The following is a 40,689-nucleotide window of genomic DNA, read 5'->3' as shown; positions in this document are numbered from 1 at the left end:
GTCAGCAAGGGCGGCGTCGACAAGCAGCTATATCTCGACATTCTGACCTCAACGCTGTTCGGGGCTCCCCTCTATAAGACCTATGGGGCGCTGATCGTGGAGGGCAAGTTCAAGCCCGCCGGCTTCGCGGCGCCGTTGGGTCAGAAAGACATCCGGCTGACGCTGGCAGCAGCCGAGGATTTGCGCGTGCCGTTGCCGATCGCCAGCCTCCTGCGTGACCGCTTCCTCACCCTGCTCGCCCATGGCGGCGAAAAGCTCGACTGGTCGGCCATCGGCCAGCTTGCCGCCAGGGATGCCGGCATCGACGCACTTTCGGGGGCGGGCATGCCCTCATCGGAGGCATAACTAAGCAGTATCCGCCGCCCTGCCCGGAACGCCTGGCGTTTTTGTAGGAGGCCGGCGTCTCGAAGGATCATGCGCAGTGTGGTCCGCAGGATCAGGCACATGGCGGATAGTCAGGCGTCTCGCCCGTGTAGCGGATCTTTCACTGCTTCCTCCCAATCAGCGCAGGTCCGCGACTGGAGGACGGCAAGGAGACCCAGCCTGCATCACTCGCCCTCCTTGCGGCTGAGAGACGCTTTGCATGACGAAACCGTAACATCGGAGCCGCAACTTCGCCCCAATGCAGTTAGCAACTCGAACGGTCTAAACCGGAGATGCCCTATGCCGACAGTCGGTTATTCCTCGGTCCAGAAGAGTTTGCACTGGGCTTTGTTCGCGTTGGTTGTAGGCATGTATCTCCTGACCTTCGGCGATGATCTCTTCCAACGTGGCGATCCCAACCGAGCACTTGCATGGTGGCTTCACATCTCCTTTGGCCTGCTTCTTGCTGCTCTCGTGCTCTGGCGGGTGGCCTTGCGGCTGGCAAGAGGCGCACCGACTCTCCCCAATTCCATGACAGGTTTCGAACGTGCCGTTGCCAAGCTTGGTCATCTCGCCCTGTATGTCCTGCTTGTCGCAATTCCCGTGCTTGGCATCCTGCTAACGTGGTTTAGGGGCGATGCGCTGACCTTTTTCGGATTGTTTACGATCCCGGCACCCTTTGTGCCGGATCGCGGCATCGCGAGCAGTATCAGAGAAATTCATAGCCTTTGCGCCAACGCAATCCTGATCCTGGCTGGCGGACACGCGCTAGCCGCGCTATGGCACCATTTCGTGAAGAGGGACGACGTGTTGGAGCGGATGCTGCCCCATAGCCATCATCCCCAGCTTCGGCGATTTCATTGACGCGACAAGCCTGAAGGTCCGCGGCTGGGTGGACAACCCGAACGGGGAACTGATGGGGCCAGGCGTTGATCAAGTGCTGGATGGAGCCCTTGATAGCCTGACAGGATTAGCCGCTCCAGATCTCACAGATTTGATGAGGTCTTGCCTTTTGGCCATCACCAAACGTCTGGCTTGCAATGACACTACGCCCAGCATGCCGCCGCTCGTCTACGTCGACGCCCGAAACGAAGCGGTATGCATTTGTAAGCGTTTATGGCTTCTGCTCGGTATCCGGATGCTTTTCTTCCGTCAGGCAACAGTGGAGCGAGCCGGCGCTTTCCTGACATCAGCGAGCGCACCGTCAATGAGATCGCACTGAGCCCGCACTGTTCAGTCATTGCCGAGGCCGCGCGAATATCTGGCCGGCAGGGCATTGTTGTGTGGCGGTGCCGAAGCATCATGAGTGCCGGCGCCAGCGCAGCGCCGCGCCGCCGATGCTTCGCGCTGCTCGCATGGGGAGCATTTCCGCGAGCCGGTTCGCGCGTTTCTCGCCTATGCCGGCAAGCCTGCCATCCGCATGGCGTCGGTGACGTCATCGACGATATCAGGTGCAAGTCCCACTGCGGCAGACCAGCGTCCGATGGTGAAGTGCGGGTCGAGCGACAAAAGCCGCGTGGCCGATACTTTGGCCTCGTCGAGCCGCCCGAGCCTGGCCAGCGGTGCGGCCAGCCATCCGTGCAGCATGCTGAATCCGGGGTTCATCTCCACCGCCCGTCGGCCTGATATGACGGCCTGCTCGTGCCGGCCGGACAGGAAGTTGCCGAATCCGATCATGCCTTGCGGCACGCAGCTCATGGCGTCGAGGGGGTTCAGCCGTAACGCTTGCTCGCCCCAGTCGATCGCCCGGGCAGCGTCGCCGCCATACGCTACCGACACGCAGCCGAAGGCAAAGACGAAGGCGCAGGAGGCGCTGAGCGTCAAAGCCTGCGCAAACGCCTCGTCGGCCAGTCTGCGATCATGCTCCACAATGCCGATGGTGAACCCGGCCAAGGCGAGCGCCATGGCGTCGCCCGAGCCGTGCTCGATCGCTGCATGGGCATGGCGGATCGATCTTTCCTGATTGTGCGGTTTCATGCCGCCGCGCACGAACAGCGACTGATGCGCCCAGGCGGCAAAGCCATGGGCAAGCGCATAAGTCGGCTCGATGGCTAAAGACTGCTCCAGCAGCGGCAGGCCCTTGGCTGCACCCTGCGGCATGAAGGTGTAGACATCAGGCAGCGCGCGCAGCAGGAGATCGTAGGCGTCGAGACTGTCGGGGCGGTTGCGTCGGACGCGTTCGATCTCGGCCCGGCGCAGATTGGGCTCTATTGCCGCGATCACGCTGATGGTGATCTCGTCCTGCAGCGCGAACACGTCGGTCAGTTCGCGGTCGTAGCGTTCGGCCCACAGATGGCTGCCGTTCTCCGCATCGATGAGCTGGCCGGTGATGCGCACGCGACTTCCCACCTTGCGCACGCTGCCTTCCAGCACGTAGCGCACGCCGAGCTCGTGTCCGATCTGCTTCACATCCACCGCGCGGCCCTTGTAGGTGAAGGAGGAATTTCGCGCGATGACGAACAGCCACCTTATGCGCGACAGACCGGTGATGATGTCCTCGACCATGCCGTCGGCAAAATAGTCCTGATCCGGATCGCCGCTCAGGTTCACGAAGGGAAGCACGGCGATGGAAGGGCGGGCGGGAATGCCCAGGCCAGGCTTCGGTTGCTCCACCGGTGCCGTAGCCTCGGCCTCCTCGCGCACGGTGCCGACGAAGCGAAGGCCCCTGCGCAGGATGGTGCGGATGAGGCGCTGCTCCTCGCCACTGTCGTGCAGCGCATTGCGCGCTGCGTTGATGCGGCTGGCGAGCGTGGCGTCCGAGACGATGCGGCCCTGCCAGACCGCATCGATCAAATCGTCCTTGCTGACCACCCGCTCGCGATTGCGGATCAGATATTGCAGCAGGTCGAACACCTGCGGCTCGATGGAAATCAGGTCGTTGCCGCGACGCAGTTCGCGCCGATCGCCGTCCAGGGCAAAATCCTCGAAGAGATACGGCAACTTGCTGGCTCCAGATCGCGCGGGAAATAGCGACTCTCAACACTGTAGCCGCGTCGTGGGCGCAAAATCAAAGCGATCTGAATGCAGAATCAAGGCGGCCTGAATGTCGCCTCAAAGCGCGTCCGTCGGCCCTGCCGCATAGTCCTCCTGCAACCAACGCAAACAACAGCCACGCTGTCTATGTCTCCAACCCCGCAGCTGTCGCCAAACTCATCGAACAGGCGGCCACCAGCGTCGTCAAGAACTGAACCCGCATCCACTTCATGGACAGCCTGGGCGCCTGGCGGCGCCCAGGCTCTTTGCTGTTCTCATCATGCGCCCATAAGCTCCGCCGAACCCGGTTTGCGGCTCACCGATTCGCCGTCCCGTTTGCGTCAACAATCCGTCTCAGATCGACCGCTGATTGACCTGCTTGGCGACCTCTTGGGCGCTTTCGACGCGCTCTGAATAGCGATCGGTAAGGGAGGCGGGACGGTCGCGCAGAAGCAGGGTGAACTTCATCAGCTCGCTCCATCACGTCAACGATACGGTTGTAGTAGGACGACGGCTTCATCCGGCCAGCCTCGTCGAACTCTGCGAAGGCCTTCTACCGAAGACCGGTTCGGGATCGTAACCATCCGCATCCACCGGCCGAGGATGCGGAGCTGGTTGACGGCGTTGAGGCTCTGTGAGCCACCCGACACCTGCATGACGGCGAGCGTGCTGCCCTGGGTCGTCCTGACACCGCCTGTCGACAACGGCAGCCAGTCAATCTCGCCCGGGCTGTTTTTTGTTTTCGCAACTGGTAGCGACAACCTTATCGGGCACGGCGCAAGCCATTCTCGATCTCGCCGAGCAGCAGCAGTACACGGCCAATCTGCAGGCCCGCGGCCTGCGCCATTCGCGTTCCGGACTGGTCGGCCTGATGCTACCGGTTCACGACAACCGCTATTTCTCGTCGATGGCGCAAATTTTCGAGGCGCATGTGCGCAGCCGCGGCCAATGTCCGGTCGTGGTCAGTGCCTCGCGCGATCCCGAGGAAGAGCGGCGCACCGCCGAGACGCTGATCTCCTATTCGATCGACGGCCTGTTCATCGTCGGCGCCACCGATCCCGACGGTTCCAGCAAACAATGCCGACCCGATCGGGCGAAATCAGGAGAGTACGATCATGGCGAAAACAAAAATCCTTCTGGTCGGCGAGAGCTGGATGAGTTCGGCGACCCACTACAAGGGCTTCGATCAGTTCGGCAGCGTCACCTTTCATCTGGGTGCGACGCCACTGGTCGAGGCGTTGAAGGACAGCGAATTCGATCTTGACTACATGCCGGCGCATGAGGCGGTCGAAAAGCTGCCTTCCACGATGGAGGGCCTGTCGCAGTACAAGGCAATCATCCTATCCGACATCGGCGCGAACTCGCTCCTGCTCCACCCCGATGTCTGGCTGCACGGCAAGACAGTCCCCAACCGGCTCAAACTCCTGCGCGACTGGACGCTGGCCGGCGGCGGCCTGATCATGATCGGCGGCTACTTCTCCTTCCAGGGCATCGACGGCAAAGCCCGCTGGCATCGCACGGCGGTCGAGGAAGCCCTGCCGGTGACCTGCCTTCCCAACGATGACCGGCTCGAAATTCCCGAAGGATTTCGGCCTTCGATCGCCGGTGACAGGGATCATCCGGTTTTTGCCGGTATCGAAGGCGACTGGCCGCTGCTGCTCGGCGCCAACGAAGTTGTCGCCCGCGACCGGGACGATGTCGTGGTTCTGGCGCGGTTGCCGCAGGACCAGGGCGGCCATCCGTTGCTGGTCACCGGGCGACATGGCGAGGGGCGAACGCTGGTGTGGACGTCGGACATCGGCCCCCACTGGCTGCCGAACAGCTTTGTCGAATGGCCCGGTTACGCACGCCTTTGGACCAACGTGCTTCGCTGGGTCAGCAAGGCCGTCTAGCCGAGAACCGTTGGGGAGCCCCGCCATGACAGCACCCTTTCTTGTCGCCAGAAGCATCGCCAAGCGCTTTGGCGCGCTGACCGCGCTGGCAAATGTCGACCTCGAGATCCGCTCCGGCGAGGTGCTGGCTCTGCTCGGCGACAATGGCGCAGGCAAATCGACCTTCATCAAGATTCTGGCGGGTGCCCATCCGCCCAGCGATGGCGAGCTCGTCATCGAGGGCAATCCGGTGGCTTTTTCTTCGCCCAAGGATGCCGCGTCATCGGGCATCGCGACCATATTCCAGGAACTGGCGCTCTCGGAAAACCTGTCGATCGCCGAAAACGTGTTTCTCGGGCGGGAATTGAAACGCTCCATTTTAGGTATTCCGTTTCTGAAGCGCCAGGAAATGCGGCAGCGCGTTGACGGGCTTCTGAAAGAGCTCGATGCCCATATTTCCGATCCGGAAGCACCCGTCGGCAGCCTGTCGGGCGGCCAGCGTCAGGCTGTCGCCATCTGCAGGGCGCTTAATCTGAACGCCAAACTGGTCATCATGGACGAGCCGACAGCAGCCCTTGCCGTCGCCGAGACCCGCAAGGTCCTGGCACTGACGCGGCGGCTTGCGGCGCGCGGCTGTGCCGTCGTCCTCATCAGCCACAACATTTCCGAAGTCTTCGAAGTTGCCGACCGCATCGTGGTGTTCCGGCGCGGCCGCAAGGTGGCCGAACGGCTGGCGGCCGAGACCAATCACGAGGAAGTCGTTTCGCTCATAACGGGCGCCCATCCCGACGTGCGGGCGCTCGAAAAAACCAACTGAAACGCACGTCATTTCCAGAGAGGATCAAACACAATGCTTTCACAATTCAAAAAAGCGCTCACGGTCACCGCACTGTCACTCGTCGTTGCGACGGCGGCGCATGCCGCGGACAAACACAAAGTCGCCTTCGTCCCGCAGCTGATCGGCATCCCCTATTTCAACGCCATGGAAGCCGGCGGCAATCGCGCCGCCAAGGATCTTGGTGTCGATTTCATCTATTCCGGTCCCGTCGACACCAATCCGGTGGACCAGTTGCAGATCGTCCAGAACCTGATCAACCAAGGCGTCGAGGCCATCTCGGTCAGCGTCCTCGACGCCTCCAGCATCGCACCCGTGGTTGAGAGCGCCAAGGCAAAGGCCATCAAGCTGTTCACCAGTGACAGCGATGCGCCCGACAGCGGCCGCGCGGTCTATGTGGCCCAGGCGACCGACGAAGGCCTCGGCACGACGATCGTCGACGAACTCGTCAAGCGCGTTGGTGAGGACGCAACGATCGGTATCGTCTCCGGCGAAGCGACGGCGTCCAATCTCAACGCCTGGATCGGCTTCATGCAGAAAGAAGCCGCCGCCAAATATCCGAAGCTGAAGCTGCTCGCGCCGCAATATGCCGGCGGCACGGCGGAGCGTGCCGCGCAGATCTCCAGCGATCTCATGGCCGCCAACCCCGACGTCAAGGCCATTATTGCCGTCGCATCCTCGACCTGCCCGGGCGTTGCCCAGGCCATCGAGACCGCCGGCAAGATCGGCTCCGTCATTGGTGCCGGCTACTGCAGCCCGAACACGGCGCGCTCCTATTTGAAGAGCGGCGCCTTCGGCTTCACCGTGCTCTGGGATCCAGAGCAGCTCGGCTATCTCACGGTCTGGGCCGGCAAACAGCTCATCGACGGCAAGGCCTTCGAAGCGGAGAACAAGATCGTCGGCCTGGAAAAGCCGGTCACCTATGATGCCGCCAAGGGCATTCTGCTGCTCGGGCCGCCGGCCATCTTCACCAAGGACAATGTCGACAAGTTCAACTTCTGAGCCCTGACATGAACGCGGTGCGGCAGTTTGGAAAGGGTGCCTTCTCCATGAACGGACGGGAGTGGTCCCTGCTTGTCGCCTGTTTGCTGGCGATGATCATCTTTGCTGTCGCATCGCCTCACTATGCCACGTCAGGCAATGCGGCGACGGTCTTGCGCAACAGCGTCGAACTGCTGCTGATCGGCCTTGGCATGACCTTGCTTTTGGCCATGGGCGGCATCGATGTCTCGATTGGCATCGTCATGGGCCTCGCTGCCATTGCCATCGGCCGCGTGCTCGGTGCCGATGGCAATCCAGCGCTGGCGATCGTTGTCGGCCCGTTGGTCGGGGCATTGCTGGGATGCGGGACGGCCACCGTCGTCGTGCTCGGCCGCGTTCCGGCCATCGTCGGAACGCTCGGCCTGCTCGGCGTCTACCGCACCGCCGTCTTTGTCCTTCTCGGTGGGCAATGGCTTTCCGGCCTACCCTCGAGCCTCACTGACCTGCTGGCAACCCCGGTGATTGGCGTCCCCGTCCCTGCCCTGGTGATCGCCGCTGCCTATCTCATCGTCTGGCTGGCGTTGCGGCGAACGCCTTACGGGCTTCACCTGCTGGCGATCGGCAATTCGGAGGAAAAAGCGCGCTCTCAGGCATCCCGGTCTTCAAGACCCGCTTCATGACCTTCGTCATCAGCGGTGTTCTGACCGGCATTGCCGCCACCTTCTATGTCGCCACCTACCGCAATGTGGAAATGACGATTGGCAGCACGCTGGCGCTCGATGCCATTGCTGCGGTCATTCTTGGCGGCACCAGCATATTGGGCGGCAGATGCAGCCTGATCGGCACAGTGCTTGGCGTACTTCTCCTGCGAATCCTTCAGAACGGCTTGCTGCTGATTGGCGTGCCCTCGCTCTGGCAGCCTGTCGTCACCGGAGTTCTGATCGTTGGCGTGCTTGGCTTCGAAGCTGTCTCCAACCGGTTACCTCTTGGCCAGTTTCAGCGAGCCCGCGCATGAAAACGCTCCGGAAGCTGCAAGGCCCCGCCCTTACCCTGGCTCTGCTGTGTGGGCTTTGGCTGATCGTGATTGTTGGCCTGCTGGCGCTCAAACCTTCAGTCTTCAATCTCGGCACCGTCACTACCATTCTTCAGTTCTCGACGATCCTGGCCCTGGTCGGCCTTGGACAAGGGCTGGTCATCATGGCCGGCGGCGCCGGCATCGACCTCTCGGTCGGCGGCGCAGTCTCGCTCTCCGCCATCGTTGCAATGCTTTCCGTCAAGCTGGGACTGCCGCCCGTTCTGCTGCCGGTCGTCTGCATTCTGGCCGGTGCGATGCTCGGTGCCATCAACGGGTGGCTGGTGAACGGGCTCGTTCTCCTTCCCTTCATCGCGACACTCGGCACATTCTTCGTCTATTCCGGCGCAGCGCTTGCCGTCACCGGCGGTGCGGCCCAGACAGGCGTGCCCTCCTGGCTGCTCCTGTGGGGGCGGGGCGTCATCATGGGCATTCCGGTGCCCTTTCTCACGCTTGCCATCCCCTGCTTCGCATTTGCCGGCCTGGTGCTGCTGTCGACGGCTTGGGGACGCTGGATTTACGCCATGGGCTTCAATGAACGCTCGGCCAAACTGGTCGGCGTTCCGGTCGATCGCGTGCGCTTCATTCTCTATTGCTTGAGCGGCGCCCTCGCCGGCGCTGCCGGTCTGGTTTCGCTCGCCTGGCTCGGCAGCGGCAGGCCCAATATCGGCCAGAACCTGGAACTCGAATCCCTGACCGCCGCCATGCTTGGAGGCATAGCCATCACCGGCGGACGTGGCGGCGTTGGCGGCGTGTTCGCGGCCGTCCTGCTTCTGGTCACGCTGAAGACCGGTCTTCTGCAATTGAACATCAACACGGTTTGGCAGGTGGGGATTGTCGGCGCCCTTCTGGTTTTCGTCCTTCTCGCCGACCGACTTTCCCAACGTTGGAGATCATGATGCCGTCCAAGGAAGAGATCATCGCCGCACGCGTCGAGGCAGCCGCCGACCGCATCGTTGCAACGCTGAGCGATCTCGTCGCCTTCCCCTCGATCGTGAAATCCAATCCCAGGGAGGCCGGCCCCGGCGAGCGTGATTGCCAGCTCTATCTGCAAAAACGCATCGAGGCGCTCGGCTTCTCGACCAATCTGTGGGATCCGGACGGCCCGGCGCTCTACGAAAAATACAAGGGACGCGCCGGCGCCAACAAGGGCAGGACCTTCGAAGGCCGGCCCAATCTCGGCGGCGTCTTGAAAGGCACCGGCGGCGGGCGCTCCATTATGCTGACCGGCCACATCGACGTCGTCCCGCCGGGGGCCGCCGGACACTGGACGACCGACCCGTTCCAGCCTGTCCTCAAGGACGGATTCCTGCACGGCCGCGGCACGGTCGACATGAAAGGCGGCGTCGCCTGCATGCTGATGGCCGTTGAGATCCTCAGGGAACTCGACATTCCCCTGTCCGGAGACATCGTCTTCACGACCGTCGTCGATGAGGAGATCGGCGGCATGGGGTCGCTGGCCATGGTCGATCGCGGTTTTCACGCCGATGCCGGCATCATGACCGAACCGACGGCAAACAAGATCGCACCGCTTTGTCACGGCATCCTGTGGGGCAGGATCATCATCGACGGCATAGGCGGCCATGCGGAACTCACGCCGAATGCCTGGTATTCGAGCGGTCCGGTCGATGCCGTCCAGCTTTGCCGGCAAATCCTCGACGGCATCGACATTCTCAACCGGCGCTGGATGTTCGATCCCAGGAAGAACCATCCGCTGATGGACCTGCCCAACCAGATCATCGTCACCCAGATGAATGCCGGCGAACACCCCTCCTCCATGGCAGGACGAGGCGAAATCATCATCGACGCGCAGTACCTGCCGAGCGAGCATGACGAGTTCAGGCTGGGCGGCAACGTCAAACGTGAAATCGAAGAGCATATCGCCAATGTCTGCCAGGCAGATCCCTATCTGCGGCAGCATCCTGCCCGGGTCGAGTGGATCCTCGACGCGGATTGCGCCGAGATTCCATCGGACAATCCCTTCGTCGGCGTCTTTCAGGAGGCCGTCAGAGAAGCCAACCTGTCGCCGGTGCTGAGCGGTTTTGGAGCGCACAGCGACATCGGCCTGCCGACCGGCCTCGGCAACACCCCGACCGTCAACTTCGGTCCCGGCGACCCGGCGCAAGCGCATCAGCCGAACGAACGCGTTTCGGTGCGCGATCTGGTCGATTGCACAAAGGCGATTGCAATCGCCGTCGAGAAATGGTGCCGTTAAAATTGGGAGCGGCGCGCGGCGACCCGTCGCGCCGGTTGCTGCATCAAGGCAGACGAACGGGACACGACACCAGCGGCAATCGGAAGCATCGCCTGCGTGCTCCGACAAACCATTCGAACTGCGTGAACCCGCCTCTCTTCCGCAGACGTCTGATGCGCTGTTTTGCGTTACGCGAGGAAGTGGTGATGCTCCGATCCACCGCCTACCGTGCCCGTCGCCCGACCGGGAACACCTCGATCTTAAACCGCTCGGCCGCAAGCCCCCAAAGACCCTGCGGGGCCTTCAACATCACGACGATGGCAACGAGGCCCAGGACGATGAGATAAAGGGGCCCGAGTTCGGCGAGACTTCCGCGCAAGGCGAAGAAGACGATGGTTCCAACGATGGGGCCCTCGATGCGTCCGATCCCGCCGATGATGACGATGAACACGACATAGCCCGTCCAGTCGATCAAGCTGAATGCCGAATCAGGCGTCATGCGTAGCTTGCTCAGGAACACGACGCAGCCCACTGCCCCGGCCATGGCGGCGCAGCCGACAAAAACGGCGAGTTTGATTCGCCGCGTGTCGACGCCGAGGCTCTCCGCGGCCCGTTCGGAATCGCGCATCGCGGTTAGCGCCAAACCCCACTTCGACCGGAGAAGCAGGTACGAGCCGGCGATCGACGAGAAGGCCAGCAGAAGCGCGCAGAAGAAGATTATCGCTTCGCGACCGGCCCGATCTGCCGCGATCTGTCTGGCGACGCTAGCCGGCAGGCTCATTCCTGAACCGTCCCCAAGGTAGGGAATATTGGCGACTGCGAGCAGGCACAGTTCGGCCATCACCCATGTCCCGATGGCGAAATGCGGTCCCTTCAGACGAAGGAGCAGCGGCGCAAACGCAAGCGCCGAGGCGGCGGACGAAGCCATGGCAACGAGGATCGCAGCGGGCAATGGCAGACCGAAAAACACGAGTGAGGCGAAGAACGCATATCCGCCGATACCGACATAGGCCTGTTGCCCGACAGATATCAGCCCCCCGTAGCCGGCGAGCAGGTTCCATATTGCGGCAAGCGACAGGTAAACGAGAAAATCGGTGGCGAAACGCAAGCCCGCCAAATCCACCATCCAGGGCGCGAGGGCGAGCACGATGCACAAGCAAACGATTCCCAACGTCGTGCGCACCGTGACCTGCAGTTCGGAACTGCCGGCGGGATGGGCGTCGATCTGCGAGCGCCTTGCTTGCAGCGCTCCTCTTGTCTCGTTCATTGGTGCGCTACCTTCGGAAAGAGGCCGTTCGGCCTGAGCAACAAGACGATGTCAGTCCAAGATCAGGCCCGCTGGCACTTTTCGGTCAGGCTGACGAGTTCGTGCTCGGCACCGTCAAGTCCGCCCTCGACAAAGGCCTGCAGATTGGCGGCAAGGTCTTTCCGGTGGAAATTGTTTCCAAAGACACGCAATCCAACTCCAATCGCGCCGCGGAGGTCACGAGTGAACTGATCCTGAGCGATAAGGTCGACCTCGTGCTGGTGTCGTCTGCGCCGGAAACGGTCAACCCTGTCTCCGATCAGTGCGAGTTGAACGGCACGCCCTGCATTTCAACCGTCGCCCCGTGGCAGGCCTGGATCTTCAACCGGGGAAGCAACCCCAAAACGGGATTCGAGAGCACGTTCCATTTCCTTCTGGGGCCTGGAAGACATGTCGGTGTTCGCGAACATGTGGGACACGGTAACGACGAACCGGAAAGTCGGAGGGTTGTTTCCGAATGACGAAGATGGTCGCGCCTGGAGCGACGACAAGAACGGAATTCCTGCCTTGCTCAGTCCGCGAAACTACGGCGTCGTGCCCTCTGGCTTTTACCGGAATCTCGGCGACGACTTTTCTGCCGTGATCGCGAAGTTCAAGGCCGGTGGGTGTGAAATCGTATCCGGTGCGCCACTGCCTCCCGATTTCACCACCTTCTGGACGCAAGCGCGCCAACAGGGTTTCCGCCCGAAGGCCGCCTCCATCGCAAAGGCGATCCTGTTCCCGGCCGCTGTCGAAGTCCTCGGCGATGCGGCTCTGAAGACCTCACCCGACCGGAAGGCTGCGGCCTATTTCAATTCGGCCCCGGCCGGCCGTCGCGGCAGCGGCCTCGGTCATATCGAACTGAAGCAGATCCTGCCGACGCGGCTCGCGCACTGCCTGATCTTCACCAGCGATGTGCACGGCGCCATCGGCTATTACGAGAAAGTGCTCGGGCTGCGGCTTTCCGATCACTCCGGCGGCAATGTCGCCTTCATGCATGGTGTCCACGGTTCCGACCATCACCTGTTGGCGCTGGCCCGCTCCAGCGGCCCCGGTCTGCATCACTGCTCATGGGACGTTGGCAGCATCGACGACATCGGTCGCGGCGCGCTCTATATGGCCGACAAGGGCTACAAGCGCGGCTGGGGTGTCGGCCGTCATACGATAGGCTCCAATTATTTCCACTACGTCCAGGATCCGTGGGGCGGCTTCTCCGAATATTCCTGCGATATCGATTACATCCCCAAGGGCTTTCTTTGGAATGCGCGCGACTTCGCCGACGAGGACGGGCTCGCCTTCTGGGGGCCGCAGCCACCGGCGGATTTCGTCCATAACTACGAGATGGATCCGGACGCCAGACTGCCCGCCTGAACGGGCAAGCAGACATGTTCGACTTGAGACGTCAGAAAACCCGTAGGAGGAGCCGTTATGGGCATAGTTCACACGACAATGACCGACGAGCAGCGAAAGTCGGTCGCCCTTGAGTACCTCAGGTCTCTCGATCGCGGCTCGACTTCGGACGAACGACCATTCCTGGAACTGTTTGCCCAGGACGCCGTCGTCTATTTCCCGAAATGGGGCGTAGCCCACGGCCGCAGCGAGATCGGCAAACTGTTCGGCGATGTCGGCGCGACCTTCAAGTCGATCCGTCATCACAGCCAGGACTTCAATTACATCTTCTCCGGGTCCGACACGATCGTCGTCGAGGGCAGAAGCAGCGGCGAACACCGCGACGGCCCCTGGGAGGCAGACCATCCGGCCTGGGGCGCCGGCCGTTGGTGCGACGTGTTCGAAATCCGCGATTTTCTGATCCAGCGCGTGTCGATCTATCTCGACCCAGACTATGCGGGGAAGGATACGGCTCGCTACCCTTGGATCCGTGCGTAAGTGCATCTCTCCTATTGGTTCGCCGCGTTGGCGGGTCGGCTGCTCGGCGCGCTTCACGAAATTGTTGAAACGGGAAGAACAAGGAACTGCGCGACGTGATGCTTCTGGCAGAAATCCAGGTATGCCCGGACGATGCTGGAAGGATTCCGATGCGAAGGATAAAGCAGGTTGACCTGCTGTTCTGGCATCGGGTAGTCGGCAAGCACGGCGCGTAGCTGGCCGCTCCGTATAGGTTCCGCAGCCAGGAACGGGGGCAGTTCTGTTACGACCTCGCCGGCCAGCGCCCGGCCGCGAAGCTGCAGATAATCGTTTGTGGTCAGCACCGCCTTCGGCTCGACGATGTGCTCGCCGAGGCGCCAGATGCCCTGGCTGTTGGCGTCCCGGCACCAAGTAGCGCAGGGAAAGCGGTGCAGCGTTTCCGGAGCGACGGGCGTCCCCAAGCGTTCCAGCAATGCGGGGCTGGCAACCAGCCCGTGGCGATAAGAGAGCAGTCGCCGCGCCACCATCGACTCATGCAGGACTTCTCCAACGCGCAACGCCACGTCGATACCATCCTGGACGAGGTCGACGCGGCGGTCGGTGGTGTACACGCTGAGCTGAATGTCGGGATGTTGTCGCTGGAATACGCCGAGCAGTTCCCACCAAGGTTCGAAGGCCGTCGGAAAGGAGAGCCGAAGTCGTCCCCTTAGACGCGCCTGGTCGCTCCTGACCGCCTGTTCGGCCTCGACGAATGCCTCGATGCCTCTGGTCGCGTGCTCATACAGGCGGGTTCCGGCGTCTGTCAGCCGGGTGCCTCGAACGGAGCGCTCCAGCAGTTGCACCTTCAGTTCCCGCTCGAGGTCGCGGATCCGGCGGCTGAGCGTCGGCAGCGGAACGCCCGTCCGTTGCGCGGTGGCCGACAGGCTGCCGGCCTGCACGACACTCACGAACATCTGCACGGCATTTAGGTCCACGGCTCGGTTCCTATCAAATATGAGAGGGAGATTACCAGATACTTGCATAGCACACCATCCATGAGCGGACTAATTTGCCGATATCCGCAAACGGGATGTGTTCTCGGGCGAGCGGCAACAGGAGAGAATGATGTCTATAATCCTTCGCAAGAACCTGGCAGCGCTGGCACTTGCCGCGCTTCCTCTGATCGTGCTGGCGGCGCCAGCCAAGTCAGACGAACCGGTCGAAGCTGCCATAATGCAACAGCTTCAAAGCTACGAGCAGGCGCTTAACAACTCCGACGCCAAAGCTGTCGTGAAGCTTTACACGGACGATAGTGTGTTGATGCCACAAGAGACCCCAACCGTCGTGGGCATCAAGGCAGTCGAGCAATTCTACGTTGCGACGTTCCAGGCGATCGACATCAACCTCCATTTCCAGATCGCCGAGATCCAGGTCGTTTCTGATGAATGGGCGTTTTTGCGAACGACATCCGCTGGCACCATGAAAATTCACGCCACCGGCAACGAAGTTCCGTCGCACAATCAGGAACTGTTTGTGTTGCACAAGGAGGTCGGGGCGTGGAAGCTCGCTCGCTACAGCTTCTCTTCCACCCTTCCGCCAGCGCAACGCTGATCGTCGGGAGACTTTCGGTGGCTTCGCGAGCGGGTCCGAACAGTCTGTTTGATGAAAGCAGGCTCCTGATCATCGTCGGCGATCAGACACGGATCATCGCCGACGCCCGCGTGGAGAACCGGGCCGCTCGTTCAATCCGGCAGCTCACCGCCAAACGAAACACTACTTCGCGAGGAACGACGATGCGTGCAGCCTGGTATGAAAAGCACGGCTCCGCCCGAGATGTGCTTGTGGTCGGCGAGATGATTGACCCCGAGCCAACCGATGGTGAAGTTCGTATTCGCTTGGCCGTATCGGGGATCAATCCCGGCGATATGAAGAAACGGTCCGGCTGGCAGGGCGCGCCGATGCGCTATGCCCGGGTGATTCCGCACAGCGACGGCGCCGGCGTCATCGACGCCGTCGGCGCGGGCGTGTCACCAGACCGCATCGGACAGCATGTCTGGTGCTATGGCGCCCAATCCTATCGGCCGTTCGGGACGGCGGCCGAGTTGGTTGTGGTGCCTGCGGAGTTCGCAGTGCCCTTGCCATTCTCGGCGCGCAACGCGAGCGAAGTGGACCTGGCAGAGCAGGCCGCATGTCTGGGGATCGCCGGTATCACCGCGCATAGGGCGATCTTCGCCGACGGCTCCGTCGCGGGACTTAGCGTGCTCGTTCACGGCGCGGCCGGCGGCGTTGGCTCGATCGCTGTGCAACTGGCCCGCCGAGATGGGGCCCAAGTCATCGCGATTGTCCGTGACCAGGCGCAGGTGAACGCGGTCGGCGAAATCGGCGCGCATCATGCGTTCCTCGCCGATGACCCAGACCTTGTCGCCCACATCCGCCAGGCAGCACCCGATGGCGTGCATCGAATAGCGGAGGTCGACCTTGCGTCGCATATTGAGGTCGACGCCGCGGTCATCGCTGTCGGCGGGGTGATCAGCGCCTACTATTCGTCACAGGATCGCTCGGCAATCCCGTACTGGCAGCTCGGCTTCGCCAATGTTACGCTTCGATTGCTCGGCAGCGACGACTTCAACCCGTCGGTCAAAGCGCAGGCCACCCGCGAACTCACCGAGGCGCTGGTAGACGGATCGCTGCGTGTGAACATCGCGGCCCGATTTCCTCTCGCAGAAATCGCGCATGCACACGAACTCCTTGAACAAGGCGCGGGCGGTCGTGTGCTTATCCAGCTTGCCGAGCGAAATTTCGCAACGTGCGAGCTCTAACAGAATTCCCTATCGCGACAGCGCCTAATCGCAGGACATGCGCCGCCCCCACCGCAGAGTTGCTCGCGGTTCGCGGACCCGCTCCCATCAACAACGGCTCCGGATCGCCGCTCACGTAGCGATAACCGAGCCACGGACTAAGCCAGGATACAATCGGACACCGTAGTTCGGCTGGCGAGCGCCGCCTGCCAGCGGCGGCTCACGAGACCTGTCGGCGGCCCCATCGCAAGAATGAAAATGGAAGAGAAGCAGAACTTTCGTGTGCGATTTTTGCGCACAACATCTGGTAACTGTCTGATTTTATTGAGATATCTGTCCCAACCATCAAATAGACGCGGTTAAGCTGTGTTAGACTGGACCGGCTTGCCCGAGCCTCGGTCAAGGCCTGCGTTCTTGTTGGGCGGACCCTCCGATTTCTATCCGGCCATATCCTCAAATACTACTCACCATGGTTGACGCCTTCCATCTTCGGGCAACTGATCCCATCATTTCCGTATGGCCGCGTGATTGAGAATTCGGGAGCGTTGTCATGCATGATTGGATCGCTTGGATCGCATCGCCAAGCGGATCTGCCCCAAGAGGGCTACACTCGGAGGCACGCACGGTGGCGATAGCTGGCGATATGGATGGAGAACTCAATGGATGAGAGGAAATGCCTAACTGCCGAGGAAGTCTCTGACCGTTATCGCGGGGGCGTCTCGGTTGGAACACTGCGAAAGACGCGCTCAGCTCAATCGCAGCTGAGATGGAAATTGGCAGGTCGGACCTCATTCTGATCGTGCTGCGTGAGTGGTTAGAAACCAACGCGTATCTGCCAGTGCGGGTGATGGATGAAGATGGTGAAACGGACGGAAGCGCTTAGCGGCTACAATCATTCGTCTTCCAAATCACCGACCGCCCGTTGCAAGGATTAGATGCCGAGCGGCTAAGTTGGGGCGCGTGGGGGAGCTTAGCTAAATTGCCTACATGCTCGCTGTTGCGAAGCCTGCCGAAGCTTTGCGAAGGGTCGCAACCAGCGAACGTCGCCGCCGGTCAACGGCCGGGCAGACGCAAATCCGAGCCCGCGTGGCCTCGTCCGGTCGGCTTCCCTTTCCTGATGCGGCAGCATTTCGGACCACCGCGGACGGGGACATCGGCCCTGCATCCCGTCCCGCGGCCGAGCGCAAGATCACATTCATAAAGCCAGCGGTTTGTGACATCATCCTCGAGTACAATATTAACAATATGAATGCCGCAAACCACGAACATCTTGACTTGAGTCATCAGCTTCACGAAGGCGCCTGGCTCAGTCGCGTACTTTTTGGAGTTGTATGCCAGGTGCGCTTCATCCAGCTCAGGTCCTGAGGACCCTTGCTCCGGCATCGAGCACTGAGAAGCAAACAGCGCGACGGGGTTGAGCCGCGCATTGTGCTTTTGCGCACCGAAGGGCGCTCGACGCGGCGCGTGTGCAAGCCCGAAGGTAGTCAGCCCAACGTCAGTCCGGCCTGGCGCGCCGCATCGCGCAGGAATGGCAGCCCGACCTCGATGACGTCGCGCGGATCTTCCGCCACCGGACGCCATACCGCCAGTCCGCCGGCAATGTCGGCATCGACATGGTTCATGCTTTCGAGCGTGATCGCGCCCCGGTAGCCGACATCGGCGATCGCCTTCATGCACGCCCGCCAGTTGAGCATGCCGCGCCCCGGCACACCGCGATTGGCCTCCGAGACATGGACGTAGCCGAGGAAGGGTGCCGCCGCGGCGAAGCCGGCGGCAAAGCTCTCCTCCTCGATATGCATGTGGTAGGTGTCGAGGTGGATGAAGACGTTGCCGGCGCCGACGCGCTCGATAATCTTTGCCGCATCGATGCCGCGGTTGATCAGATGTGTCTCGTAGCGGTTACAAGGCTCGATGCCGAGCTTCAGCCCATGCGCCTTGGCAGCCTTCGCCGCGCGCCCGAGGAATCGGCACATGCCGTCGATTTCTGCCGTGGTCGGCGCACGGCCCGAGGTCTTGCCGATCGTGCCATAGGTGACGCCGCCGAGCGCCGCGCTGCCGACCGCTTCGCAAACCCGGAAGGCCGGCTCGAGGAAAGCCAGCGCCTCGTCCGGCCGCTCGACCACGTCGAGCGCGCGCGGCAGGCCGAGCGATGGGATGAGCTCGATACCCTGGCGTTCGGCGAAGGCGCATGTCTGCTTGGTGTCGATCTCCTCGGGTCGCAGCAGCGGGATCTCGAGCAGGCCGATGCCGAGTTCCTTCAGCCGCTCCATCTGCGGCTCGATCAGGTCAAGGTCCCAGACCGGAGCAATGGCGAAAGTGTGCAATCCAAAAACATTCATCGGTCAGCCTCGTTGTTCGTGCGCCGCGGCGGCACTGGTATCGCCGCCGCCGACGATGCGGCTGACGACTTCATTCATGTTGGTCCTGGCTGTGACGAGATCGGCATCGGCCCGCCCGTGGCGCAGCACCACGATGCGGTCGGTGACCGAAAGCACGTCGTTCAGCCGGTGCGAGATCAGGATGACGGCGATGCCTTCGGACTTCAGCCGACGGATGAGATCGAGCACGCTCTGCACCTCGCGCACGGCGAGCGCCGCAGTCGGCTCGTCCATGATCACCAGCTTCGGATTGAAGGTCAACGCCCGGGCGATCGCCACCGTCTGTTGCTGGCCGCCCGAGAACGAGCCGACCGAGCGGTTGATCGACGGCAAATGCGCCCCTAACCGCTCAATCATCTTTGCCGCCTGGCGGTCCATCTCTGCCTTGTCGACGAAGCCGGGAAACAGCCCGAACAGTTTTCTGGTCGGCTCGCGGCCCAGAAAGATGTTGGCCGCCACGTCCTGCTGCTTGGCCAGCGACAGATCCTGGTAGATCATCTCGATGCCGAGCTCGCGCCGCTGGCCGGGATCGAGTGGCAGGATGTCCTTGCCGTCGAGTTCGATCGATCCGGTATCGGCGCGGTAGATGCCTGTGATGGTCTTCATCAGCGTCGATTTGCCGGCCCCATTGTCGCCGACAAGGCCGACCACCTCGCCCGCCTCGACCGAGAGGTCGACGCCGTGCAGCACATCGACGGCGCCAAAACTCTTGCGGATGCCATGGAGGGTGAGAAGGGTCATACGCGTGACTCCTTCCGCACCTGATACTGGTCGATGAACACCGCAAGGATCAGCACGGCGCCGATCGCCATTTGCTGGTAATAGGATTGCACGGCAAGCAGGGTCAGCCCGTTCTGCAGCACGCCCATGATCAGCGCACCGATCATCGTGCCGAGGATCGAGGCGCGGCCGCCGAACAGATTGGTGCCGCCGATGATCGCCGCGGTGATCGCCGTCAACTCATAGTTGATGCCGGCGGTCGGGTCGCCGGCGTTGACCCGGGCCGTGAACAGCAGGCCGGCGAGGCCGGCAAGCGCCCCGGACAGCGTGTAGATGATGCGGCGATGGTGTTCGATACGGATACCGGCGGCGCGCGCAGCGCCTTCGCTATCGCCGAGCGCCAGCGTGTGGTGGCCGAAGCGCGTGTATGCAAGCACGCAATGCGCGATTATAGCTGTGAGCACCAGCAGGATGACCGGCATTGGAATGCCAAACGGCCGGCCCTGACCGATATAGACGATCGCCGCAGGCAGCCCGTAGATCGCCCTGCCCTGCGAGATCACCAGCGCCAGACCGCGCGCCAGGCCAAGCATGCCGAGCGTGACGATGAAGGCTGGTACGAAGGCGCGAGTGACCAATTGCCCGTTGATATAACCCGCCAGCCCGCCGGCCATGATGCAAGCGGCGACCGCGAACACCGAAGGCCAGCCGAGGTTGACGGCAACGAATGCGCCCGCAACACCAGCAAGTCCCATCACCGAGCCGAGCGACAGATCAAGCCCGCCCGAGCCGATGACGAAGGTGGCGGCGATCGCCAGCACGCCGATCGTTGACGTCGCCAGCAGGATGTTGAGAAAATTGCTGAGCGACAGGAAGTACGGCGACAGCACCGCCATCGCCGCGCTCAGCGCCAGCAGCACCACCAGCGACTCCAGCCTTATATGGAGCCGTTCGACGGACGCACGCTGCACCCGAGCCCAGAACCCAGGCTGTGCCATTTCAGAAGCCATTTGCCTCACCTTTGAAAGGGGTGGCTGGCGCAGGCTAACCCCGCGCCAGCCCAGTCCGGGAGGACTATTTCACGTATTCGAGCATCGGCTCCTTGCCGGCATCGAGCACATCCTTGGTCAGCACCAGGGTCGGCACGGCGATGCTGTCCTCGACCTTGTCGCCCGCCAGCGCCTTCTTGACGTTTTCGACCGCCTGCTTGCCGACGAGGTAAGGCAGCTGTGCCACCGAGGCGTTGAGCCGCCCGTCCTTGATCGACTTCACCGCATCCGAATTGCCGTCGACGCCGATGATGGTCACCTGCGGCCCCTTGCCGGCGGCATAGACGGATTCCACCGCGCCCAGCGCCATGCCGTCATTGGCGCAGAAGATGGCAACGAGGTCGGGATGCGCCGTCAGCGTATCAGTGGCGATCGAGGCCGCCTTGCCGCGGTCCCAGTCGCCCGGCAGCGACGCGACGATTTCCAACCCTGGTGCCAGCTCCTTGAGCTTGTCGGCAAAACCCTTGGCGCGCTTCTCGCCGGTGATGTTGCCCGACAGGCCTTCGATCACCAGCACCGGGCCTTTGGCGTCCTTGCCTAGCTTGGAAACGAGATATTCGGCGCCTTGCGCGCCGGCCGCAACATTGTCGGAGCCGATATGGAAGGTGACTTTGATACCTTCCTTGTCGAGCACCGCCTGATCGAGATTGTTGTCGAGATCGACGATCTTGATGCCGGCATCCTGCGCGGTCTTCAGGCAAGGAAGCAGATTGGTCGAGTTGATGGCGGCGGTGATCATCGCCACCGGCTTGCGTTCGAGCATCGTGTTGCAGAGGTTGAGCTGCGGCTCGGCGGCCTGGTCGCTTTCGGCCGCCTGCTGGAAATATTTCACGCCAGCTTCCTTGGCGCCGTCCTCGACGCCCTTTCCCATCGCACCCCAAAACGGGTTAGCCAGCGTCTTCATCAGCACGCCGTATTCACCATCCTCCGCCTTCGCCGCGCTGATGGCGCAGAGCACCATCGCAACGCACAGAGCCAAGGTAAATCGATTTATCTTGAGAACAAACGGTGTCATTTTTCATCCTCCGGTTGACGTCACGTGCCGCGAGCCAAGGCCAGGTGCAGCGCTACTGGCTGTCGACAATGGGGGTTATTGTCCGTCTCCTCCCCCGGAATGCGGGACGTTACCTGGCGAGCCAACGGATTCCCGCATCATAACCTTGCAAGGCTCGAGCCGCGCGATCGGCGGCCCCTCCTCGCCTTCGATCCTGGCAAACAGCGCCTCCATGGCGTGGCTGGCGATCTGACGCATCGGCTGCACCACGGCGGCGATAGCCGGCCATGTCACCTGCATCCATTCGGCATCGTCGAAGCCGATCAGCGAAATGTCGTTGGGGCAGTGCCAGCCGCGGCGGCGAAATTCAGAAAGCGCCACCAGCGTGCCCTTGAGGAACAGCGAATAGACCGCCGTCGGTCGTTCGCCTTTTGCAAAATAGTCGCGCAATTGCGCCCGCAGCGGTTCGACGTCGGTTTCCGCAAGCACGACGTCGATGCGGACATCCGGCGCCAGCGCCCGCGCGGCGGCGCGAAAGCCCTCGAGGCGGGCGCGCACGGTCGCCGCCTGTTCGCCAAGACCGACGACCAGAATGTGGCGGTGGCCCTTGCCGATCAGTTGGCCCGCGACCTCAGCGCTAGCGGAAGCACTGTCGGCCGACACGGTATCGAAGGCGTCATCGGACAGCACGCGGTCGATCAGCACGCCGGTCATGCCGTTGGCCTTCATGAATGCGGCAGCCGGGCCGTGCTCGTTGCGCACTGGCGCCAGCACCACGCCGGCCACCCGCCAGTCATGCATGCGGGCCAGGATCTCCGTTTCGCGCGCCTCGGATTCGCGGCTCGATGCCGCCACCAGCGTATAGCCGCGCTGCTCGGCGTGGCTCTCGAGCTGAGTGATCATCTGGCCGAAGAACTCGCTTTCGAACTCGGGCATGATAGCGCCGATGATGCGGCGCTTGGCCCGGCGCATGTCGGAGGCAAGCGGATCGACGCGGTAGCCCAGCAGCTCGATGGCGTCGATGACGCGCTGCGCATTCTCTAGCTTCACCGTGGTGACGCCGGCCATCACCTTGGAGACGGTGGCAGCGGACACGCCGGCATGGCTGGCTACGTCGTGGATCGACGGACGCCGCTGCTGGGCTTGTCGATGCGCCATTGTTCTCCTCCTGGGGCGGATAGACGCATTCTCGTCCGCTATCAAAATTAGTAAATCGATTTTTCACGATTGTAAATCGTTTAATCTTGAGTAAACATTCCCTTCAGGAAAGCGCGGACGCGGATCGCGCCGGGAGGAACCATCATGTCCGATAGTACCTCGCCGCTGGTCATCAGCGCGCCCGAACCGCGCACGCTCGACCTGATTTTCACCCTCGATGCGCTGAAGAGGTTCCGGGCCAAGTACCGCATCGTGGAGACAACCGCTGATGAAGTCGCGGAACTGCCGGCGGATATGCTGGCCGGGGCCCGCTACATCATCGGCCAGCCGCCGATCTCGGCACGGACGCTGGAACAGATGAAGGCGCTGCGCTGCGTCTTCAATGTCGAGACCAATCTCGTCAACAACATGCCCTATGAGACGCTGTTTGCGCGCGGCATCCATGTCGTCACCACCGGCCTCGTCTTCGCCGAGCCGGTGGCCGAGCTGGGCCTTGCCATGGCACTCAATCTTGCCCGCGACATCGTCGACGCCGACCTCGCCTTCCGCCAGGGCAAGGAGTTGTGGGGCGGCGATGGCAACCAGACGGCGCGGCTGCTTTCGGGCGCCGATGTCGGCATCATCGGCTTCGGCGATCTCGGCCGCGCCCTGAACCGGCTGCTGACCGGTTTTCGCACCCGCACGAAAGTGTTCGATCCCTGGCTGCCGCCATCGATCCTGATCGACAATGGCGTCGACCCGGCTTCGCTCGAGGAGGTGCTGACATCAAGTGATTTCGTCTTCGTCGTCGCCTCGGTGACCTCTGAGAACCAGGGCTTTCTCGGCGCGGACGCGTTCGCGAGGATGCGCAGGGGCGCCGCCTTCATCCTGCTCAGCCGCGCTGGCGTGGTCGACTTCCCCGCCCTGATGGCGGCGGTGAAAAGCGGCCACATCGTCGCCGCAAGCGACGTCTTCCCCGAGGAGCCGCTGGCGCGGGAACATCCCGTGCGTGCCCTGCCCGGCTTTCTTCGCTCGGCCCACCGCGCCGGCGCGCTCGACATCGCCTTCAAGCGCATGGGCGACATGGTGCTGGAGGACATGGACCTGATCGACCGCGGCCTGCCGCCGCTGCGCTCCAAGCGCGCCGAGCGCGAGACCGTGTCGAGAATGCGTTCCAAGCCTGTGACCACAAATTGAACTTAAGGCTGCCCTAGGAGATTGAGAGCTTGATCAGGTCGTGAAGGATGCCAGAGGCTCGGTCTTGCATCGGGCCAGGCGGCGGTCCTACCCGGTACGTCGCGGTGCTTTGAAGGCCTGCAGTGCTTTCGATGACGAATTGGGTGACAACGGCGGCAAGCGCGCCGACGCCAAAAAAGAGCAGCACCAGGAGCGGTCGCCGTGACCGCGCCCGCCAACCCTTGAGCCCTCACGATTAGGGTAGGTTACCGGCTATTCTGGAAAACGCCCCGCTACGCTCGGCTCAAATCGACCCAGCTAGCAGATCTGAAGGCCCTGAACTAAGCCTTGAGCAGCTTGTCGCGTAGAAGAGAATGGAGGAGGAAAAGTGGAACATGCGTGTGCCGAGAAGATGCTTAAGGTCTTCGCTGCGGTTCAGCATGGCCATTTTTGGCGGTTTCAGTAAGCTCCATAGCCAGGTTGAATCTTGTTGGTATCAATAGGCGTTTCCGCCCAGTCGTTGTTTCAGCGGTTAAATCCGGTGCACTCCGTTGCGTCGTTGATCATCAGCCAATAGAGAGGGAATAAATCAGACAAAAGGACCAATCAATGACCAACCAAGCCGATACCCGCGCTGCCGAACTTGCTGAGTTAACCGCCGGCATTGTCTCAGCATATGTCAGCAACAATTCGTTGCCGGTGTCTGGCTTGCCGGATGTGATAGCATCGGTTCACACTTCGTTGTCCGGACTTGGCACGCCGATCGCGCCTGCCGCTGAACCGCAAACTCCCGCGGTCAACCCGAAGAGGTCGGTGACGCCGGACTTCATTATCTGCCTCGAAGACGGCAAGAAGTTCAAATCCCTGAAGCGGCATCTTAGATCTAGACGTCCGCGCCTTAATGCGGCAAGACCGGTCGCATCTATGTTTGAGGGCATCGCGTTGAAACACCAAGAGCGCTAAGGGAGAACAAGCGGTGATTTTCGTGTGCGATCGCTATGATCGCTGCCCGGGTCGCCCGCAGTCAACTGTGCCGGCCATGGGAACGAGTTATGAGCGCCAAATCCGGCTATTTAGTTGCGCGCGAGGAACATGAAAGCCGCGATCAGCCTTCGGCAGTTCCGGCCTGTCTGGAGCGCCTATCAAATTGCTCTAGTCGACTGGAATCGCGTCAAATCACCAGTACATACATCGGCTATGTGAGGTCCGCCTCAAGCTTTTCATCCCCAAAAGAATTGCCTCCCAGGTGCGGCTCGATAACCGAAGCTTGGCGATCCTATTCCACATCCGAGATACCTCCTCAGAACATGATCGATAATAGTGTTGCAGGCGCGCCACCGCAATTGCTTACCGCGATCACCTCCGAGAGCGCTCCGAGGATTGTTCATCCCGACGACGTACGTGGCGAGGATCGACCCGCCTGCGCCAATTCGGACGAGCGTGTATCCGGCGCAATCCTGAACCGATCGTGAGCTGAAGCTGCTGGAGGGAGCCCTTCCAACTCGTCACTGACCCCAGACCGATCCTGGCAGCGCGTTGAGCGGGATTTTCAGATAACGCAGGCCATTTTCCTCGACCTGAGGCAGCTCTCCTCCGCGAATATTGACCTGGAGGGCATGCAACATGAGCCTTGGCATCGGCAATGCCCTGTCTCGCGCCTCTCGAAGCCTGATGAACGCACTCCGAGATTGACCGACAACGTGCTTGTTTTTCTCTTTCTGCTCCGCCACCGAACTCTCCCACAGAGCCTGGCGCCCTCCCGGCCTGTAGTCGTGACCGGTAAAGAGACGGGTCTCGCCGGGTAAGCTCAAAATGTCCTGGATGGACTGCCACAGATCAGCTGCGCTGCCGCCTGGAAAATCGGCGCGGGCGGAGCCGCTATCGGGCATGAAAAGCGTGTCGTGAATGAACGCCGCGTCGCCGATGACATACGTGATCGACGCCAATGTGTGCCCTGGCGAGTGCATGACGCGGGCTTCCAGCTCGCCAATCTTGAAGATCTCGCCGTCGCCAAACAGCCGATCCCATTGTGAGCCGTCGCATGCGAGATCCGGCCAATTATAGATCTCCTGCCAGATCTGCTGCACTTTCTTCACGCGCTCGCCGATCGCTATCGGCACGCCGGTTTTTGCCTTGAGATAACCCGCGGCCGAAAAGTGATCGGCATGCGGATGGGTATCCAGAATCCATTCGAGCTTCAGATTGTGGCTGTTGACGTAGTCGAGGATCACGTCCGCATTTGTCGTTGCTGTCGAGCCGGACTTTTCGTCGAAATCGAGTACGGGGTCGATGATGGCGCATCTTCGCGAACTCGGGCATGCAACGACATATTGGATGCTGCCCGTCCGTGCATCATAGAACCCGGCGCCTTCAGGCTGCTGCATGGGCATTGCCCTCGACTGCGGCTCGCGGGAAGAAGATCGCCCGGCCAGGATCGAGGTCGTAGTCATGCTCGAAGTCCGTTGCCTCGGACGCAATCTGCGCCACGGCATCGAGTATGAACTGCACCTTCTCGTCCGGCAGCAGAACGCTGAAATTCAGCCGGGTGAATCCCGGCTTTTTCATTTCCTCGCCAGAGAGAATGGCTTGCCTTATTTCCTCGGACTGTTCGTCGTCGATCGATAGCAGTCTGTGCACATACGGGCCGGCACAGGCGCAGCCACCGCGCGCCTGGATCCCGAACCGGTCGCTTAGCATGCGCGTGATCAGCTGCTGGTGGAGGTAGCCACCCTTTCCGTTTTCGACCCTAAAGGAAAAGATCGGAAGCCGCTCAGGATCCGACAGGCCGAGGAGTTCCAGCCGCGGCACGTCTTTCCATGCGCGAAAGGCACGGCGCGCTAACTCGCGATTGCGCGCTACCATCACATCAAGTCCGATCGCATCTTTGACGATGAAGGCCAGCGCGGCTCGTATGTCGCCGATCACGTTCGGCGTACCAGCTTCCTCGCGGGATTCCAGGCTGTCGCTGTAATCGTGTGTCTTCGGGGAGACAAACTTCACCGTCCCGCCACCTGGCCACGACGGCGTTTTCGTCGAAGGTCCGTCGCGTCGAACGATCAAGATGCCGGAGGCGCCGGGACCCCCGAGGAACTTGTGAGGCGAAACAACTATCGCGTCGATCTGGGCATCAGGGGCGGGCGACATGGAAATCGGCAGGTAAGGACCTGCGCCCGCATAGTCCCAGATCATCTTTGCGCCGGCGGCCTTCACGATCACGGTGATGGCCGCGACATCGCTGGTGATGCCCGTGACGTTTGAGGCCGCGGACATGGTGCATATCGTCAGATCTGACGACCCCCCGCCAACCGCGTCCTTGAGCTGAGACAGGTCCGGCCCGCCAGACGGATCCTCGGCGATTTCCACGATTTCTGCTCCGCTCTCACGCCAGGGCAGAATGTTGGAGTGATGCTCATAGGGACCGATAATGATCCGAGCGCGCTTGCCCGCTGCCACGGCTTCAGCGACGCCGAATAGCTTGACGAGGCGGTTGATCCCCGACGTAGCGCCGGAGCCGGTGAAGATCACAGCATGCCGTTCGGTGGCCCCGCAGAATTGACCGACCAGGGCGCGCGCTTTCCGACGCATGCGGGTCATGAAGCCTCCGCAATACGAGGCTTCCGTGTGGCTGTTGGCGTAGTACGGCAGGACCTCCTCAAGCACAAAGCGCTCGATCTGACGGAGTGCGCGGCCTGACGCGACATAGTCGGCGTACACCAGGTCCTTTTGCCCGTATGGACCCACGATTTTCGCCGTCGATCCCACAAGCCCATCCCGGAGGTCGGCGGTCACGTCAGCCTTTTTCTTTAGCCCCTGGCGGAACTTTGACAGAGGGGTCTCGGTCTGCCCTGTCGTCGGGCGAGCTGCTTGCACGGTCATTCTCCCCGACTCGGATATTGACTCGGATTGTAGCCTGCTCCACGGTCGAAAAAATTCACCTATTTTCTGCAATTTCTTGCAAAGAGCGTGTCAGATGATCGAAGATCGGGCGAAAATCGATGCATTTGATATGAAGATTTTGACGGCCATGCAGATCGATGCAAGCCTTTCGCAGCGAGATTTGGCGGAGAGGGTCGGCCTGTCTCAGAACGCGTGCTGGCGGCGGATCCAGCGCCTGCAGTCGCTAGGTCTTATCCGGGGGTCGCACAGCAATATCGATCTGCGAGCGCTGGGGCTCGACCTGACGGTTTTCGTAATGGTCCGCACTCGCCACCATTCCAAGGAGTGGAGTGAGGCGTTCCGTGCCCATGTCGAACGGTTGCCGGAGGTGATCGATTTCTATCGGATCGGAGGGGACTGGGACTACCTGATCAAGGTCGTGACACAAGGCATGTCCGGCTACGATGCGTTCTACCAGAAACTGATCACGAACTTCGACCTGGCTACGGTGACAGGCTTCTTCTCCATGGAAGCGATCATCAACAATCGTCCAGTGGATCTGACCAATCTGCGATAATCCGGCACCTGCTGTTGGACACTTCGCCTTCGTCGTCGCCAAGCCGTCGACCGTGGCACCCACCAGGGTGAGGTGTCGATTACATGAGCCACGCAGGGCTGGCTGCGAGTTCGCCCCATGAGCTGTTTGCGGGCCTCAACTGAGCCTTAAGTTCCTCCAGCCCTTAATGAGCGGGTTCTGACCACGCTTCGCTCAGGTCCGTACCCTAAGGGCTTGCTCCAACCTGTCGGCAATCTGGGTGACGATATAGGCAATCACCATGTAGATCACGACGGCAATCACGAAGGCTTCGAGGTAGTAGTAGTTCAGCGCGGCGGTCAGCTGGGACTGGGCGAAGATATCGACAACCTCGATGGCGAATCCGAGAGAAAGAGCCTTCATGATGACCATCATCGAGGTTGTCAGGTCGGGAATTGCCGTGAGAGCCACCTGGGGAAACAGAATCCGTCGGAACAATTGGCCGTTCGTATAGGCAAGGGAATGGGCGGCGTCTGACTGACCGGTGTCAAAGGCGTTCAGGGCTCCTTTGATAATTTCCGATTGGAACGCAGCGATACAGCCTGTCACCGCAATAATAAGGATAACCGAGTTGGGTGTTTCGTGGGCGTTGAAGTTGATCCCGAGCAACGAGAGCAGGAACTGGAATGCCGGGGGCAGACCGAAATAGGCGAGGAAAATCACGATGACCATCGGAACGCCCTTGAAGACGATCTTGTAAGCCATGATGAGCTCTCGCAGCACCGGGACTCGTCTATATTCGACGAGTGCAAAAATGCTGCCGACTAGCGTCGACAAGACGAAGATTGTCAGCGCCATTCCAAGCGTTACAGGTACGGCGCCCAGAATTTCCTGGGTGTCCTGGAGCAAAATTTCGGTATCGAACATGGTTTAATACCCTTTAGGTCAGACGCTGGCGATGGCCGCGTTCTTGATCTGAGCTGTTGTCGTGGCCTCAGGCGCCTGCATCGGCGAGCGAAGCTCGAACAAGTGCACGATGAACCAGGCAATCAGGCACATCAGCGCATAGATGACGGCCAGGACGAGGTATGTTTCGAACTGGTACTGGTTATAGTCGCGCTCCATGATCAAGTGCGCGGTCGCCATCACGTCGGCCGCCCCAATGTACATGACCAGCGCAACGTTATGGATCAGGTAGATGATGGAATTTCCATAGCCGGGCAATGCGAAGTGCACCGCTTGCGGGCCCACGATGCGGGTGGTCTTCTGGCGAAAGGTATATCCTAGACTGTCTGCCGCATCATGCTGGCCGCGATCGACGGCCAGGTATGCGGGCCGAAGGACTTCCGACAGATAGCCGCCATGGTAAAAGCTCAGTCCGACCATCGCAGCGATCGTCGGCGAGAAGAAATCTGCGGAGCCGAACAGGGCCACCAAAAGGGGGAGCCCGTAGAATGCGACGAACAACTGGAGGACGACGGGAACGCTGCGGGCATAGGACACGTAGAGGTCGGTGAGGTGGCTGACCACTGGTATCCTGCGAATCCGCAATGTTGTCGCAACGAGCGCCAAGCAAAAGCCGACCAACATGGCGGTAAACGTGATAGCGAGCGTCAGCGGCAATGCCGAGAGCAACTCGGGAATCATAGCGGAAACATCCACTTTGAAACACTCCTTCTTGCAATTCAGCCTTGCCGCTGACGATATCTACTTAGATCACATCATTTCATATACTTGACGATGCCTTCGCCAAACCACTTCTGCGATAGCTTTTCGATCGTGCCGTCGTCTTTCAACTCCTTGAGTACCTTGTTCACGTCATCGACCAGAACCTTGTTTTCATCTGACCTGTGAATAAGCATATAGGTGTTGTTGCTGAAGACTGGTTCGGACGCCACGATGTCGAGCTTCTTTTCATCGATGACGGTCTGCTCACCAAGATTTGAAGGCAGGACCAGCGCGTCGAACTTGCCGTTCTGAACCTCATCCAAACGGTTTGGATACGGGATTCCGGCGCTCGACGCCGTCACGTCAAGCTTGTATTGCGGATTTTCTTTTTGCCAGTTCATGATGAACTTATAGGTGCCGCCGCCAGCCGTGGTCGGAACGATCCTCTTTCCGACCAGATCTTTCATTTCCTTGATGCCGCTGCCCTTTTTGCTGTAGATCTTCATCAGGCTGGCGCCCATGGGGTTTTCCGGAATGAAGAACTGCTTGGCGCGCTCGGGTGACTTGTAGTAACCACCGACCGCGATGTCGTACTTGCCTGTGGCCAGGCCGGTTTCCTGCGCGATGTCGGAGACTCCTTCCATTTCGAACTTGTATTGCGGCAGCTTTGCGTTGATCGCCCTCAGCAGATCGGGTTCATACCCTTGCGGCTCGACGCCGAGCGCGCCCCAAGCCAATGGCTTGGATTCGGCAGAGGTCGCGATCTTGATTGTCCGAACGGTCTGACCATAACTGATCCCTGCTGTCGCAAGGGCAATTGCGATGCCGCCGGCGACGGCCAGGACATAACGACGCGAAAAACTGGATTTGATTGCAGACATTTCTTGGGTTCCCTTCTTGTTGGATTATTGAAAAGCGAGTTCAGACTGCAGGAATTGAGCAAGTCGTGGGCTGGAAGGCGCATCGAAGATCTCAGCCGGACTGCCGTCGGCGGCAACCACGCCACGATCCATGAAGACGATCCGGTTCGAGATGTTCCTTGCGAATTGCATCTCGTGGGTCACAAGCAGCGAAGTGATGCCGGACGACGTGACGTCCTTGATCACCTTAAGAACCTCACCGACCAGTTCTGGATCAAGCGATGATGTCGGTTCGTCGAAGAGCATCACATCCGGCCGAACCGCCAGCGCTCGTGCGATTCCAGTCCGCTGGAGCTGGCCGCCTGACAATTGGGACGGATAGCTGTCCCGCTTGGCGGAGAGGCCAACTCGTTCAAGCTCCCTGAGCGCGATTTCACGGGCTTCGTCCGTGGATTTGCGCTGCACGACGACCAGCGGATCCATGACGTTCTGGAGGACGGTCATGTTCTTGAACACGTTGAATTGCTGAAAGACCATTGCTGTCCGCAGCCGGATCGCCTGGATGGCTGCCTTGTCGGCGCGCTGGTAATCCATCCGAATCTGGTCGAACGCGATGGTTCCAGATGCCGGCTTAACCAGGTAGTTGATGCATTTTAACAGGGTGGTCTTGCCGGTGCCGCTTGGGCCGATGATTGACACAACGTCACCTCGCTTTACCGAGAGATTGACGCCGTTCAGGACCTGCGTGCTTCCGTACGACAGTCTTATATCTTTGAGGTCGAGCATTGCTGGTTGGTGTCCTTCAGAGTGTGGGACGGAGTGCCTTGATCGCATGCGACATCATCACCCGCTCTCCGCATGGCCGAGAACGTGCATCAGCCGGTTTGCCCAGCCGAAGATCGATATGGCGTGGATCAGGTCGATGATCTCATGATCATCCATGCCGACTGATCGAAGCGCGGCGACATCGTCTGCTGTCGCTTCCGACGGTGCTGCCGACAGGCGGCGGGCAAAGCTGTAGATTGCCGCATCGCGTGGGCCGAGCGCTTCAGGTTTGTCGAGATACAGCGCGGTGACCACTTCGTCGCTCTTGGTCAGTTCTGCATGCCTGCGGGCGTGAACAACGGCACAGAATTTGCAGCCATTGACGATCGAGGCACCCAAGGCGCCAAGCTCGCGATCGGGACGGGCAAGCCCGCCTTCGACATACATGATGGCGTTGAACAGGATGGTGCGGGCAAGATAGCTCTCTGGGTCATGCGCTAGGGTGCGCACATATTCCGAAACTTTCTTGGCCGATGGGGTTACCTTCATAGCTTCAAGCTGTTCCGGCGTGGCCTCGGATAGCTCGACCGGCCCGATGTACGGATACCAATTCAATGGCTTCAGACGAACCGAGGAAATCATGTCGACCTCATCAGACGCAATCCGGCCGCCACCCGTGTCTGGAAGTTGACAAAGGCAATCAGTTCGGAGAGCGCGACGATCTGAGGATTGTTCAATCCGGCCTTCTCCAGGAGAGCGATATGGCTCGCTTCCGCCTTTTTCGGCGTCAGGGTGATCAGGTCAACATGACGGACGATGGTCGCCAGCGGTTCATTCAAATCTGTTTCGCCCTGGGCCAAGGCCAGAAGCTGCTCAGTCGGACCAAGCTGAGCCAGTTGCACATCATATTCGGCCACCAGGACCGGATCGGCGTTCAGGGCGGCCATGCGACGGGCAAGAGCAACACGCAGATTCGGCGCCAGCCCCTGATCGTTTGCCGGCTGCAGCACCGAGAGGCGACATTCTTCCGCCCCTCGCACGAATTCGGGCCGAAACCGCCTTGCGGCGAAAAGCGCATCGTCCGGTGAAAGACCGGCAGCCTTGTCCATCGCGTCGATCACAACGCGGCCTCCTTCTGCAGCAAGGGAGTTGAATCGACCCATTCGTCGCCCAGAAGTTCGGGCGTGTCGTAAGCGATCAGATTGGCGAAGTGGGTTTCGACATCCTCGGCAAACAGCGATGCGGCAATGCCGCGGACCAGACGGTCGGCCCCGGCGCTGACGGCCGGGATATCGCCGGAGACCTTGCCATGGGTCAGCATGGCGGCGTCGTTGAAGCAGTGGATATGCGCCAGCATCGGGCAGGAGCCGGGGACGCGTTCGCGAAACTCGAAGGCCGGACCGAGATCCGGCGCGTCCGACATGCCTGCACGAGCCGGCCCCATATCCGGCCTATATCGGCCATCCGACCAGGTGCGGATATGTGGGGCGATCGCCGCAAATTCCGGGCGGCCGCTGAAGTCGTTTGAAAAGCCGGTCGCCGCGATCAGGAAGTCGCAGCGCAACGGTCCCTGCGTGGTTTCCACCAGCAGGGTCCCTGCCTCCTCCTTCACCGCAACTATGCCGCAGTCGAGGAGGAACCGAGCATTGGGGTGGCGAGACACGCGGAGTGTCGATGAACGCGGCGGCGGTGTCTGGGTCGAGGCGGTATAATCGAAGAATTTCCACTTCCAGGCATCGGGCAAGTGATGCATGCCGAGTACAACACCCGGGCTGCCAATCCCGGTCAGCTTGTTGATGCGCGGCATTTCCTTGCGCCGGATCAACATGTCAACAGAGCCGGCGCCCGCCTCGAGTGCCGTTGCGGCATTATCCATGGAAGAGGCGCCAGCACCGATCACCGCCACGCGCTTGCCTTTCAGCGTGTCGAAATCGATGTCGTCGGCGGAATGGGCCCAATAGGCCCGATCAATGCCGCTGAGGAAATCGGGCACGGCAAAACCGCCCAACCCGGACCGACCAGTGGCCAGAACGAGACGACGGGTGAGAACCCGGCCGGTTTCCGCGCCTTCGATATCGATCGCAATCAGATCTCCAACGGGTGCCAGTCCGGTCATGCGCACGCTGTTGCGCACCGGCAGGCCAAGAACCTTGCGGTACCAGACGAGGTAGTCCATCCACTGGCCCTTGGGGATTTTGTCCAGCGACCGCCAGGCCTCAACGCCCCATTGCGCCGTGAACCAGGCGCGGAACGTCAATTGCGGCAGGCCGAGCGACGGACCGTGCAGGGTTTTTGGCGACCGAAGCGTTTGCATGCGGGCAAACGTCACCCATGGTCCTTCGAGCCCGGCCGGAGCCGCATCATAGGCCACGACATTGGTTATCCCGGTCAGCACCAGCTTTGCCGTGGCAGCAAGTCCGCACATGCCGGCGCCGATCACCACGACGTCACGGACCGGCACGCCATCGTGCGAACGCGCGGGAACCCATGGCTTGGCGGGCAGTTCGAGAAACTCGAGATCCTGTGCAAGCTGTGCTTCGAGCGCAGCAAGACCTGTCGGCGTTGGCGCGGCGGGGGTATGCTTCATATTCCTGTTCCGTGATTTGTGCCGGATGCAGGATCGCTCACCAATTGGCCAGCGAGGGTCGGATCTAGTTTCTTAAAGCCGACGATCGACCGTTCAGCCACCGCTTCGACCGCATCCATCAACGCCTGCGCGACTGGACGAAGGGGGCGTTTCTCGGCAGCCACAACGCCCCAATAAAAGAGAACGGTTGCGTCGATCGGCCGGATGACGACATCGGGCAGGGCGACGCCATAAGCGGTGAGGGGATCGATGACGGCCGCCGCGCCAGTCTGACGCACGATCTGTAACGCGCCATATGCAGTATTCGTCCGGATCACTGGCCCTGTGTCGATGCCCCTGGCCGCCAGGGCCTTTGAGACATGCAACTGGAAACGTAGGGGGTTGAGCAACGTTGCGACGTGGCGACCGGCAAAAGCGGAAAGCGGTATGACGTCAAGTTCAGCCAGCGGATCGTCCTCCCGCACGGCAGCAACGTCAGGCGCTGAATAAAGCCGCAGGACATCCAGACCAGGCGTATCGAGCGGCAAGCTTGAAAACCCGATCTCGGCACGTCCGCTCCGCACCTCCTGGGCGACGATCGAGGGGAGAAACTGCCCGAGATGCGTCTCGTGTGGAAGCTCGACACCTTTGAGTTCGGCCATGGCCGTCGGGATCAAGCCAGTTCCGATCGCCGAGGTCGTAACAATCTGCAGAATCCGACCTCGGCCGGCGGCAATCATCTTGGCCCGCGCCGCTAGTTCGGTGAAGGACATCAGCAAGCGCCGCGCCTCCTCCTCGAAGGCCACACCCTCCTCGGACAACTGCACCCGCCGACCGACACGGTGCAGCAATTCGAAGCCGAGCTCTGCCTCGAGATCCTGAATGGTGCGTGTCACTGCAGGTTGGGAACGACCGAGCATGTCAGCCGCCTTGGTAATGCTGCCGCTGGCAGCAACCGCAAGGAAGCTCTGAAGGTCGCGGGTTTCCATGTTCTCTCTACATGCGCAATCCGTATGATTGACATCGTCTCATTCATTTTTGATATATGTCAAGCGGAAACGAATATTCGCTGAGGCATGTTGCAATCGCGGGCTCAGGCCGGAATCCCATCGCCAGAAGCCGACGATGGCAGATGCGGCTCCGATTTGTGGAACCTCCTAGTGAGAAATGGAGGCTGCAATGCCCGCAACAGGAGGGAATTTATGCGCGTAAGCATTCTTGGCGCCGGAGCGATTGCTTACGGCCTTGCCGCCTATTTGGCGGAAGCGGGACATGACCCTATGCTTTGGTCGCCTTCCGGAGAACGCACCAAGGCGCTGGCCGCCGGTGGATTGCTGAAGGCTACCGGAGCTATCAAGGCAACGATTAAGGTGCGCATCGCCAAGGATTGCGAAGACGCCATTGCCGATGCCGACGTCGTCATAATCGCGTTGCCGGCTTACGGGCACAAGATGGTGATGGACGCTGCCACTCCTTATCTAAGGGACGGAACGCCGGTTATCATCAGCTCGCACAGTTCCTTTGGGGCACTGTATCTCTCCAAGCGGCTTGCGGACCGGAAGGTTAGCCTGCCGATCGTCGTCTGGGGTACCACGCTCGTGACCGGGCAACAGCGCGGGCCAGCCGAAATCGATGTTGCAACCGTTCGCCAGAAACTGGATGTCGCGACGCTGCCTTTCAGTGCTCAGGACCAAGGGTTCGAGCTTTGCACGAGCTTGTTCGGCGATCGTTTCGTCAAGCGCGACGGCATGCTTGCTATCGCGCTCAGCAACCTCAATCCGCAGAACCATCTCGGGATCGCTCTTCTTAATCTCACACGCATGGAGAAGGGAGAACAGTGGAGCCAGGCCGGAAACGTCACCCCGGCTGTCGGCCGCTTTATCGAGGCTCTGGACGCGGAACGATTGGCGATCGCCGCCCGTTTTGGAATTGCCGTGCGCACAGTTGAAGAGCATTTTTCATTGTCGTTTCACGTCCCCATGGGCACCGTTTCGGAAATGAACCAGGAGATGGATCGCCAAGGCCGCGGCGGCTTCGGCCCGTCAACCATCGAAAGTCGCTATATTCTCGAGGACGTTCCGTTCGGGCTGCTGCCGACCGTTTTATTGGGGAAGATCAGCGGAAATTCAGCGATTCTCCATGAATCTGGAATTGCCATATTCTCGGCGGCTTACGGTCGCGATCTCAAGGGCGATAACGATATTCTTCCTGCTCTCGGCATCGAAGGAATGGCAAAAGCGGACCTCGAAAACCTTTGCCGTAAGGGATTTTAACAAGTTTTCACAGTGGACTGGGACATAGGCCAAGTGCCCGAAAAACCACCGGGGCTGGTTGCCGGCGAGCACGACATGCAGGTTCCTCGGCGAGCGCCGGGAGATGTCTCCAGGAACTCAGCACGAGATCGAATGGTCCCGCCCGGCGGTGTGAGTGGGTCTGTAGCAGGGTCCGTCATCGAAACCCAGTGCGGCATGGTTCCAGCAGTTGCCAGATGCCTGAACATTGCATCAACTGCGCAGGCGCTTCGCGCCTCCATCAAGATACCGGCCATGCAGGCGCCGACAGTCCGGAACAACGAGTGTCGTAGCCCGTTCAGGATAAGTGGTTCGTCCACAATCAGCTACGCGAGATAGACATGTTCCGATTTCTAACGTTGGCAGGGACCATCTTGGGTCTGACGATGTCGCCGGCGCAGGCCGCCAGTGATGCGGATCAGGCTGTCGAACAATTTCACCGTACCTGTCTGGCCGAGGGTCCCAATTTCGAGCGCATGATAGAGACCGCGCACGAACGCAGGTGGACACTTATTGCCGAAGCAGGCTTCGCCGAACTCGCGCCAATCGCCAATCCAACCTCAGTGGAGGCATGGCTCGTGGCCGAAGCGGAAGAAGGATTGCCAGCAGGAACCATCATCGGCACCACCAAGGCGACGATGAGCGGCAAACCTGTGCAGACGTGTACGCTGGCATTTCCCGATGTCGATCAAGAAGCATTTCGGAAGAGTTTCTTCACCCGTACGGATGCCGAGAAGATTGCCGAAGATCGCGATACGGAGGAGTTCTCGCGTCTCTACATCCTCGTTGCCGGCGGACGTAAGCAATTTGTCCGGCTGGTGGTCCTGCCTTCAACGCCACCAGGAAACCCGCGCGTCGTTGCCAGTTCGATCATGGCCGACTGACATGTCATTCCTCCCGCCCCCGTGCTCCTCTGGAGGGCGAACACTGCGAAATGTCGCGAGCAGCAGAAGGTCGTAGATAATTTTCAGCCCACCGGCGATGATCAGGGGCCAGCCGAAGCTGGAGACGGCAAGGAGAGCCCCTGCGAGGACTGGACTGGCGGCCGCCGCGAGGCTGCGCGGGACGGCGGTGATGCTCGCCGCGGCAGCCCGCTCTTCGGGCGTGACCACGGCCATGACGTACGATGTGCGAGTCGGCACGTCCATCTGCGACAGCGCGCTTCTAATCAGCAGAAGAGCGATAGCCGGAGCGACGCTCGGCATGAACGGGATGAGCACCAGACAGAGGCTCGACGGAAGGTGCGTAAACACCATCGTGTTTATGAGTCCGATCTGCTGGGAAATTCGCACAGCGACCAAATAGGACGCAGCCGAAAGGACACCCGTCCAGAAAAAGATTGCGCCGGTCGCGGCGAGCGACAGGCCGAACCGTTGAAAGAGCCAAAGGGCCAACAACGACTGGACGACGAAGCCGCCTGCGAAAGCATCGAGGCTGAAGAGTGCGGCGAGCGTTAGAACGATGGAGCGAGACCTGCGCAATGGCTGTGCCGACACTCTGTTTGCGTCAGGCGCGTCACTCGGCAGCCGCCGATAGAGGAGCACCGCCGCCAACCCAAGCGAGGCATAAAATAGAAAAGCTGCCTGGAGGACCTGTTTCATTTCCAGGCCGATGGCGTCGCGGAGAAAGTCGGGCGCTCCGGCGGCCAGCGCCCCGACGGCGCCGGCGAGGGAGCCGATGAGGCTGTAGCGCGCAAAGAGCGCCGTGCGGTCGCGGTCGGTGACGTTCTGAGCAAGCTGCGCATGTTCGAGCGGTAGAAACACGCTGACGTCCCCTGAAGATGGGTTCAGCGTGCCGACGAACGCGATGAGAAGCAGCGGCCAGAAGTCGTGAACGACAGCGAAGACGACCCCCGTTGCTATCATCAGGACAGCCGCTGCGGTCAGCAGCGCTCGACGGGAGAAGCGGTGCGCGACGATCCCAACAGCCAGGGTGAGGACGGCTGAGCCCGCGAGCGTCGCCGTCGACAGGGTTCCGATCTCGAAGGCGTCGAAGCCGAGCGTGGCCAGATAGGCGGGAAGCAGGATGCTGACCAGACCGTCACCGAACGCCCGCAGTCCCCTTGATATCAGCAGGTTCGTAGCAGTCGGGTCAGCACCGGCAGGAAGCAGCCTGAAGCGCCGCTTCGAAATAGCTTTGCGCAAACCGTGCGCGAGCCACTGTAACGTCAACGATGCCTCCTCACCACTGGTAAGCGGCGCTGGCTGCACGGGTTAGATCGCTCCCGTTGCCATCCCGTAGAGCAGCCCGAGGATCGAACAGCCGACGAGCACCGGGAGCATGCCGATCTTGAAGCGAAACACCGCTAGCAGCGCACCCAATGTCAGGACGAGCGACGCGATGTTGACGGAGCTGGGCACGGGCACATCCAACGTCATGCCGAACCCTTTGACCTCGCGCAGTGATCCAAACAGGACGTGAAGCGCGAACCACACCGCCAGGTTCAGGATCACGCCCACCACGGCCGCCGTGATGGTCGCCAGCGCGGCGGACAAGGCCTTGTTGCTGCGCAACGTTTCCACGAACGGCGCACCGACAAATATCCAGAGGAAGCAAGGTGTGAAGGTGACCCAGGTGGTGAGCAGGCCGCCCAACGTTCCAGCGAGCAGCGGATTAAGCGATCCCGCCGCTCGATACGCGCCCATGAAGCCGACGAACTGGGTCACCATGATCAAGGGGCCAGGCGTCGTCTCCGCCATGCCGAGGCCGTCCAGCATCTCGCCTGGCTTCAGCCAGCCATAGGTATCGACAGCCTGCTGCGCCACGTAAGCAAGGACGGCGTAGGCGCCTCCGAAGGTCACGACCGCCATCTTCGAGAAAAAGACCGCGATATCGGCGAAGACATTGCCGGACCCGAACAGCACGAAAAGGCCGAGGACAGGTGCCAGCCATAGCACCAGAAACACACCTCCGATCTTCAACGACCAGCTGACCGGCGGGCGAGCATGGGCAGGAATGCCTTCGCCGAGCGCCGATTCCGCGTCGGCGACCTGCTTGCCGCCGACCTTGCCATGGCCGTTGCCCGCCATGAACGCTGCCAGCCCGGCCCGCCCGCCGACGTACCCGATCACTCCGGCCGTCAGGACAATGAGCGGGAACGGGAGATGGAACAGGAAGAGCCCGATAAAGGCGGCGGCGGCGAGGCCTATCATGACCTTGTTCTTGAGCGCTCGCTTGCCGACCCGGATAACCGCCTCGAGCACGATGGCGAGGACGGCGGCCTTCAGACCGAAGAAAAGCGCCTGCACCGCGCCGACATTGCCTAAAATCGCATAGATCCAGCTCAGCGCCATGATGGCGATGACGCCCGGCAGTACGAACAGCGTGCCGGCCACGAGCCCGCCTCGGGTTTTATGCAGGAGCCACCCGATGTAGACGGCGAGCTGCTGGGCCTCCGGTCCTGGCAGGAGCATGCAGTAGTTCAGCGCATGCAGGAACCGCGTCTCGCCGATCCAGCGCTTCTCCTCAACGAGGATGCGATGCATTACCGCAATCTGGCCGGCCGGGCCACCAAAACTCAACGCAGCGACTCGCGCCCAGACCCGCACTGCTTCGCGGAAGGGGATGCCATGCGAAGGTTCATCCCCCAGCGCATTCGGATGGACGGCATGGACGCTGGTCATTGGTTCCCCTCACCCGCGCTTCTGGCGGAAATACTGGTAGAGATTGTCGAAGACCGGGCCGCCCTGCGCGATCCGCTGCTCGTCGCCCTTATTCGTCATGGCGATGCCCGCGATCAGGCTGGCAATGCCCGTCGTCTCGTCGCGCCCGAACTTGCCGTCCTTGAGGTCGATATCATGGACGATCTCGGCGATGGCCTGCAGCGCCGAGTCGTCAAGCCCGGCCCGGGTGAGCAGCACCTCGAAGCTGCAGCGGTCGCCCTCATGGGTGATCTCACCGTTAAACATATCAAAGCGCAGCTCTCCCGGCTTTGCCGCATAGCTCTTGCCTGGGACGAAGCGGATGACGGCGTCTGGATCAATGAAGCGGCGGATTAGCCAGCTGCAAGCCATCCGGTCGACGTGCACGTCGCGGCGTGTCACCCAGATCCGGCCCTTGAGGTCAGTAATCGGCTCAGTCGCCTTTGACTCCTCGGTCATGGGCTGGTCCTCCACGAGATGCGTTTCGAGCTCGGCGAGCAAACCCTCAACCGCGAGGCGACCCGTGGCGCCGAAGAAGTCGATCGTGTCCACCTCGGCGAGCCGCTTGCGTATTCGGCCGAGCTGCGACCGTGTCTCCGCACGCTTTTCCGGCGTGGCGTTCGCGCCGATCTCGGCGGCGAGATCACGCGCTTCCTTGGCGATCTCCGCATAGTCGGCATCACGCGCCGCATCGAACAGCGCTTGGACCTCGGCATCCGACAATCCGTCGACGAGACGCGCCTCGCACACCATCGCCTCGCCACCACCCGCGACGATCTCCTTCAGGAGCCACTCGAAATCCTCCTGCGTTTCGGC

General features: G+C 61.1%; 37 protein-coding genes and 4 pseudogenes (1 of these 41 only partly in view). 19 read left to right on the top strand and 22 right to left on the bottom strand.

Translation table 11 applies throughout. The features are described 5' to 3' along the window. Positions 1-345, top strand: a 345-nt coding sequence (locus NKI24_RS22865; RefSeq protein ID WP_352748480.1) for an NAD-binding protein, incomplete at its 5' end; no start/stop codon positions are given. A 318-nt stretch (positions 346-663) separates the two neighbouring features. Continuing rightward, positions 664-1,227 carry a cytochrome b gene (locus NKI24_RS22860; protein ID WP_352748478.1) on the top strand — a complete coding sequence of 188 codons (564 nt, stop codon included), beginning with the start codon at positions 664-666 and terminating at the stop codon, positions 1,225-1,227. 531 nt (positions 1,228-1,758) lie between these two features. Here the strand turns inward: NKI24_RS22860 and NKI24_RS22855 are convergent. Beyond that, positions 1,759-3,303: a winged helix-turn-helix domain-containing protein gene (locus NKI24_RS22855; RefSeq protein WP_352748476.1), complete on the bottom strand. Its 1,545-nt coding sequence runs from the start codon at positions 3,301-3,303 to the stop codon at positions 1,759-1,761. A gap of 387 nt (positions 3,304-3,690) precedes the next feature. Continuing rightward, positions 3,691-4,058 (bottom strand): annotated as a pseudogene (locus tag NKI24_RS22850) (NAD(P)H-dependent oxidoreductase); the annotation flags it as partial. 50 nt (positions 4,059-4,108) lie between these two features. Here NKI24_RS22850 and NKI24_RS22845 point away from each other — a divergent pair. The 7 genes and pseudogenes from NKI24_RS22845 to NKI24_RS22815 form a co-directional block, all read left to right on the top strand. Then, positions 4,109-4,409: pseudogene (locus NKI24_RS22845) on the top strand (LacI family transcriptional regulator); the annotation flags it as partial. A 42-nt stretch (positions 4,410-4,451) separates the two neighbouring features. Further along, the gene (locus NKI24_RS22840; protein ID WP_352748473.1) at positions 4,452-5,228 is read left to right on the top strand and encodes a glutamine amidotransferase; all 777 of its coding nucleotides are present in this window, start codon (positions 4,452-4,454) and stop codon (positions 5,226-5,228) included. A 25-nt stretch (positions 5,229-5,253) separates the two neighbouring features. After that, the gene (locus NKI24_RS22835) at positions 5,254-6,024 is read left to right on the top strand and encodes an ATP-binding cassette domain-containing protein (protein WP_352748470.1); all 771 of its coding nucleotides are present in this window, start codon (positions 5,254-5,256) and stop codon (positions 6,022-6,024) included. A gap of 33 nt (positions 6,025-6,057) precedes the next feature. Beyond that, positions 6,058-7,044, top strand: coding sequence for an autoinducer 2 ABC transporter substrate-binding protein (locus NKI24_RS22830; protein WP_352748467.1), 987 nt, complete (start codon positions 6,058-6,060; stop codon positions 7,042-7,044). 8 nt (positions 7,045-7,052) lie between these two features. Then, positions 7,053-8,038 (top strand): annotated as a pseudogene (locus tag NKI24_RS22825) (ABC transporter permease). Beyond that, a complete protein-coding gene (locus NKI24_RS22820) occupies positions 8,035-8,994 on the top strand; it encodes an ABC transporter permease (RefSeq protein WP_352748464.1) in 960 nt (319 codons plus the stop codon). The pseudogene NKI24_RS22825 and the gene NKI24_RS22820 overlap by 4 nt, the downstream one beginning before the upstream one ends. Further along, positions 8,991-10,310 carry a M20 family metallopeptidase gene (locus NKI24_RS22815; protein WP_352748460.1) on the top strand — a complete coding sequence of 440 codons (1,320 nt, stop codon included), beginning with the start codon at positions 8,991-8,993 and terminating at the stop codon, positions 10,308-10,310. Before NKI24_RS22820 ends, NKI24_RS22815 begins: the two co-directional genes overlap by 4 nt. Positions 10,311-10,512: 202 nt before the next feature. On the opposite strand, the gene NKI24_RS22810 is transcribed toward NKI24_RS22815, so the two are convergent. Then, positions 10,513-11,556, bottom strand: a complete 1,044-nt coding sequence (locus tag NKI24_RS22810) for a branched-chain amino acid ABC transporter permease (RefSeq protein ID WP_352748458.1) — start codon at positions 11,554-11,556, stop codon at positions 10,513-10,515. Between NKI24_RS22810 and NKI24_RS22805 the strand changes: the two genes are divergently transcribed. From NKI24_RS22805 to NKI24_RS22795, 3 genes are read left to right on the top strand one after another with little or no spacing between them, the layout of a single operon-like run. After that, the gene (locus NKI24_RS22805) at positions 11,544-12,056 is read left to right on the top strand and encodes an ABC transporter substrate-binding protein (protein WP_352748455.1); all 513 of its coding nucleotides are present in this window, start codon (positions 11,544-11,546) and stop codon (positions 12,054-12,056) included. The genes NKI24_RS22810 and NKI24_RS22805 overlap by 13 nt on opposite strands. Continuing rightward, positions 11,986-12,945 carry a VOC family protein gene (locus NKI24_RS22800; RefSeq protein ID WP_352748452.1) on the top strand — a complete coding sequence of 320 codons (960 nt, stop codon included), beginning with the start codon at positions 11,986-11,988 and terminating at the stop codon, positions 12,943-12,945. The genes NKI24_RS22805 and NKI24_RS22800 overlap by 71 nt, the downstream gene beginning before the upstream one ends. Before the next feature lie 57 nt (positions 12,946-13,002). After that, positions 13,003-13,461: a nuclear transport factor 2 family protein gene (locus NKI24_RS22795; RefSeq protein ID WP_352748449.1), complete on the top strand. Its 459-nt coding sequence runs from the start codon at positions 13,003-13,005 to the stop codon at positions 13,459-13,461. Positions 13,462-13,514: 53 nt separating this feature from the next. On the opposite strand, the gene NKI24_RS22790 is transcribed toward NKI24_RS22795, so the two are convergent. Continuing rightward, positions 13,515-14,414, bottom strand: coding sequence for a LysR family transcriptional regulator (locus NKI24_RS22790; protein WP_352748446.1), 900 nt, complete (start codon positions 14,412-14,414; stop codon positions 13,515-13,517). 127 nt (positions 14,415-14,541) lie between these two features. Here NKI24_RS22790 and NKI24_RS22785 point away from each other — a divergent pair, with 127 nt between their 5' ends. Continuing rightward, complete coding sequence (locus NKI24_RS22785; RefSeq protein WP_352748443.1) at positions 14,542-15,030, top strand: YybH family protein; 489 nt, start codon at positions 14,542-14,544, stop codon at positions 15,028-15,030. Continuing rightward, positions 14,976-16,238, top strand: coding sequence for an NADPH:quinone reductase (locus NKI24_RS22780; protein WP_352748440.1), 1,263 nt, complete (start codon positions 14,976-14,978; stop codon positions 16,236-16,238). Before NKI24_RS22785 ends, NKI24_RS22780 begins: the two co-directional genes overlap by 55 nt. A gap of 1,463 nt (positions 16,239-17,701) precedes the next feature. Here the strand turns inward: NKI24_RS22780 and NKI24_RS22775 are convergent. The 5 genes from NKI24_RS22775 to NKI24_RS22755 all read right to left on the bottom strand — a co-directional run bounded on the left by NKI24_RS22775 (position 17,702) and on the right by NKI24_RS22755 (position 22,516). Continuing rightward, complete coding sequence (locus tag NKI24_RS22775; RefSeq protein ID WP_352748437.1) at positions 17,702-18,556, bottom strand: sugar phosphate isomerase/epimerase family protein; 855 nt, start codon at positions 18,554-18,556, stop codon at positions 17,702-17,704. Between the two features lie 3 nt (positions 18,557-18,559). After that, complete coding sequence (locus NKI24_RS22770; RefSeq protein ID WP_352748434.1) at positions 18,560-19,336, bottom strand: ATP-binding cassette domain-containing protein; 777 nt, start codon at positions 19,334-19,336, stop codon at positions 18,560-18,562. Next, the gene (locus tag NKI24_RS22765; RefSeq protein ID WP_352748431.1) at positions 19,333-20,325 is read right to left on the bottom strand and encodes an ABC transporter permease; all 993 of its coding nucleotides are present in this window, start codon (positions 20,323-20,325) and stop codon (positions 19,333-19,335) included. The genes NKI24_RS22770 and NKI24_RS22765 overlap by 4 nt, the downstream gene beginning before the upstream one ends. Positions 20,326-20,389: 64 nt before the next feature. Next, complete coding sequence (locus NKI24_RS22760; RefSeq protein ID WP_352748428.1) at positions 20,390-21,379, bottom strand: sugar ABC transporter substrate-binding protein; 990 nt, start codon at positions 21,377-21,379, stop codon at positions 20,390-20,392. A gap of 75 nt (positions 21,380-21,454) precedes the next feature. Beyond that, the gene (locus NKI24_RS22755) at positions 21,455-22,516 is read right to left on the bottom strand and encodes a LacI family DNA-binding transcriptional regulator (RefSeq protein WP_352748425.1); all 1,062 of its coding nucleotides are present in this window, start codon (positions 22,514-22,516) and stop codon (positions 21,455-21,457) included. 144 nt (positions 22,517-22,660) lie between these two features. Between NKI24_RS22755 and NKI24_RS22750 the strand changes: the two genes are divergently transcribed. Beyond that, positions 22,661-23,692, top strand: coding sequence for a hydroxyacid dehydrogenase (locus NKI24_RS22750; RefSeq protein WP_352748422.1), 1,032 nt, complete (start codon positions 22,661-22,663; stop codon positions 23,690-23,692). Positions 23,693-24,280: 588 nt separating this feature from the next. Further along, positions 24,281-24,550, top strand: a pseudogene (locus NKI24_RS22745) (Ros/MucR family transcriptional regulator); the annotation flags it as partial. Positions 24,551-25,176: 626 nt separating this feature from the next. On the opposite strand, the gene NKI24_RS22740 reads toward NKI24_RS22745, so the two are convergent. Both NKI24_RS22740 and NKI24_RS22735 read right to left on the bottom strand, forming a co-directional pair. Continuing rightward, positions 25,177-26,055 (bottom strand): MBL fold metallo-hydrolase, encoded by an 879-nt coding sequence (locus NKI24_RS22740; RefSeq protein WP_352748419.1) that lies wholly within the window; start codon positions 26,053-26,055, stop codon positions 25,177-25,179. Continuing rightward, entirely contained in the window at positions 26,042-27,547 is a 1,506-nt protein-coding gene (locus NKI24_RS22735) for an aminotransferase class V-fold PLP-dependent enzyme (RefSeq protein ID WP_352748416.1), read from the bottom strand. The genes NKI24_RS22740 and NKI24_RS22735 overlap by 14 nt, the downstream gene beginning before the upstream one ends. 94 nt (positions 27,548-27,641) lie before the next feature. On the opposite strand from NKI24_RS22735, the gene NKI24_RS22730 reads away from it, so the two are divergent. Then, positions 27,642-28,124, top strand: a complete 483-nt coding sequence (locus NKI24_RS22730; RefSeq protein ID WP_023721564.1) for an Lrp/AsnC family transcriptional regulator — start codon at positions 27,642-27,644, stop codon at positions 28,122-28,124. A gap of 192 nt (positions 28,125-28,316) precedes the next feature. On the opposite strand, the gene NKI24_RS22725 is transcribed toward NKI24_RS22730, so the two are convergent. From NKI24_RS22725 to NKI24_RS22690, 8 genes are read right to left on the bottom strand one after another with little or no spacing between them, the layout of a single operon-like run. Continuing rightward, on the bottom strand, positions 28,317-29,009 hold the full coding sequence (locus NKI24_RS22725) for an amino acid ABC transporter permease (protein ID WP_352748413.1): 693 nt from the start codon (positions 29,007-29,009) through the stop codon (positions 28,317-28,319). Between the two features lie 18 nt (positions 29,010-29,027). Next, positions 29,028-29,744: an amino acid ABC transporter permease gene (locus tag NKI24_RS22720; protein ID WP_352452052.1), complete on the bottom strand. Its 717-nt coding sequence runs from the start codon at positions 29,742-29,744 to the stop codon at positions 29,028-29,030. A 59-nt stretch (positions 29,745-29,803) separates the two neighbouring features. Beyond that, positions 29,804-30,631: a transporter substrate-binding domain-containing protein gene (locus NKI24_RS22715; RefSeq protein ID WP_352452051.1), complete on the bottom strand. Its 828-nt coding sequence runs from the start codon at positions 30,629-30,631 to the stop codon at positions 29,804-29,806. A 24-nt stretch (positions 30,632-30,655) separates the two neighbouring features. Then, entirely contained in the window at positions 30,656-31,396 is a 741-nt protein-coding gene (locus NKI24_RS22710; RefSeq protein WP_352452050.1) for an amino acid ABC transporter ATP-binding protein, read from the bottom strand. A 57-nt stretch (positions 31,397-31,453) separates the two neighbouring features. Continuing rightward, positions 31,454-32,017, bottom strand: coding sequence for a peroxidase-related enzyme (locus NKI24_RS22705; RefSeq protein WP_352748408.1), 564 nt, complete (start codon positions 32,015-32,017; stop codon positions 31,454-31,456). Further along, positions 32,014-32,496, bottom strand: a complete 483-nt coding sequence (locus NKI24_RS22700) for a CMD domain-containing protein (protein WP_352452048.1) — start codon at positions 32,494-32,496, stop codon at positions 32,014-32,016. The genes NKI24_RS22705 and NKI24_RS22700 overlap by 4 nt, the downstream gene beginning before the upstream one ends. Next, on the bottom strand, positions 32,493-33,962 hold the full coding sequence (locus tag NKI24_RS22695; protein WP_352452047.1) for an NAD(P)-binding domain-containing protein: 1,470 nt from the start codon (positions 33,960-33,962) through the stop codon (positions 32,493-32,495). The genes NKI24_RS22700 and NKI24_RS22695 overlap by 4 nt, the downstream gene beginning before the upstream one ends. After that, positions 33,959-34,930 carry a LysR family transcriptional regulator gene (locus NKI24_RS22690; RefSeq protein WP_352452046.1) on the bottom strand — a complete coding sequence of 324 codons (972 nt, stop codon included), beginning with the start codon at positions 34,928-34,930 and terminating at the stop codon, positions 33,959-33,961. The genes NKI24_RS22695 and NKI24_RS22690 overlap by 4 nt, the downstream gene beginning before the upstream one ends. Positions 34,931-35,143: 213 nt before the next feature. Here NKI24_RS22690 and NKI24_RS22685 point away from each other — a divergent pair, with 213 nt between their 5' ends. Both NKI24_RS22685 and NKI24_RS22680 read left to right on the top strand, forming a co-directional pair. After that, positions 35,144-36,214, top strand: coding sequence for an NAD/NADP octopine/nopaline dehydrogenase family protein (locus tag NKI24_RS22685; protein ID WP_352748403.1), 1,071 nt, complete (start codon positions 35,144-35,146; stop codon positions 36,212-36,214). A 359-nt stretch (positions 36,215-36,573) separates the two neighbouring features. After that, positions 36,574-37,116, top strand: coding sequence for a hypothetical protein (locus NKI24_RS22680; protein ID WP_352452044.1), 543 nt, complete (start codon positions 36,574-36,576; stop codon positions 37,114-37,116). Here the strand turns inward: NKI24_RS22680 and NKI24_RS22675 are convergent. The 3 genes from NKI24_RS22675 to NKI24_RS22665 all read right to left on the bottom strand — a co-directional run. After that, a complete protein-coding gene (locus NKI24_RS22675; protein WP_352452074.1) occupies positions 37,063-38,343 on the bottom strand; it encodes an MFS transporter in 1,281 nt (426 codons plus the stop codon). The genes NKI24_RS22680 and NKI24_RS22675 overlap by 54 nt on opposite strands. Positions 38,344-38,445: 102 nt before the next feature. After that, a complete protein-coding gene (gene chrA, locus NKI24_RS22670; protein ID WP_352748399.1) occupies positions 38,446-39,855 on the bottom strand; it encodes a chromate efflux transporter in 1,410 nt (469 codons plus the stop codon). Positions 39,856-39,864: 9 nt separating this feature from the next. Next, positions 39,865-40,689, bottom strand: partial view of a chromate resistance protein ChrB domain-containing protein gene (locus NKI24_RS22665; RefSeq protein WP_352748396.1) — the 3' portion only. 75 nt of this gene lie beyond the right edge of the window; 825 of the gene's 900 nt are visible here — the last part of the coding sequence; the start codon falls outside the window, past its right edge — the gene reads right to left on this strand; it ends in the stop codon at positions 39,865-39,867.

This window comes from Mesorhizobium sp. M0701 (assembly GCF_040320365.1).
Classification (GTDB): Bacteria; Pseudomonadota; Alphaproteobacteria; order Rhizobiales; family Rhizobiaceae; genus Mesorhizobium.
Note: the sequence above shows the minus strand (reverse complement) of the source record. Positions and strands in the feature narration are given on the sequence as shown.

Bases quoted from the DNA above. Each gene is read 5' to 3' on its own strand.
- NKI24_RS22785 (WP_352748443.1), top strand. From the start codon at position 14,542: ATGATGTCTATAATCCTTCGCAAGAACCTGGCAGCGCTGGCACTTGCC.
- NKI24_RS22835 (WP_352748470.1), top strand. From the start codon at position 5,254: ATGACAGCACCCTTTCTTGTCGCCAGAAGCATCGCCAAGCGCTTTGGC.
- NKI24_RS22725 (WP_352748413.1), bottom strand. From the start codon at position 29,009: ATGTTCGATACCGAAATTTTGCTCCAGGACACCCAGGAAATTCTGGGC.
- NKI24_RS22760 (WP_352748428.1), bottom strand. From the start codon at position 21,379: ATGACACCGTTTGTTCTCAAGATAAATCGATTTACCTTGGCTCTGTGC.
- NKI24_RS22750 (WP_352748422.1), top strand. From the start codon at position 22,661: ATGTCCGATAGTACCTCGCCGCTGGTCATCAGCGCGCCCGAACCGCGC.
- NKI24_RS22860 (WP_352748478.1), top strand. From the start codon at position 664: ATGCCGACAGTCGGTTATTCCTCGGTCCAGAAGAGTTTGCACTGGGCT.
- NKI24_RS22765 (WP_352748431.1), bottom strand. From the start codon at position 20,325: ATGGCTTCTGAAATGGCACAGCCTGGGTTCTGGGCTCGGGTGCAGCGT.
- NKI24_RS22680 (WP_352452044.1), top strand. From the start codon at position 36,574: ATGTTCCGATTTCTAACGTTGGCAGGGACCATCTTGGGTCTGACGATG.
- NKI24_RS22755 (WP_352748425.1), bottom strand. From the start codon at position 22,516: ATGGCGCATCGACAAGCCCAGCAGCGGCGTCCGTCGATCCACGACGTA.
- NKI24_RS22690 (WP_352452046.1), bottom strand. From the start codon at position 34,930: ATGGAAACCCGCGACCTTCAGAGCTTCCTTGCGGTTGCTGCCAGCGGC.
- NKI24_RS22775 (WP_352748437.1), bottom strand. From the start codon at position 18,556: ATGAATGTTTTTGGATTGCACACTTTCGCCATTGCTCCGGTCTGGGAC.
- NKI24_RS22735 (WP_352748416.1), bottom strand. From the start codon at position 27,547: ATGACCGTGCAAGCAGCTCGCCCGACGACAGGGCAGACCGAGACCCCT.
- NKI24_RS22830 (WP_352748467.1), top strand. From the start codon at position 6,058: ATGCTTTCACAATTCAAAAAAGCGCTCACGGTCACCGCACTGTCACTC.
- NKI24_RS22710 (WP_352452050.1), bottom strand. From the start codon at position 31,396: ATGCTCGACCTCAAAGATATAAGACTGTCGTACGGAAGCACGCAGGTC.
- NKI24_RS22715 (WP_352452051.1), bottom strand. From the start codon at position 30,631: ATGTCTGCAATCAAATCCAGTTTTTCGCGTCGTTATGTCCTGGCCGTC.
- NKI24_RS22685 (WP_352748403.1), top strand. From the start codon at position 35,144: ATGCGCGTAAGCATTCTTGGCGCCGGAGCGATTGCTTACGGCCTTGCC.
- NKI24_RS22800 (WP_352748452.1), top strand. From the start codon at position 11,986: ATGTCGGTGTTCGCGAACATGTGGGACACGGTAACGACGAACCGGAAA.
- NKI24_RS22730 (WP_023721564.1), top strand. From the start codon at position 27,642: ATGATCGAAGATCGGGCGAAAATCGATGCATTTGATATGAAGATTTTG.
- NKI24_RS22740 (WP_352748419.1), bottom strand. From the start codon at position 26,055: ATGCAGCAGCCTGAAGGCGCCGGGTTCTATGATGCACGGACGGGCAGC.
- NKI24_RS22795 (WP_352748449.1), top strand. From the start codon at position 13,003: ATGGGCATAGTTCACACGACAATGACCGACGAGCAGCGAAAGTCGGTC.
- NKI24_RS22820 (WP_352748464.1), top strand. From the start codon at position 8,035: ATGAAAACGCTCCGGAAGCTGCAAGGCCCCGCCCTTACCCTGGCTCTG.
- NKI24_RS22810 (WP_352748458.1), bottom strand. From the start codon at position 11,556: ATGAACGAGACAAGAGGAGCGCTGCAAGCAAGGCGCTCGCAGATCGAC.
- NKI24_RS22705 (WP_352748408.1), bottom strand. From the start codon at position 32,017: ATGATTTCCTCGGTTCGTCTGAAGCCATTGAATTGGTATCCGTACATC.
- NKI24_RS22770 (WP_352748434.1), bottom strand. From the start codon at position 19,336: ATGACCCTTCTCACCCTCCATGGCATCCGCAAGAGTTTTGGCGCCGTC.
- NKI24_RS22815 (WP_352748460.1), top strand. From the start codon at position 8,991: ATGATGCCGTCCAAGGAAGAGATCATCGCCGCACGCGTCGAGGCAGCC.
- chrA (WP_352748399.1), bottom strand. From the start codon at position 39,855: ATGACCAGCGTCCATGCCGTCCATCCGAATGCGCTGGGGGATGAACCT.
- NKI24_RS22695 (WP_352452047.1), bottom strand. From the start codon at position 33,962: ATGAAGCATACCCCCGCCGCGCCAACGCCGACAGGTCTTGCTGCGCTC.
- NKI24_RS22840 (WP_352748473.1), top strand. From the start codon at position 4,452: ATGGCGAAAACAAAAATCCTTCTGGTCGGCGAGAGCTGGATGAGTTCG.